General features: G+C 35.7%; 52 protein-coding genes (1 of these 52 running past the window's edge). 19 read left to right on the forward strand and 33 right to left on the reverse strand.

The features are described from left to right. Window positions 1-733 precede the first annotated feature (733 nt). A complete protein-coding gene (locus AC3WTI_RS25245; protein ID WP_087955366.1) occupies window positions 734-3,778 on the forward strand; it encodes an efflux RND transporter permease subunit in 3,045 nt (1,014 codons plus the stop codon). Between the two features lie 43 nt (window positions 3,779-3,821). Here AC3WTI_RS25245 and AC3WTI_RS25250 read toward each other — a convergent pair whose 3' ends face one another. From AC3WTI_RS25250 to AC3WTI_RS25265, 4 genes are all read right to left on the reverse strand, one after another. Beyond that, window positions 3,822-4,346 carry a P-loop nucleotide/nucleoside kinase family protein gene (locus AC3WTI_RS25250; protein ID WP_087955367.1) on the reverse strand — a complete coding sequence of 175 codons (525 nt, stop codon included), beginning with the start codon at window positions 4,344-4,346 and terminating at the stop codon, window positions 3,822-3,824. Window positions 4,347-4,476: 130 nt separating this feature from the next. Continuing rightward, on the reverse strand, window positions 4,477-5,397 hold the full coding sequence (pstA, locus tag AC3WTI_RS25255; protein WP_087988145.1) for a phosphate ABC transporter permease PstA: 921 nt from the start codon (window positions 5,395-5,397) through the stop codon (window positions 4,477-4,479). Between the two features lie 2 nt (window positions 5,398-5,399). Continuing rightward, window positions 5,400-6,290 carry a phosphate ABC transporter permease subunit PstC gene (gene pstC, locus AC3WTI_RS25260; RefSeq protein WP_142286460.1) on the reverse strand — a complete coding sequence of 297 codons (891 nt, stop codon included), beginning with the start codon at window positions 6,288-6,290 and terminating at the stop codon, window positions 5,400-5,402. Window positions 6,291-6,361: 71 nt separating this feature from the next. Continuing rightward, on the reverse strand, window positions 6,362-7,264 hold the full coding sequence (locus tag AC3WTI_RS25265) for a phosphate ABC transporter substrate-binding protein PstS family protein (RefSeq protein ID WP_492304473.1): 903 nt from the start codon (window positions 7,262-7,264) through the stop codon (window positions 6,362-6,364). A 509-nt stretch (window positions 7,265-7,773) separates the two neighbouring features. Between AC3WTI_RS25265 and AC3WTI_RS25270 the strand changes: the two genes are divergently transcribed. From AC3WTI_RS25270 to AC3WTI_RS25280, 3 genes are read left to right on the forward strand one after another with little or no spacing between them, the layout of a single operon-like run. Then, on the forward strand, window positions 7,774-8,031 hold the full coding sequence (locus AC3WTI_RS25270; RefSeq protein ID WP_000252989.1) for a FeoA family protein: 258 nt from the start codon (window positions 7,774-7,776) through the stop codon (window positions 8,029-8,031). Further along, window positions 8,028-8,750, forward strand: a complete 723-nt coding sequence (locus tag AC3WTI_RS25275; protein ID WP_087955371.1) for a FeoB small GTPase domain-containing protein — start codon at window positions 8,028-8,030, stop codon at window positions 8,748-8,750. Before AC3WTI_RS25270 ends, AC3WTI_RS25275 begins: the two co-directional genes overlap by 4 nt. After that, window positions 8,728-10,128 (forward strand): nucleoside recognition domain-containing protein, encoded by a 1,401-nt coding sequence (locus AC3WTI_RS25280; RefSeq protein ID WP_087955372.1) that lies wholly within the window; start codon window positions 8,728-8,730, stop codon window positions 10,126-10,128. Before AC3WTI_RS25275 ends, AC3WTI_RS25280 begins: the two co-directional genes overlap by 23 nt. A gap of 209 nt (window positions 10,129-10,337) precedes the next feature. On the opposite strand, the gene gerLC is transcribed toward AC3WTI_RS25280, so the two are convergent. From gerLC to AC3WTI_RS25315, 7 genes are all read right to left on the reverse strand, one after another. After that, a complete protein-coding gene (gerLC, locus tag AC3WTI_RS25285; RefSeq protein ID WP_142286452.1) occupies window positions 10,338-11,504 on the reverse strand; it encodes a spore germination protein GerLC in 1,167 nt (388 codons plus the stop codon). After that, window positions 11,488-12,612 (reverse strand): spore germination protein GerLB, encoded by a 1,125-nt coding sequence (gerLB, locus tag AC3WTI_RS25290; RefSeq protein WP_087955375.1) that lies wholly within the window; start codon window positions 12,610-12,612, stop codon window positions 11,488-11,490. Before gerLB ends, gerLC begins: the two co-directional genes overlap by 17 nt. Next, on the reverse strand, window positions 12,613-14,091 hold the full coding sequence (gene gerLA, locus AC3WTI_RS25295) for a spore germination protein GerLA (RefSeq protein WP_128805761.1): 1,479 nt from the start codon (window positions 14,089-14,091) through the stop codon (window positions 12,613-12,615). Window positions 14,092-14,193: 102 nt separating this feature from the next. Continuing rightward, the gene (locus tag AC3WTI_RS25300) at window positions 14,194-15,666 is read right to left on the reverse strand and encodes a sodium:solute symporter family protein (RefSeq protein WP_097841279.1); all 1,473 of its coding nucleotides are present in this window, start codon (window positions 15,664-15,666) and stop codon (window positions 14,194-14,196) included. Further along, on the reverse strand, window positions 15,663-15,860 hold the full coding sequence (locus AC3WTI_RS25305) for a DUF3311 domain-containing protein (RefSeq protein ID WP_000719845.1): 198 nt from the start codon (window positions 15,858-15,860) through the stop codon (window positions 15,663-15,665). The genes AC3WTI_RS25300 and AC3WTI_RS25305 overlap by 4 nt, the downstream gene beginning before the upstream one ends. A 1-nt stretch (window position 15,861) precedes the next feature. Further along, on the reverse strand, window positions 15,862-17,037 hold the full coding sequence (locus AC3WTI_RS25310) for an amidohydrolase (RefSeq protein ID WP_087955377.1): 1,176 nt from the start codon (window positions 17,035-17,037) through the stop codon (window positions 15,862-15,864). 133 nt (window positions 17,038-17,170) lie between these two features. Then, complete coding sequence (locus AC3WTI_RS25315) at window positions 17,171-17,881, reverse strand: C39 family peptidase (protein WP_000734484.1); 711 nt, start codon at window positions 17,879-17,881, stop codon at window positions 17,171-17,173. A gap of 379 nt (window positions 17,882-18,260) precedes the next feature. Here AC3WTI_RS25315 and AC3WTI_RS25320 point away from each other — a divergent pair, with 379 nt between their 5' ends. From AC3WTI_RS25320 to AC3WTI_RS25355, 8 genes are all read left to right on the forward strand, one after another. Beyond that, complete coding sequence (locus AC3WTI_RS25320) at window positions 18,261-19,676, forward strand: amino acid permease (protein ID WP_087955378.1); 1,416 nt, start codon at window positions 18,261-18,263, stop codon at window positions 19,674-19,676. A gap of 282 nt (window positions 19,677-19,958) precedes the next feature. After that, window positions 19,959-20,834 carry a cytochrome aa3 quinol oxidase subunit II gene (locus tag AC3WTI_RS25325; RefSeq protein WP_048527849.1) on the forward strand — a complete coding sequence of 292 codons (876 nt, stop codon included), beginning with the start codon at window positions 19,959-19,961 and terminating at the stop codon, window positions 20,832-20,834. Window positions 20,835-20,867: 33 nt separating this feature from the next. Beyond that, entirely contained in the window at window positions 20,868-22,802 is a 1,935-nt protein-coding gene (qoxB, locus tag AC3WTI_RS25330) for a cytochrome aa3 quinol oxidase subunit I (protein WP_000762372.1), read from the forward strand. A gap of 13 nt (window positions 22,803-22,815) precedes the next feature. Then, a complete protein-coding gene (qoxC, locus tag AC3WTI_RS25335) occupies window positions 22,816-23,418 on the forward strand; it encodes a cytochrome aa3 quinol oxidase subunit III (RefSeq protein ID WP_000729317.1) in 603 nt (200 codons plus the stop codon). Further along, the gene (qoxD, locus tag AC3WTI_RS25340; protein ID WP_000531379.1) at window positions 23,419-23,730 is read left to right on the forward strand and encodes a cytochrome aa3 quinol oxidase subunit IV; all 312 of its coding nucleotides are present in this window, start codon (window positions 23,419-23,421) and stop codon (window positions 23,728-23,730) included. Window positions 23,731-23,950: 220 nt separating this feature from the next. Further along, window positions 23,951-25,780: a monovalent cation:proton antiporter family protein gene (locus AC3WTI_RS25345; RefSeq protein WP_087955379.1), complete on the forward strand. Its 1,830-nt coding sequence runs from the start codon at window positions 23,951-23,953 to the stop codon at window positions 25,778-25,780. A gap of 70 nt (window positions 25,781-25,850) precedes the next feature. After that, complete coding sequence (locus tag AC3WTI_RS25350; RefSeq protein WP_080000053.1) at window positions 25,851-26,090, forward strand: DUF4022 family protein; 240 nt, start codon at window positions 25,851-25,853, stop codon at window positions 26,088-26,090. A 14-nt stretch (window positions 26,091-26,104) separates the two neighbouring features. Beyond that, the gene (locus AC3WTI_RS25355; protein WP_097841280.1) at window positions 26,105-26,542 is read left to right on the forward strand and encodes a GNAT family N-acetyltransferase; all 438 of its coding nucleotides are present in this window, start codon (window positions 26,105-26,107) and stop codon (window positions 26,540-26,542) included. Between the two features lie 39 nt (window positions 26,543-26,581). Here AC3WTI_RS25355 and AC3WTI_RS25360 read toward each other — a convergent pair whose 3' ends face one another. The 3 genes from AC3WTI_RS25360 to AC3WTI_RS25370 form a co-directional block, all read right to left on the reverse strand. Continuing rightward, a complete protein-coding gene (locus AC3WTI_RS25360) occupies window positions 26,582-27,010 on the reverse strand; it encodes a hypothetical protein (RefSeq protein WP_087955381.1) in 429 nt (142 codons plus the stop codon). Window positions 27,011-27,014: 4 nt separating this feature from the next. Continuing rightward, a complete protein-coding gene (locus AC3WTI_RS25365; protein ID WP_000301182.1) occupies window positions 27,015-27,215 on the reverse strand; it encodes a helix-turn-helix transcriptional regulator in 201 nt (66 codons plus the stop codon). A 238-nt stretch (window positions 27,216-27,453) separates the two neighbouring features. Further along, window positions 27,454-28,746 (reverse strand): NCS2 family permease, encoded by a 1,293-nt coding sequence (locus tag AC3WTI_RS25370; protein ID WP_087955382.1) that lies wholly within the window; start codon window positions 28,744-28,746, stop codon window positions 27,454-27,456. 280 nt (window positions 28,747-29,026) lie between these two features. Between AC3WTI_RS25370 and AC3WTI_RS25375 the strand changes: the two genes are divergently transcribed. Both AC3WTI_RS25375 and AC3WTI_RS25380 read left to right on the forward strand, forming a co-directional pair. Further along, entirely contained in the window at window positions 29,027-30,418 is a 1,392-nt protein-coding gene (locus tag AC3WTI_RS25375) for an amino acid permease (protein WP_097841281.1), read from the forward strand. A gap of 181 nt (window positions 30,419-30,599) precedes the next feature. Then, window positions 30,600-32,147, forward strand: coding sequence for a DNA-binding protein (locus tag AC3WTI_RS25380; protein ID WP_097841282.1), 1,548 nt, complete (start codon window positions 30,600-30,602; stop codon window positions 32,145-32,147). A 35-nt stretch (window positions 32,148-32,182) separates the two neighbouring features. Here the strand turns inward: AC3WTI_RS25380 and AC3WTI_RS25385 are convergent, their stop codons facing one another. Together AC3WTI_RS25385 and brnQ1 are read right to left on the reverse strand one after the other, a co-directional pair. Then, complete coding sequence (locus AC3WTI_RS25385; protein WP_097841283.1) at window positions 32,183-33,904, reverse strand: DUF2339 domain-containing protein; 1,722 nt, start codon at window positions 33,902-33,904, stop codon at window positions 32,183-32,185. Between the two features lie 133 nt (window positions 33,905-34,037). After that, window positions 34,038-35,339, reverse strand: a complete 1,302-nt coding sequence (brnQ1, locus tag AC3WTI_RS25390; RefSeq protein WP_087955386.1) for a branched-chain amino acid transport system II carrier protein BrnQ1 — start codon at window positions 35,337-35,339, stop codon at window positions 34,038-34,040. Between the two features lie 253 nt (window positions 35,340-35,592). On the opposite strand from brnQ1, the gene AC3WTI_RS25395 reads away from it, so the two are divergent. After that, window positions 35,593-36,978: a peptide MFS transporter gene (locus AC3WTI_RS25395; protein WP_000443151.1), complete on the forward strand. Its 1,386-nt coding sequence runs from the start codon at window positions 35,593-35,595 to the stop codon at window positions 36,976-36,978. Between the two features lie 29 nt (window positions 36,979-37,007). Here AC3WTI_RS25395 and AC3WTI_RS25400 read toward each other — a convergent pair whose 3' ends face one another. From AC3WTI_RS25400 to AC3WTI_RS25415, 4 genes are all read right to left on the reverse strand, one after another. Beyond that, a complete protein-coding gene (locus tag AC3WTI_RS25400; protein WP_048527835.1) occupies window positions 37,008-37,640 on the reverse strand; it encodes a class A sortase in 633 nt (210 codons plus the stop codon). A 116-nt stretch (window positions 37,641-37,756) separates the two neighbouring features. Then, window positions 37,757-38,230, reverse strand: a complete 474-nt coding sequence (locus AC3WTI_RS25405; RefSeq protein WP_087955387.1) for a DUF2178 domain-containing protein — start codon at window positions 38,228-38,230, stop codon at window positions 37,757-37,759. Further along, window positions 38,223-38,441, reverse strand: coding sequence for a helix-turn-helix transcriptional regulator (locus AC3WTI_RS25410; RefSeq protein WP_000154007.1), 219 nt, complete (start codon window positions 38,439-38,441; stop codon window positions 38,223-38,225). Before AC3WTI_RS25410 ends, AC3WTI_RS25405 begins: the two co-directional genes overlap by 8 nt. A gap of 112 nt (window positions 38,442-38,553) precedes the next feature. Then, a complete protein-coding gene (locus AC3WTI_RS25415; RefSeq protein ID WP_087955388.1) occupies window positions 38,554-39,828 on the reverse strand; it encodes a 3D domain-containing protein in 1,275 nt (424 codons plus the stop codon). A 484-nt stretch (window positions 39,829-40,312) separates the two neighbouring features. Here AC3WTI_RS25415 and AC3WTI_RS25420 point away from each other — a divergent pair, with 484 nt between their 5' ends. Next, window positions 40,313-40,993 (forward strand): methyl-accepting chemotaxis protein, encoded by a 681-nt coding sequence (locus AC3WTI_RS25420; protein WP_370174618.1) that lies wholly within the window; start codon window positions 40,313-40,315, stop codon window positions 40,991-40,993. A 132-nt stretch (window positions 40,994-41,125) separates the two neighbouring features. After that, entirely contained in the window at window positions 41,126-41,938 is an 813-nt protein-coding gene (locus AC3WTI_RS25425; RefSeq protein ID WP_253621478.1) for an undecaprenyl-diphosphate phosphatase, read from the forward strand. A 116-nt stretch (window positions 41,939-42,054) separates the two neighbouring features. Here AC3WTI_RS25425 and AC3WTI_RS25430 read toward each other — a convergent pair whose 3' ends face one another. Next, window positions 42,055-42,258 carry a hypothetical protein gene (locus AC3WTI_RS25430; RefSeq protein WP_087955390.1) on the reverse strand — a complete coding sequence of 68 codons (204 nt, stop codon included), beginning with the start codon at window positions 42,256-42,258 and terminating at the stop codon, window positions 42,055-42,057. A 172-nt stretch (window positions 42,259-42,430) separates the two neighbouring features. On the opposite strand from AC3WTI_RS25430, the gene AC3WTI_RS25435 reads away from it, so the two are divergent. Beyond that, window positions 42,431-43,582: a VanZ family protein gene (locus AC3WTI_RS25435; RefSeq protein ID WP_097841285.1), complete on the forward strand. Its 1,152-nt coding sequence runs from the start codon at window positions 42,431-42,433 to the stop codon at window positions 43,580-43,582. A 7-nt stretch (window positions 43,583-43,589) separates the two neighbouring features. Here the strand turns inward: AC3WTI_RS25435 and AC3WTI_RS25440 are convergent, their stop codons facing one another. The 6 genes from AC3WTI_RS25440 to bdhA all read right to left on the reverse strand — a co-directional run bounded on the left by AC3WTI_RS25440 (window position 43,590) and on the right by bdhA (window position 49,884). Further along, window positions 43,590-44,903 (reverse strand): D-arabinono-1,4-lactone oxidase, encoded by a 1,314-nt coding sequence (locus tag AC3WTI_RS25440; protein ID WP_097841286.1) that lies wholly within the window; start codon window positions 44,901-44,903, stop codon window positions 43,590-43,592. Then, a complete protein-coding gene (locus AC3WTI_RS25445) occupies window positions 44,891-46,063 on the reverse strand; it encodes an amino acid deaminase/aldolase (RefSeq protein ID WP_087955393.1) in 1,173 nt (390 codons plus the stop codon). The genes AC3WTI_RS25440 and AC3WTI_RS25445 overlap by 13 nt, the downstream gene beginning before the upstream one ends. Window positions 46,064-46,173: 110 nt before the next feature. Beyond that, window positions 46,174-47,175 carry a sphingomyelinase C gene (gene sph / locus AC3WTI_RS25450; protein WP_087955394.1) on the reverse strand — a complete coding sequence of 334 codons (1,002 nt, stop codon included), beginning with the start codon at window positions 47,173-47,175 and terminating at the stop codon, window positions 46,174-46,176. A gap of 77 nt (window positions 47,176-47,252) precedes the next feature. Further along, window positions 47,253-48,104 (reverse strand): phospholipase CerA, encoded by an 852-nt coding sequence (gene cerA, locus AC3WTI_RS25455; protein WP_087955395.1) that lies wholly within the window; start codon window positions 48,102-48,104, stop codon window positions 47,253-47,255. A 264-nt stretch (window positions 48,105-48,368) separates the two neighbouring features. Then, window positions 48,369-48,713, reverse strand: coding sequence for a potassium channel family protein (locus AC3WTI_RS25460; protein ID WP_029437480.1), 345 nt, complete (start codon window positions 48,711-48,713; stop codon window positions 48,369-48,371). A 118-nt stretch (window positions 48,714-48,831) separates the two neighbouring features. Next, entirely contained in the window at window positions 48,832-49,884 is a 1,053-nt protein-coding gene (bdhA, locus tag AC3WTI_RS25465) for a (R,R)-butanediol dehydrogenase (RefSeq protein WP_000645834.1), read from the reverse strand. Between the two features lie 226 nt (window positions 49,885-50,110). Between bdhA and AC3WTI_RS25470 the strand changes: the two genes are divergently transcribed. After that, entirely contained in the window at window positions 50,111-51,283 is a 1,173-nt protein-coding gene (locus AC3WTI_RS25470; protein ID WP_087955396.1) for an MFS transporter, read from the forward strand. Between the two features lie 36 nt (window positions 51,284-51,319). Here the strand turns inward: AC3WTI_RS25470 and AC3WTI_RS25475 are convergent, their stop codons facing one another. The 6 genes from AC3WTI_RS25475 to rbsA form a co-directional block, all read right to left on the reverse strand. Further along, the gene (locus AC3WTI_RS25475) at window positions 51,320-51,661 is read right to left on the reverse strand and encodes a hypothetical protein (RefSeq protein WP_087955397.1); all 342 of its coding nucleotides are present in this window, start codon (window positions 51,659-51,661) and stop codon (window positions 51,320-51,322) included. Window positions 51,662-51,979: 318 nt separating this feature from the next. Continuing rightward, window positions 51,980-54,379 (reverse strand): M6 family metalloprotease immune inhibitor InhA2, encoded by a 2,400-nt coding sequence (gene inhA2, locus AC3WTI_RS25480; RefSeq protein ID WP_087955398.1) that lies wholly within the window; start codon window positions 54,377-54,379, stop codon window positions 51,980-51,982. 320 nt (window positions 54,380-54,699) lie between these two features. Beyond that, window positions 54,700-55,347: a fructose-6-phosphate aldolase gene (gene fsa, locus AC3WTI_RS25485; protein WP_087955399.1), complete on the reverse strand. Its 648-nt coding sequence runs from the start codon at window positions 55,345-55,347 to the stop codon at window positions 54,700-54,702. Between the two features lie 34 nt (window positions 55,348-55,381). Continuing rightward, on the reverse strand, window positions 55,382-56,308 hold the full coding sequence (gene rbsB / locus AC3WTI_RS25490; protein ID WP_087955400.1) for a ribose ABC transporter substrate-binding protein RbsB: 927 nt from the start codon (window positions 56,306-56,308) through the stop codon (window positions 55,382-55,384). Between the two features lie 14 nt (window positions 56,309-56,322). Beyond that, window positions 56,323-57,258 carry an ABC transporter permease subunit gene (locus AC3WTI_RS25495; RefSeq protein WP_087955401.1) on the reverse strand — a complete coding sequence of 312 codons (936 nt, stop codon included), beginning with the start codon at window positions 57,256-57,258 and terminating at the stop codon, window positions 56,323-56,325. A 2-nt stretch (window positions 57,259-57,260) separates the two neighbouring features. After that, window positions 57,261-57,671: the 3' end of a ribose ABC transporter ATP-binding protein RbsA gene (gene rbsA, locus AC3WTI_RS25500; RefSeq protein WP_071759404.1), read on the reverse strand. Its footprint extends 1,074 nt past the window's final position; 411 of the gene's 1,485 nt are visible here — the last part of the coding sequence; its start codon lies beyond the right edge, outside the window; it ends in the stop codon at window positions 57,261-57,263.

Consider the following 57,671-nt stretch of genomic DNA (forward strand, 5'->3'; position numbering starts at 1 on the left):
GGATCAAACTCTCCAATAAAGTTAGTTTGTCTAGCATCTAAAAATAAAAATTGACGTTTCACGTTGTTTGTTTCGTTCAGTTTTCAAAGAACTTGTCTGCCGCTTCAGAAGCGACTTCATCATATTAACATCTTCATTTTTCGATGTCAACCATGTTTTAAAATTTCTTTTTTGTCGTTTTCTGCGTTTCCGCATCAGCGACGTTTATTAATATACCATCATGATTTTTAAATAACAAGTGTTTTTTATAAAAAAACATAAAAAATCTCCAACCTACTTTCTTTTATATAGAAACATCTCATCCCCTCTATAGAAAACAACCATTTAAATTGTATACCAATACACTCTAATTGACAAAATCGCATTTTATAAAACAATTCTCTTCTATATTAAAACCCATAAGCATTTCCTTCTCTATTGAATGACAATATAGAAAACAAAATAGATTCATTACTTCTTAATAAAACGAACATGCTGATTTTTTGTTCCTCCACACAAACTATTAGTTAAACGAATCGGTTATTTATAGGTAGCTCAACTCCAGCTGAATTTTGAGGTAAGAGTCTTATCATCCAGCGAATAGCGGAATACATAACGAAATTTCCACAAAAACATTAACTTAAGATTATTGTTAGAATTTTTTTACATTTAATTAATGAAAAATATCCATTTTTTGTTATATAGTAAGAAAGGACGTACTCAACTACAAATAAACCAATGGAGGAATTACTTTATGGATAGGTTAACGAAGTTTTCATTAAAAAACCGCGCCGCTGTTATCATCATGGTTTTTCTAATTTCCATACTCGGCGTTTATTCCGGCTCTAAATTACCTATGGAATTTTTACCAAGCATCGATAATCCAGCAGTCACTGTCACCACCTTAACTCAAGGACTCGACGCTGAAGCGATGACGAAAGAAGTAACTGATCCTCTCGAAAAACAATTTCGCAATTTAGAACATATCGATAGCATCACCTCTTCTACGCACGAGGGATTATCACGCATCGATATTGCGTATACATCCAAAGCAAATATGAAAGACGCAGCACGCGAAGTCGAAAAGGCCATTAATACAATTAAATTACCTAAAGATGCAACTAAACCCATAGTTAGCCAATTAAATACTTCTATGATCCCACTCGCCCAAATTGCTATCCAGAAGCAAAACGGATTTTCAAAAGCAGATGAAAAACAAATCGAAAAAGAAATCGTACCACAACTTGAAAGCATTGATGGTGTTGCCAACGTTATGTTTTTCGGAAAATCAGCTTCTGAATTATCTATCATACTAGACCCAAACCAATTAAAAGATAAAAATGTAACAACCGAGCAAATATTAAAAGTTTTACAAGGAAAAGAAACGTCTACTCCAACTGGAGCCGTTACCGTTAATAAAGAAGAATATACTCTTCGCGTCATTGGGGATATAAAAAATGTGGATGATATTAAAAGCATTACCGTTGCCCCTCAAGTAAAATTACAAGATGTTGCTCAAATTGAACTTAAACAACACTACGATACAATTTCACATATAAACGGAGAAGAAGGCACCGGATTAATCATCATGAAAGAGCCGAGTAAGAATGCAGTTGCAACCGGTAAAGAAATCGATAAAAAAATCAAAGATATAAGTAAACAATATAAAGATCAGTTTTCTATTAAACTTTTAGCATCAACTCATGAGCAAGTTGAAAATGCTGTTACTAGTATGGGAAAAGAAGTAATCCTTGGAGCAATTGCTGCAACTCTAATTATCTTAATCTTTTTACGTAACTTCCGAACAACTCTCATAGCTGTTATCAGTATTCCATTATCTATTTTATTAACACTCTTTTTACTACACCAATCTAACATCACACTTAACACACTAACACTTGGTGGTTTGGCTGTTGCAGTTGGACGTCTCGTCGATGATAGCATCGTTGTCATTGAGAATATTTTCCGTCGTTTACAAAAAGAATCTTTCTCTAAAGATATTATTCTCGATGCAACGAAAGAGGTCGCCGTCGCAATTACTTCTTCCACTTTAACAACGGTCGCTGTTTTCTTACCTATCGGTCTCGTATCAGGGGTAATTGGAAAATTAATGTTACCTATGGTATTAGCAGTTGTATATTCTATACTGTCATCCTTAATTGTCGCACTAACAGTTGTTCCACTTATGGCTTTTTTACTACTCAAAAAAACAAAACACAAAAAGCCAAGTTCTTCACCACGATATGTCGCTACATTAAAGTGGGCTCTATCGCATAAATTCATTATTCTACTTACTTCATTTTTATTATTCGCAGGATCGATTGCAACCTATGTATTACTACCAAAAGCAAATATAAAGTCTGAAGACGACACAATGTTATCTATTAACATGACTTTCCCAGCCGATTACGCTCCTGAAACACAAAAACAAACAGCCTTCGATTTCGAAAAGAAGCTACTTTCTAACTCAGATGTAACGGATGTTATTTTAAGAATGGGATCTAACGCAGAAGATGCACAATGGGGGCAAACGACCAAAAATAATCTCGCAAGTATATTAGTAGTCTTCAAAAAAGGCTCTAATATTGATCAATATATTAAAGAGTTAAAACAAGAACAGAAAACTTTTGAACCCGCTGAACTTGATTATATAAAAATGAGTTATTCAAGCTCTGGCGGCGGAAACAATTTGCAATTTAACGTAACAGCTACTAACGAAACAAATTTAAAAGAGGCTGCTACTATCGTAGAAACAAAACTTAAAGATATAAGCGCTCTCTCTAAAGTAAAAACGAATTTAGAAGACTCTAAGAAAGAATGGCAAATCCATGTCGATCAAACAAAGGCCGAACAATTAGGATTAACACCAGAATTAGCAGCACAACAAGTAGCATTCCTTATGAAGAAATCACCTATTGGTGAAGTTTCAATCAATGACGAAAAAACAACTATTATGATAGAACACAAAAAAGTAAACATTACGAAACAAGAAGACATTTTAAACACATACATACTATCACCTATCAACGGACCAATTCCTTTAAAAGACATTGCAACTATTTCAGAAAAGCAACTTCAAACAGAAGTCTTCCATAAAGATGGAAAAGAAACGATTCAAATTACTGCCGAGGCCTCAAATGAAGATTTGAGTAAAGTAAGCAAAGAAGTAAACGAAGTAATAGCTAACTTAGATTTACCTAGCGGTGCAAAAGTAACTATTGCCGGCGCAACTGAATCTATGCAAGAAAATTTCACAGATTTATTCAAAATTATGGGGATTGCAATCGGCATTGTATATTTAATTATGGTTATCACCTTCGGACAGGCGCGCGCTCCTTTTGCAATTTTATTCTCCTTGCCATTAGCTGCTGTCGGCGGTATTTTAGGATTAATCATTTCAGGAACACCTGTTGATGTAAATTCCTTGATCGGCGCGCTAATGTTAATCGGGATTGTCGTTACAAACGCTATTGTATTAATAGAAAGAGTGCAACAAAATCGGGAACACGGAATGGACACAAGAGAGGCCTTACTAGAAGCCGGATCTACTAGATTACGTCCAATTATTATGACAGCTATAACAACAATCGTCGCTATGCTTCCTCTTCTATTTGGTCAATCACAAGCCGGAAGCATGGTATCAAAAAGTCTTGCCGTCGTTGTTATCGGCGGTTTAGCAGTCTCAACCGTTCTTACATTAGTAGTCGTTCCAGTTATGTATGAACTATTAGATAAAATCGGGAGAAAAAGACGCTCTCGCAGAAAAATAAATACTTCTACAGAAACACCTGATATTTAAAAGAAAAGCGTTATCTTCATGAATGAAGGTAACGCTTTTTTCTCTACCTACTCATATAATCCATCATTTTTTCCGCATACCGCTCTAGCGGTTTACTAGAATCTACAATAAGATATTCACTATTTAAAGGTCTTTTACTACCATCTAACCACTTTTTAAAAGATACTTCCGAATCCACTCTTCCAATCTGACTGACCATACGCTTACGTGTTTGTAGCCTATTATTGATTTCTTCCATATCATTAAGATAGCATTCGATATATTTATATTTTACACCATGTTTATTAGACAGCTTCATTCCTTTTTCAACCATCCCTTCATATAGACATGGACTATCCAATATCACACTATGCCCTTGGTCTAAATAAGAATCAATCAATACCCATTCAACATCGTATGATATTCCTCCAACAACCGTCGATTCAATCCCTTTCATTTCTAACGATTGTAACAATGCCGATTTCAAAACGTCATGATCTACAATTACAGCACCCGTTAACTTCGCTATATACTTAGAAACTGTCGATTTTCCCGATCCAGGAAAACCTGACATTTGCAGAAAAAACAAATTAACTTCCCCTCTCATCCGCACTATTCATCTATATAATCAATTATAAATTCAACAATCATTACATCCATTCCTTCTATATTAAAATACAAAAAGAACTCCCTATTTATAAATAGAGAGTTCCTCTTTATCATGCTGCTTTTATCTTCTTCGTCGTTTTACTTTTTCTTTTCGTTCCTGTAAAACGTTTGTGCAATACAGATGCTACTAAGCGTGAAATAACATTGAATAGTAACACCATAATAATTAATACAGCTGCAGATTTTGTCGCAATCAACTTCGCATCCGGAATAACACCTTCAGAATTTAACTTCCAAATGTGAACCGCTAACGTTTCAGCTGGTCTAAATGGATTTAAAGGATGCGCTGGACTTGAGAAGTCCGCTGCTGAATTTAAAATCGGAGATGTTAAACCCGCTGTGTAAATTAATGCCGCTGCTTCACCAAATATACGACCCGCCGCTAAAATAACACCTGTAATAATTTGCGGTAATGACGACGGGATAATAATACGAGCGATCGTTTGCCACTTCGTTGCACCTAATCCAAGACTCGCCTCTTTTACATTAGAAGGTACTTCTGAAATCGCATTTTCACAAACACGCGTTAAACCTGGTAAGTTTAAAATCGTTAGCGCAAGAGCACCACCCATTACCGTGTATCCCCAGCCTGTCATAGTAACGAACACTAACAAACCGAATAAACCAACAACAATCGAAGGTAAAGACGCCATTGTCTCAATACATAAGCGAACAAAATTTAAAAAACGCCCTTGTTTTGCGTACTCTGCTAAATATATTCCAGCACCTAAACCAAGAGGAATAGATATAACAAGCGTTATAACAAGCATGTAGAAGGAATTGAATAACTGTGGACCAATCCCACCACCAGCTCTTGTATTACTTGGTTCTCCAAACAAGAAATTAGGATCCCAAAATCCCCATCCTTTTTGTAGAATTTCAAACACTAAGAATACTAGTAAAGCTACAACTAAAGCTGCAACTGCATAAAAGATACCTGTCCAAACTTTATTTACCGTTCTTGCATTCATTATTATCGCTCACCTCTTTGCCCAATCGCTCGAATTACTAAAATAAACAGGAATGAAATAACAAGTAAAATCATTGCTAAAGTCCATAACGCATTGTTCCAAGCAGTTCCGTTTAATGTATTTGTCATGTCCATTGTCAAAATACCAGTTAACGTTGCTGTCGGACTGTATATTCCTTCTGGTAATTTAATTGTGTTCCCAATTACCATTTGAACCGCTAATGCTTCACCAAAAGCACGCGCTAAACCTAAAACAATACCTGTTAAAATCCCTTTTTTCGCAGCAGGAACAATCACTCGGCTAACCGCTTGCCATTTCGTTGACCCTAAACCATAAGAAGCTTCTAAATAATCAAATGGAACAGAGCGTATTGCATCAGAAGCGATACTAGCAATAGTAGGTAAAATCATAATACTTAATACAACAATACCTGCAATTAAACTAAAGCCCACTCCTCCAAACGAATCACGTAATAGCGGCACTAAAATCGTAACCCCTAATAACCCGTATACAACTGAAGGAATACCAACTAATAATTCTAAAACAGGCTTCAATACCTTATTTCCAAACTTCGGCGAAATTAAATTCATGAATATAGCAAGAGCTATAGCAATTGGTGCACTAATAATAACCGCACCTAACGAAACCACTGTTGAACCTACAATGAAAATCAAAGCCCCAAAGGTTCCTTCCTCAGCATTTGGATTCCATTTTGTCGATGTTAACATCTCAGTAAATGAGATTCCACTTTGTGTAAAAGATTGAATACCTTTACCGCAAATAAACGCAATAATAGCTAATGTAATTAAAACAATAAAAATACCACAAAACGTAACAAGCGATCTTCCTATATATTCACTTTTTACGTAATTAATTTGTTTTTTCCCCTTCATCACAGGTCAGACCCCACTTCATAGATTGAAATGAACAGGACTGACCTTGCAGCCAGCCCCATAAAATTTTATTACTTATTTAATTTAGACATTGGAATGTAGCCCATATCTTCTACTTGCTTTTCAAAGTCTTTACCTTTTACATAGTCAATGTAAGCTTTCGTTGCTTCTTTCGCTTCACCTTTTGTTACCATGTACTCGTAAGACCAGAACGGATATTTACCAGACGCAATGTTTTCAACTTTCGGTTCAGAACCATCAATCTTCACTGTTTGTAGTGCACCTTTTTTCTCACCAACCATGTAAGACATTGCTAAATAACTTACTGAACCTGGAGTAGAGTTAATCGCTTGCTCTACTGCACCGTTAGAATCTTGTGTAGTACCAGTTCCATCATTGATTTTTGCTTCTTTCATAATTGTTTTTTCAAATGTAGCACGTGTACCAGATGAAGCCGGACGGTTAATTACGTTGATTTTTTCATCTTTCCCGCCTACCTCTTTCCAGTTCGTTACTTTTCCAGTGAAGATATCTTGTACTTGTTGTACTGTTAAGTTATCAACTTTTACATCTTTATTTACGACAAGTGCGAATGCAATACCCGCGACCTTGTTATCTACTAATTCTTTCGCTTTTTCAGCATCTTTTATTTTATCTCCTGATGGAACATCTGAATTACCAATTTGTACTGCACCCGATGTTACTTGGTTAATCCCAGTTCCACTACCGCCACCTTGCACTTGAATAGAAACTTTCGGATTTTTATCCATGAATTTCTTTCCAGCTTCCTCCGCAAGAGGTAGAAGAGCTGTAGAACCAGCTGCTGCAATCGTACCTGATAATTCTTGTTTTGTATTATCGCTTCCTTTAGCAGTTTCTTTACTAGCTGTATCTTCTGCTTTCCCACATCCAACTAACGCCCCTGCCACCACTAAAGCTGCTAAAGAAAATTTAATACCTTTTTTCATAACCATGTCTTGTACCCCCATTTGGATTATCGCTTTTCGAATTCATTTTCTTTCGAACACAAATTCATTGTAGGACAACAATATTATGTGAGTGTTAAGCAATTTTTAATTTTAAGTAAATGACGATAATACTCTTTAAAAGCTAGGAATCCCAACATTTATAGTTAAAGAATCCAACAAAATCCACATTAATTAAGCAGTAATGTAAATTTAGTCTTAACAATGTAAATTCAATGTAAATGTTTTTCACTCTTTTCCCCTTTTAGTTAAAAATACATTTACAAATCCATTGTATTTTTCAATTTTTACACTCTTACTTTATTTACATTAAACAGAATTTCAGTAATATTTTTTAGTACAACTAAATAAATTGGAACAATTCTAAAAATAAATGAATATTTTTAAAGTACCAATTGACAGCATCATCCAATGTAGTCTACTATATTACTAACAAAAAGTTTACCTAAGGAAACTTTTTAAACTTAAACTAACAATATAGAGATGAGGTAACTTTTATGGTATCGGCTAATACAAAACCACTTTCCGAATTCAAGACAGGAGAGTTTGTACAAATTGAGAAGATACAATTAGAAGGAACTATGAAACGACGTTTATTAGATTTGGGATTCATCCCTGGGGCAACAATTAAAGTATTACAGCGCAGTCCACTCGGAGATCCGGTCGCTTATCAAGTAAGCAATACAACTATTGCACTACGCAAGGAAGAAAGCTCCCTTATTTTCGGGGTATTAATAGGAGATGATTTCAGATGAGCAAACACCGTATTGCTTTAGCTGGTAACCCGAACACCGGGAAAAGTACATTATTTAATACGTTAACAGGCTTAAAACAACATACCGGAAACTGGACGGGAAAAACTGTTTTAAAAGCTGAAGGGGAATATGAACATAACGGAAATAAATATAGATTAATAGATTTACCTGGAACTTACTCACTATATTCAAATTCTGCAGATGAAGAAGTAGCAAGGGATTATATTATATTTGAAAAACCAGAAGTAACTGTAGTTGTTGTAGATGCAACTGCTATGGAGAGAAATTTAAATTTAGCTCTTCAAGTGATGGAGATGACGAGTAACGTAGTCATTTGTATTAACTTAATTGATGAAGCTGAGAAAAAAGGCATCGTTATTGATGAACAGAAATTAGCAAAATCACTTGGTGTACCTGTAGTTAAAATTTCTGCTCGTAACAGAGTTGGTATCGGTCATTTACTAAGTGTCATTGCCAAAGTAGCAAACAAAAAGCTAATTCCAACACCAATTAAAATTTCTTACAGCGAAAAAATCGAAAGTATGATTCAGGAATTAGAACCACAAATTTATAAAGTGTTCGGTGATACGTATCCAGCACGTTGGATTGCGTTACGTATATTAGATGGAGATAAAAATTTCTTAACTACACTTCAAAAACATCATAACGAACCACTTGTAAGGGAGGTCGTAATAAATGGAATCTCACTCAGCCAGTAAAGCTCTTCCATTGGACTATATTATTCAACATGCACAAACACTTTCAAAAGAAGACATACGTGATGATATTGTCGGAGATATTTACCGAACATCTGCAAGCATATGCAAAGAATCTGTTCAATATACAAATACTGATAAATTGTATCGTTCCGAAAAACTAGATAAAATTTTCACATCTCCAATATGGGGATTCCCAATTATGCTCGGTATTTTGTCTATCATTTTTTATCTTACAATCGCTGGTGCTAACGTACCGTCTGATATGATTGCTGAGTTTTTCGGATGGGCCGAAGGATATTTAACATCTTGGTTCCAAGCTGCGCATGCACCTGAATGGTTACATGGTATTTTAATACTCGGTTTATTCCGTGGTATCGGTGCTGTTATTAGCGTTATGTTACCACCTATGGCCATCTTTTTCCCGATGTTTGCACTATTAGAAAACTACGGATACTTACCACGCGTTGCATTTAATATGGACCGCTTATTTAAACGCTCTGGTGCACATGGCAAACAATCTTTAACAATGGCAATGGGCTTTGGTTGTAATGCAGCAGCCATCATGTCAACTCGTATTATTGAATCACCACGTGAACGTATGCTTGCAATTCTAACAAACAACTTCGTTCCTTGTAACGGTCGCTGGCCGATGTTAATTTTAATGGCTTCATTATTTATGGCTGCTGGTTATACAGGTAGCATGCAAACATTGGTTACTGCTGGCGTTGTAGTTGGGATGGTTGTAATTGGCGTTATTATGACATTAACTGTTTCTTGGGTACTATCAAAAACAGCTTTAAAAGGTGTTCCAACTCACTACACACTTGAGTTACCACCGTACCGTAAGCCAAAAGTTTGGAATACAATTGTGCGTGCAACACTTGATAAATCAGTCTACGTTTTAAAAAGAGCTGTCGTTGTAGCTGCCCCTGCAGCTGCATTAACTTGGTTACTTGCTAATATTTTTATCGGTGACACAAGCTTACTTATGTATTTTGTAAACTTCCTAGATCCATTTGCTAAAATGTTAGGACTTGACGGCTTTATTCTAGCTGCATTCATTCTTGGACTACCAGCGAATGAAATTGTTATCCCGATTTTATTAATGTCTTATTTATCAACTGGAGCTTTAACTGAAATAGATGATTTTAATCAAATTAAAAATCTATTCTTAGAAAATGGTTGGACTTGGTTAACAGCGTTAAACACAATGTTGTTCTCACTTCTTCATTTCCCATGCGGAACAACACTGGTTAACATATATAAAGAAACAAAAAGTGCCAAATGGACATTCTTATCGTTTGCAATCCCTACCGTTATCGCCATTGTTGTTACATTCCTCACTACACAATTGGTACACTGGTTAGGGCTTGTATAAGCAAAGCATACATAGAAGGTATCCCCCTTCACATTTGCTTTGCACGAAAGAAACCTGAATTTATTCGGGTTTCTTTTTTTTCGCATTAGTATTCCAAGGCTGCGCTCCATACACTGTGAGCTTCTTATGAATTAAGTATATGGCTCCCGGAAGAACCGCCATTAATATCGTGCAACTAATTCCTAATCCAGTAAACAACTTCCATCACCTTACTTCACTTTCTTCGGTAAAGCTGAGCCTGAATGTTCAATTGTTGGATCAACGTGAACATTAATTTCAGCATTACTAAAATAATTCTGGCCTTGATCCCAATTCTTACTAATTTTCTTCCACTCTTTATAATTATGTCTCTTATATGCCTCCCCTAATTCCAATACATCTACCTTATATTTTTTTTGAACAAGCTGTATAGACTTTTCAATACGCCTCTTCATTTCCTTTGAAATCTCTTTCTTTAAAAACTTTTCATTCATCACTTGTTTCGGTTCATTAAAATGTAACTCAGCTAATATACCTTCTGTGGACAAATGAATATCAAACTTCGGTTTTGTAGCATTTTCAGTAGACACTCGGATCTTTCGGCGCAACTTATGAATTTCATATGTAATGAGCTGATTCTTTTTACGAACAGTAAAGAAACCTCCAATTTTTTTACCTATTACATAGTTCATTCCTAATGTTTGTTCTCCACTCAAAGTTCCAACGCACTTATTATCCTTTCCACGGATCAATGCCGCTCCTTCCATTTGTACCCCTTGTTTAGTTAATCCTAAGAGAGGTAATGCAAAACTTCGATCTGCGATCATTTTCCCTTGTACCTCACCAATTCTCGCCGCCTCAATCATTTGAGCGTTTTTCGGAGGATGTTCAGCTAACATATCAATGTACTGCGCCGGTAAGTTTTCAGGTTTGGCGCTCTGTTTTAAAATAGATTCTGCATTTTTCTTGGAAACGAACAAACGAATATTTCTTCTCATTTCATGATCACGAAAATATACATCTAACGTATTTTGTAAAACATACGGATTCGCTAGTAATTCATCCGAAAAAATAATGACTTGTATATGCGGAAAAAATAATGTTCGACTAATTTTTTTAGCTATTATTCTTATTTGCTCAAAGACGCTATCTGCTTTCGCACTTACGTTAATATAATTTTCACTATCTCCATCGCCCTGTCCACCTTGTTGTGCTAACTTACTGGGAAGTACCATCTGATACGTCCCTTTCATAATCGGATTTGATTTCTTTTTCTTCACAATATCGTAAGCTGCGCCTACTACAAATCCTCTTTCTTCTATTTCTTCTAATTCAGAACACCCACTTATAAATCCAGCTAAAACCATAACCATTATAATTTTAAGAAGGTTTTTCATTTCTACCATTCCTTCTTTTTATTTTATATACAATAAAAACTAGCAAAGGAGCTAATACGACAAACCCCATATCTATCCACGCTAAATACGTTCCGTAATTTGATAACGTATCTAAATTACCAGGGAGCATATTCAGCATAAAAATCAGAGGCGCGCTTCCGAAAATAAAAATATGTTTCTTCACTTTCGGAAACATGGCACAAAACAATAAAGATGCGACGTCGTAATACATTGCTGTAGTGTTATAAATAGTAATAATCCAAGTCGTAAAAAAAATTGCATCGAACCTTTCTAAAAAGCCTCCACCAATTTCAATTTCTTTCCCTAATTCAATTGTTGGATATGTCAATCCACGAGTTGTCATATACGTAAAAACACTAATACAAGTTACATAAATTAAAATATATGAGAGCACATTTACTATCACGGCTTTTGCAACTGCCATTGGTGCCTTTTTCGCTGTCTTATCATTCAACAACACAGCATAAAACAGAGCTACCTCAAATCCAATAAATGTGAATATAGAATTTTTAACCCCAACAGCGTACTGACTTACTTCCGTTTGAAAAGCTGGAAATAAATTGTTTATTTCCATTAAATTTATATTCAATAAAGAAAGAAGCACTATCGCAATTAAAACAATAGGTAAAAATAGAACATTTAACCTTAATAAGGCCGCTCTTGATCCTGCTATTCCGTAAATAACAACTAGTAAGAAGAAGAAAGACAGTAGTTGTATCGGTGTCTCACTAAATAAATACGTTTGAGAAATAATTGAAATCATTCTCGATTCATATGCTGTCAAAGCAGCAAACGTTAATACTAAAATGCTACTAATTGTGTATGCAACAGGCTTTGTCAAATGCGCACTTGTATATTGAACAAAGTTTTGTTTCGGAAATAAAATAGCTACCCTCGTTACAAACCAACCTAAAACTGCACATACCAATCCACCCAAAAGTAAAATAATCCAACCGTCCGAAAATAAAGTTTGATTAGCAATATCTCGTGGCATAGACAATGCTCCTATACCAATAATGGTCGATGATACTGCAAACCCAATTTCCCGAGATCCAATCTCTTCATCGCCATACTCAAATGGTTTCAATTATTTTCGCTCCTTTGGACGTATTGTAGAATCTTTCGTTTGTAAATATTCTGGTCTATCTTTCAACATCGATTTTGGCATACGAATAAACTCTTCTTTCCAATCTTTATAAAATGCAGGAGCAATTGGAGTCGTATACGGTACACCAACACTTGTTAAATTTGTAATATGAATAGCAAGTGCAATAAGAGCTAGAATGATTCCATACAACCCAAAAGCAGTCGCTGCTAATACAAAGACGAAGAGTAAAATACGAAACGTAATCGTAATGCTATATACAGGGAGAGAAAAGGTAGCAATAGCTGTAACCGCAATAATGATAACTAAAAACGGATTTACAATTCCTGCGTTCACTGCTGCTTCTCCAATTACAAGACCACCTACAATCCCAATTGTTTGCCCCATCGGTTTCGGCAACCTAATCCCCGCTTCTCGTATTAACTCCATCGTTAATGCCATCATTAACGTTTCAATATATGCAGGAAACGGAACACCTTCTCTTGCCCCAGCAATTGAATAAGCCAATTTAGAAGGAATAAGGCCTTGATGATATGAGACGAGCGCTACATACATCGCTGGCATTAAAATCGCAATTATACCAGAACCCATCCGCAAAATTCTTAATAAAGTCCCAATCACCCAGCGCTCATAATGATCTTCCACAGATTGAAAAATATCAACAAATACTAGCGGAGCTATAAGGGCAAACGGTGATCCATCCACCAAAATAGCTGCCTTTCCTTTCGCTAATGAGGCCACAATATTATCAGGCCTTTCTGTATTCAAAAACTGGGGAAACGGTGACAAATTATTATCTTGAATTAATTGCTCAATCGTACCAGTCTCAAAAACGACATCTGTCTCTATTGATTGAAGACGCCGATCTAGCTCTTTTACAATGTAAGGATTAATAATGTCTTCTATATATACTAACGTCACTTCTTTTTGTGATCTCTTCCCCATAATATAAGATTGAAATCTCAGCTTTGGGTCACGCAAACTACGACGAATTAACATTTTATTCACGTTAATATCTTCATTTAATCCAACCCTCGGTCCACGTATTAAATCTTCTGTTACTGGCGGTTCTAAACTTCTTTTTTCCCAAGCTCTACTATTAATCACGATAGCGGTTTGAATGTTATCAATTAATATAACCGTATCTCCTGCTAAAATCGCATTTATAATATCCGGAAACGTTGTCTTCTTACCAACTTCCGCAATAGAAATAAAACGATCTAATAACGTCTGAACGACAACTGCTTCTTTTTGTATTTCTTCATATTGGAGTGTACGAACTACATATTTATAAACATTATCCTTATCTGTTAACCCACATAAAAAAATAACAGCACAGCGTGTAAAACTACCAGCAAGGGCAACTTCCCTAATTGTTAAATCATTAGGCGAACCTAACTCATCCCTAATTTCTTTCATAACTTCAAATAAGTTACCTTTTAGCTCTAACAAGTCCCCCACCTAACTTCCTTTTCAACAAGTTTTTAGTTAGATTCCGCTAATAGAAGAAAATATATACAAAAAAAGAGCTATCTCTTTTCAAAGATAGCTCTAGTTCACGGATTACTTTTCTACTATTATATTGTCTGCTTTTATAGACACGTTTTTGGTGAATCCACTAACAATAAACATCACAAGCATATTCATTAACAATGCGACTATTCCTACATTTAAATCTTTTATATATTGAGAGACCCCCGGAAACATCGTAGCTAAAGTTGAACCAGATAAAGTAATATATGCGACCACTAACAACCCAATTCCCATTCCTGCAATTGCCCCTTGTTTCGTAACAACTTGACGCGGAAACAAACTACATACAAGGGCAGGGAAAAGTTGCGTCACTATACTATACCCCATTAAAAGAAGTGCCCCTATTGTTTCTCCACCTTTAAATGTAAACAACACTGCAACAAGCGTTACTACAGGTACAAATAATTTTGCAGCTTTAGCAACTTGTCTATCTGAAGCAGATGGGACCATTGTTCGGTAAATGTTTTTTGCTAACAAAGTAGATGCCGCCATAACAAGCATGGAACCCGGAACTAATGCGGTTAAAACGCCAGCACTACCAATAATCCCAATAAACCACGGATCAAAAGTTTGAAGAGCGAGACGGAATAACGAAAGGTCTACATCCCCTCCCTTTAATCCAGGCACTTGCAGTATAGCAGCAAAACCCGCAAAGAATACGAAAAGTAAAACTAAAGAATAAAGTGGCATAATGGCCGCATTTTTACGAAATACTTTTTCATTTTTTGCAGAGAAAGCAGAAGCGAATGTATGGGGCCACATATAGAAACCGAGAGCCGTTAATACAATAGTAGAAACAAACCAAGAAATACTCATTCCTTCATCAGGTAAAGATAAAAATCCTGGTTTTGCTGCTTCTACAGCTTCGAACATCGGCTGAAATCCTCCATAATAATGGTACGGTAAATATATACCTAAAAACATAACGATAAACAGGATCATAATATCCTTTAAAGCCGCTGTCCAAGCAGAGCCGTGTATACCTGAAACCATTACATATATCGTTATGACAATTGCACCAATCCATACGGCAATAACTGGCGATACCCTGCCGTAAGACGCTTCCGAAACGATAATGCCTAATCCTTTTAACTGTAAAACAAGATATGGGATAATCGAAATAACCCCAATAATAGAAACGATAATACCAAGTGTCTGACTCTTATATTTCTTCACAAAAAAATCTGGCTGCGAAACAAGATTATGCTCTTTCGCATACTTCCAAACTGGCGGCAATAAAAAGTAAGATAAAATATAAGCTAATGCACCATAACCTAAAATATAAAAAGTAGGTGCTCCCTTACTATACGCCCATCCACTTCCGCCTAAAAATGTGAATGTCGTATAAATTTCACCTGCCATAAGAAGAAAAACAAAAATAGTGCCAAATCCTCTTCCTCCAACTGACCATTGCTCTAAATTCATATCTTTTCCATGTTGTGCCCGAATTCCTAAAAATAGTGCGAGAAATAAAAATAAAATAATGATAAGTAATGCGGTCATTTTACATCCCCCTTATTCGCAGGATCAAATACGTACACAATCCCCATACAAAGAGACGTAATGAGCACCGATAATAATACCCAAAATAATAAAAATGGCATCCCTAATACGTAAGGAGTAACTGAATTAGCAAATACAGGTCCAATAACTAAACAAAAAACTGGAATAAGCGCTAATAGATGTATTTTCTTCATCTCATTCTCCTTTGCTTATAAAATTCATAATGGATGATACAAAGACTTCCACGCCAATTGGCAATGCATCCTCATCAATCGTAAAACGAGGGTGGTGGTGAGGATATATAATTCCTTTCTCTTTATTTCCTGCTCCGATAAAAAAGAATGTCCCTGGAACCTTTTGTAAAAACGCTGAAAAATCTTCCCCAGCCATCGTCGGCTGTAAACGAATAACTCCTTCCCGACCATAAAGTTGTAATGCTGTTTGCTCAATAACCTCTGTAACTTCATAATCATTTACTACCGGTCGATATCCATATTCATAAGAAAACGTATATTTCGCCCCGTAAGCCTCCGTCACATGCTTCACAATCCGTTCAATCCTTTTCTCTGTTTCTTCTCGCAACTCATGTTTTAAACTCCGCACTGTCCCTTCAATCTTCGCTTGTTCTGGAATCACATTATGGGTTGTCCCAGCATGAAATTGCGTAACAGATACTACAAGAGAGTCTAACGGATTCGTGAGGCGAGATACAATTTGTTGAAGTTGCGAAACGACTTGTGTACCGATTGCAATACTATCAACAGTTTCATGAGGGATCCCAGCATGTCCACCTTTTCCTTCTATTGTAATTTTAAACACATCTGGAGCAGCCATTGCAGGACCATAAATTACACCTATTTTGCCAACCTGTAACGATGCCCAAAGGTGAGCACCAATAATATAATCCACACCTTCCATTACACCCGCTGCAACCATTTCCTCTGCACCGCCAGGAAAGTTTTCTTCTGCATGTTGGAAGAGAAAACGAATCTCCCCTTCAACTTTCTCTCTTGCCTCTACTAACTTATGTACAACTCCAAGTAATATCGCTATATGCCCATCATGGCCACATGCATGCATCACACCTGGTTCTGTAGATATAAAGTCAAACTCATTTTCTTCATGAATAGGAAGAGCATCCATGTCAGCTCTAACCGCGATGGTTTTACCAGGTTTCTTACCAATCAACCTTGCCATTACACTATATTTAGTAGGTCGTGTCACTTCTAAACATGTGATTTTCCGCAGTATATCGAATACAAACTGTGATGTTTTTTCTTCTTGAAAAGATAACTCTGGATATTTATGAAAATGCCTTCTCCACTCAATCAATTGATTTTTCGATACAACCAGTTCCTTCGCTACATCCATTTCTCTTCTCCCCTTCTTCACCAAGTTAAATGTTATTATAACGTGAATTGTTAATTTTTAAAAGAATCTTCTGAATTTTCGGTTATAAATTACCAAAAATAAAAAGCCATCAAAAAGATGACTTTTTTCATTATTATAAAATAGTAATTGCTTGTTTCCCCATTTGCTCCCAAGCTTTCTCAAATTCTGCTCGTGGAACAGCGAAACGCGGATTGTTTTTTAGAGGATCATTTACATACACAAAGTTTTGATCGTATCCAACCACTACTACACTATGCTCAAAATATGTAATTTTCACTTCACCAGAACTTGTTTTCCATGTTTCAAAACTACTTTCAGCTAGCGGCTTAAACGTTGTATTAATAATAACCCATACTGGAGAGCCAGAACTAATTACCTTATATAGATCATTCACGTCTCTATCTGTTAAATTAATTACTTTTTCAGGAACATATTTTTCTGCTAAATTAAAGATTGGTTTATTATATACACCATATCCTTGTTCAGCTTTCGTATAAATATTTCCAACAAATCCCTCATAAGGATTTCCACGCAAACCATCTTGTTCAAATGGAACTCGATGAATTTCACTAGCAAGTTGCATCTTATCTACTTGCACACCTTTATATTGTAGTAACATAGCTAAGCTTGTCACTTCACATCCACGAGGTAATTCTGGTAACTGCTTTATAAACGGAACATTTTCAATCATAGCCGCTTCTTTCATTTCAGATAGAAAATCTAAGCGTAGCACTTGTGCCTTTTGTATAATCTTATCTTTCCCTATAAAGAACGCTGCAGCTAATATAATTCCAAAAACAAAAAGATATTTTAACTTTTTCATTTTAAACAAAACTCCATTAATTATTATTTTACAGACATACCTTCTATCATTGTACCTTTCTTCTTACTAGTTTGCTAGAAAGATTATGTGAATTATTGTTCACACTTTTACTATCAGGAAAATTCTAATTATTTTTAATAAAGAGAAAAAACAATATACTTTTCTGAATTTTTTTGCTAAAATCGAAATAATTAACATGGTGAAGATATCACTTTGTTAACAAAAACATTCTTAGAGTATTTAGTCATAGTTCGCTTTTTACATACTCCATTCATTTCATAGTAAATAAACCGAGTATGTGTCATATCCCCCACTAATGATTAAAAACTCGGAATAAAAATCAGTTCATACATACAGAAAATAACGGGGTGAGGGGCATATGAATCAACAAGTAGAACAAACAGATTTAAAACGAACAATGAAAAGTAGACACCTATTTATGATTGCACTTGGTGGAGTGATTGGAACGGGCCTATTTATGGGATCAGGTCAAATCGTCCATAACGCCGGTCCTGGTGGTGCTATTCTTGCATTTTTAGTCGGTGGATTTGTTATGTATTTAACGATGTTATGTCTTGGTGAATTATCCGTTGCTATGCCAGAAGCAGGTTCATTCCAAAGCTATGCAAGCAAATTTATTTCACCTGGTTTTGGTTTTGTTGTCGGTTGGATGTATTGGTTAAATTGGGCCGTTACAGTTGGAGTAGAATTAACAACTGTAAGTATTTTAATGAAACGTTGGTTTCCAGATGTTTCTTCGTGGATTTGGTGTGTTACATTTGCAGCAGCACTCTTTCTTGTAAATGCTTTATCAGCAAAGGCATATGCAGAAGCAGAGTTCTGGTTCGCTAGCGTAAAAGTTGCAACAATTGTAGTTTTCATCGTACTCGGTGGTGCAGTTATGTTCGGTCTACTTGACTTTAATGGAAAACCAGCTCCAATGCTTCATAACTTCACTGAAAATGGCGGATTATTTCCAAACGGTGCATTAGCTGTTCTTCTTACGATGATTACAGTAAACTACTCTTTCCAAGGAACAGAATTAATCGGAATTGCTTCAGGAGAAAGTGAAAATCCTGAAAAAACAATTCCAAAAGCGATTAAAAATACCATATGGCGAACTCTCTTCTTCTTCGTCTTAGCCATATCAGTTGTTGTAGGTTTACTCCCATGGCAAGAGGCGAACCTAGTCGAAAGTCCATTTGTACTTGTATTTGATGTAGCTGGTGTTCCATATGCAGCAGACATCATGAACTTTGTTATTATTACAGCAGTATTATCCGTAGCCAACTCTGGCCTATACGCAAATTCTCGTATGCTTTGGGCGATGGCAAAACAAGGAATGGCGAGTCCAGCTTTTACGAAGTTAACTAAAAAAGGTGTGCCGCTAAACGCATTAATTTTCAGTCTAATCTTTGCAAGCTTGTCTCTATTAACAAGTATATTTGCAGCAGATACTGTCTTTTTAGTTTTAACATCTATTGCAGCTATGGCGGCTGTCGTAGTTTGGATGTCAATCGCAGCTTCACAGTTTTTCTTCCGTAGAAACTTCTTAAAAAACGGCGGAGACATTAATGATTTAAAATATCGCACACCGCTTTATCCAATCGTTCCAATCGTGGCTTTCTCACTCAATTTCATTACCTTTGTCAGTTTAGCTTTCATTCCAGATCAGAGAATCGCTCTTTATTGCGGAATTCCATTTATGATTATTTGTTACATTTTATACCAAGTTAAATATAAAAAAGTTGTCACATTTGAACAACAAATAAGTCTAAAAAAAGAGGTAAACTAAATATACAAAATATTCAGCTATCTTTCTTATGATAAGATAGCTTTTTTCTATTTCTTGGATATCTTGGTATAACTTTATTTATCTTAAAATTTCCACAATCACGTTTTTAACTGGAAAATGGTTTACAATGTTATCAAGTTACAAATGATATTCACCTTAAAAAGTGTGCATTTGTGTCTATTTTTTAACAATATCACAAAAACTATTGCCATCTATAAATTAATAGGTTTATATTGTTTTATTGGCATAGTTTCAATCCAAGGAGAAAGGAGATTTTCAATCGTGCAACTAAAGAAAACGTTTTGGAAGCTGGCTTCGCTTCTTCCGTTATCATTACTTCTGTTCCTCGGTGGCTGTGATAAGAAACTCGCAGTATTAAATCCGCAAGGACCTGTTGCAAAAGCACAGTATGATTTAATTGTTTGGTCATTCTTGCTTATGTCATTAATTATCGCAATTGTATTCATCTTGTTTACAGTCATCTTGATTCGTTATCGTGAAAAACCAGAGAATATGGACTATGAGCCACCTGAACAACACGGTAACACATTATTAGAAATCATTTGGACGCTTGTTCCTGTTATTATCGTTATCGCATTATCGATTCCAACAGTAAAAGCAACTTATGCTTCGGAAGAGGTTCCGAAAGAGTCCAAACATATTAAACCAGTGGAGATTTATGTTACATCTGCAAACTGGAAATGGTTATTCAGTTACCCAGAGGAAAAAATTGAAACCGTTAACTATTTAAACATCCCAGCTGGTGTACCAATTCAATTCAAACTGACTTCTGTCGGCCCAATGAATGCTTTCTGGGTACCAGAACTTGGTGGTATGAAGTACACAATGGATGGCATGATTATGGACCTTTATTTACAAGCTGACAAGCCAGGTTCTTACCTAGGTCGTAGCGCGAACTTCTCTGGTGAAGGATTTACTCACATGGAGTTCGAAGTTGAAGCAAAAACTAAAGAGAAATATGACAAGTGGGTTAAAGAGGTACAACAAACTGCTCCTAAACTAACAGAAGATAAGTACAACGAAATTGTTAAACCTGGTGTAGTTGGTCGTATGACATTCTCTAGCCATCACTTAAGTTATGTAGATCCAAAATCACTTGAATATTGTGATTACAACTACTACAAAAACAAAAAATAATAGCTATAATTCCAACAGATTGGAGTGAACACAGTGAAGCTTGATGAATTCTTTGTCACAGGTGACCCGATTATTTACGGTGCAGACGCTTCTATCGTTCTTGTGACATTAGCAATCATTTTCGTACTAACAAAGTATAAAAAATGGAAATGGCTTTGGGACGAATGGTTAACAACTGTTGATCATAAAAAGATTGGGGCCATGTATATTATCTCTGCGGTTATTATGTTATTCCGTGGTGGTATGGACGGTTTAATGATCCGTGCACAGTTAACATTCCCAGAAACAACTTATTTAAACGCTGAACACTATAACGGAATCTTCACAACACACGGTACAGTTATGATTCTTTTCATGGCGATGCCATTCGTTATGGGATTAATGAACCTTGTAGTACCATTACAAATTGGTGCTCGTGACGTTGCATATCCGTTCTTAAATGCTTTAAGTTTCTGGTTATTCTTTGTCGGAGCAATGTTATTCAACATCGCTTTCGTAATCGGTGGTTCTCCAGACGCTGGGTGGACTTCTTACTTCCCAATGGCAGGTACAGAGTTTACTTCTGGTGTAGGAAATAACTACTACGCAATTGCATTACAGATTTCAGGTCTCGGTACGTTAATGACAGGTATTAACTTCCTTGTTACTATCTTAAAAATGCGTACACCTGGTATGACTTTAATGAGAATGCCAATGTTTACTTGGTCAATCTTAATTACAACGATTATCATTATTTTCGCTTTCCCTGTATTAACAGTTGCTCTTGCATTAATGACATTTGACCGTCTATTCGATGCTCACTTCTTTACGATGGCGAGCGGCGGTATGCCAATGTTATGGGCCAACCTATTCTGGGTATGGGGTCACCCTGAAGTATATATCGTTATTTTACCGGCATTCGGTATTTTCTCTGAAATCATTAGTACATTCTCACGTAAACGTCTATTCGGTTACAGTGCGATGGTATACTCAATGGTTGCAATTTCTTTACTAAGTTTCGTCGTATGGCTTCACCACTTCTTCACGATGGGTGCAGGTCCAGCGGTTAACTCATTCTTCTCGATTTCGACAATGGCGATTTCGATTCCAACCGGGGTTAAGATCTTTAACTGGTTGTTTACACTGTATAAAGGACGTATTCGTTTTACAGTTCCAATGCTTTGGTCGTTAGCATTTATTCCAAACTTCGTAGTCGGTGGGGTTACAGGGGTTATGCTTGGTATGGCAGCAGCTGATTATCAGTACCATAACAGCTACTTCCTAATCGCTCACTTCCACTACGTATTAATCGCAGGTACAGTATTCGCTATGCTTGCTGGATTCACATTCTGGTATCCAAAAATGACTGGTCATATGTTAAATGAACGCCTAGGTAAATGGACATTCTGGATCTTTATGAGCGGATTCAACATCTGTTTCTTCCCAATGTACTTCTTAGGTTTAGACGGTATGACTCGTCGTATGTACACTTACTCTGAAAGTCTTGGATGGGGATGGCTAAACCAAATCGCATCTGTTGGTGCGGTAATGATGGGTATCGGCTTCCTACTTCTTTGCTACAACGTAATTTGGAGTGCTCGTCACGGTGAACGTGACACAACTGGAGATCCATGGGACGGCCGTACACTTGAATGGGCAACTCAATCTCCTGTACAACATTACAACTTCGCGAAACTTCCTGAAATCAAAGAAGCTGATGCTTTCTGGTACATGAAAAAACGCGGAGAAACAGTTACACCAGCAGCAGAAGATATCAAACCAATTCACATGCCAAGTAACTCTGGTGTGCCTATTATTGCGTCTGGATTCTTCGGTCTTGCAGGTTTCGCATTAGTATTTAGCTGGTTCTGGCTTGCAGCAATCGGCGGCATTGGTATTTTAGCTTGCTTAATCTATCGTTCATTCGATTACGATGAAGGTTACTATATTAGTGTTGATGAAATTAAAAAATCAGAACATGTAGCATGAGAGGTGAAATGATATGGCGGCTTTAGATAAAAGCTTACCTTTGGAATATCAATCCGAACAAAGCAGATTGAATATCCTAGGATTCTGGATTTTTCTCGGGGCTGAAATTATGCTGTTCGCAACACTTTTCGCCTCTTATCTAGTACTCGCTGGTCGTACGGCAGATGGCCCAACACCAGCACAACTGTTTGAACTTAAAACGCTTTTAATTCAAACATTACTACTTTTAACAAGTAGTTTCACATGTGGTATCGTGATTCACGAAATGCGTAAGCACAACCAAAAAGCAATGCTTGGATGGTTCGTTCTTACATTACTTTTAGGTGCAGGCTTCCTATTCTTCGAGATTGAAGAGTTCATTATGTATATTGGTGAAGGCGCAACAATTCAAACAAGTGCTTTCCTATCTGGATTCTTCGTTCTTCTTGGGACACACGGAGCCCACGTAACAGGCGGTATCATTTGGGCAATTTGTGTTATTATCCAAATTTTAAAACGAGGTTTAACACCAGTTACAGCTCGTAAAGTATTCATCATCAGCTTATACTGGCATTTCCTTGATCTAGTTTGGGTCTTTATTTACACACTAGTTTACTTGAACGGGATGGTGGCGTAAATGGGTCAAAATAACAACCAAGCAAACGGGCATGCGCATAGCGGATTCCCTTGGTCACACGTTTTCGGATTTATTTTATCGCTTGCACTAACGTTTCTAGCTCTATACGTGGCACTTTATACAAACCTGCCACTATCAACGATTTTAACTACCATTATCATAATGGCTGTTGCGCAAGCGTTGTTACAATTAATTATGTTCATGCATTTAAAAGAAGGAGAAGGAAGAGTTCAAATTCTTACTATGATTTACAGTTTCTTCGTTGCAACTGCAACAGTTGGTTTAACTGTATGGATCTTCTTCTCAATGTAATGTACATGAAAAAGACTGCTGAGATTCCTCAGCAGTCTTTTTTTATCCCCTCCCCTATTACATCCACATTACGGAATTAACAACAGAATCATGAAAAATATACTTATTATGACAAATGTTAAGAAAACTCTTTCTTTATGAAATCGAATCCATATGCGTTGCTTTTCTACCTATTATATGGCTAAATAGGTACTATATTTATTTGAAGGGAGAGAACGCAATGGAACATCACACTTCTGTTCTATCACTTATGGTTGTCGTTGCAATCGCGTTTTTCGTTCCCCTTTTGTTACAACGCTTTAAATTAAAAGCACTTCCTGTCGTTGTTGCAGAAATCATCGCAGGAATCTTTGTAGGTAAAAGTGGGTTTAATATTATTGAGCCAGATATGTGGCTTCAAGTCTTATCGACACTAGGATTTATCTTTCTTATGTTTTTAAGCGGTTTAGAAATTGATTTTTCTATCTTTAAACAAAAAGGGAAAAAGAACACGACAAACGAACCAAACACATTCCAAGCAGCAAGTATTATCTTCTTATTTATTTTCATCTTATCTTATGCCCTATCACTACTATTCGTATGGCTAGGATTTGTAGATAATGCAATGTTTATGACTTTAATCATTTCAACAATCTCTTTAGGTGTTGTCGTACCAACATTAAAAGAGAATAACTTAGGAAAAACAGCAATTGGGCAAATTATTTTATTAGTCGCTGTTATTGCGGATTTAGTTACAATGATTTTACTCGCTGTATTCGTCGGATTAAATTCCGAAAGCGGCCAAAGCATGTGGCTCCTTCTTCTTCTATTCGGCGCTGGTATTGTTATTTACTTCGTTGCAAAACGTTTTAAAAACATTCCATACTTGGATAACTTAAAAGCTGGTAGTGTACAAATTGATACACGAGCTGTTTTTGCACTCATCTTAATATTAGTTGGGTTATCTGAATCCGTTGGAGCTGAAAATATTTTAGGTGCCTTCTTAGCAGGTGTACTCGTATCATTATTATCACCAAATGAAGATATGGTTGAAAAACTGGATTCTATCGGATATGGTTTCTTCATCCCTATTTTCTTCGTAATGGTTGGTGTAAATTTAGAAGTTTGGTCTATTTTCAAAGAACCTTCTAGCATGCTAATGATCCCAATTTTAATTGTAGGACTCTTTATTTCAAAACTGATACCATCACTCGTCCTACGAAAATGGTATCCACGTAATATCGTACTGGGAAGTGCCATCTTATTAACATCGACACTTTCTTTAGTTATTGCAGCTGCACAAATCGGTGAAAAACTCGGGATCATCAGTCCAAGTTTATCTGCTTCCCTTATTTTAAGCGCAGTTATTACTTGTATTTTCGCACCTATATTATTTAAAAAAATGTTCCCGAAAGTAGAAACACCAAAACCAAAAGTTTCTATTATTGGTGCCAGCAGAATTACCCTTCCGTTATCCCTTGATTTAAAACGAGAAGATTATGACGTAACACTATATATGATGCGTCAAAATAAAATAAATGATGAGGAAGCGACATCACATGACTTCCCTATCGTAAAATTAGACGACATCACAATCGCATCATTAACTGAACAAACAGCATTTAACGCAGACCGTGTTGTTGTTGCAACAAGTGATGATGAGCAAAACTTATTATTAGCAGAACACGCAAAAGAACTAGGTGTTGAACATGTTATTGCAAGTGTAGAAGATCCTCTTCTACAAGAAAAAGCAACGCAAGAACATATCGCTGTATTCTCAACAATTAACTCTACACGTATTCTATTACGTGCACTTATTGATAAACCGAGTCTCGTTCGCTTAATTACAACAGCAAACGAAACAGTCCGTGAGGTTGAACTACGAAGCAATAAATATAACGGCGTGGCACTTCGCCGCCTTCCGTTTTTAGGCGATGTACTAGTCATTCAAATTTATCGCGGGAATAAAGCATTAATTCCGCATGGTGATACGAGACTACAGCACGGTGATACATTACTTGTAACAGGTTCAAAAGAACATATCGATACACTAAAAAGCATATTAGAATAGAAAATGCCCCTCACATAATTGAGGGGCATTTTTTTCCATTTTATATGGTAAAATGTAACTATCACATATTATGAGGGTGGATCACATTATGTCTATTGTAACTTTAGCTCTTTTATTATTAGCAGAAATACTCGTTGCCATTATTCTCATCGGTGTTAGTATTGAGATTTGTAGTTACGGATGGAAAAAATCGAATGGAATAAAATATTCTTGCCTCCTACTTTCACTCCTTCTCGGAACTGCTAGCATACTCGGACTTCTCGCCGCACCTGCCTATTTCTTTATACAATTAACAGAAAACACCTTATAAGAAAGGATGTTAATATGATTACCGTGAAAAATATTGAGGGATCTGATACTTACGTATTACGTCAAAAAATTTTACGCCCGAATCAAACATTAGCAGATTGTAAATATCCTTCCGATTATGAAACAGATACCTTCCACTTAGGCGCATTTATAAACGATGAACTAATTAGTATCGCTTCCTTCTCAAAAGAAATATATCCTGACCTACCAGCCAGTATTCATTATCGTCTACGAGGAATGGCAACATTACCTGAATTTCGAAACAACCGTGCTGGAAGCTCCATAATTCAGAAGGCGGAACAAGTCTTGCAAGAGCGTCAAGCAAATATATTATGGTGTAATGGGCGAATTACTGTAGCTGACTATTACAAACGCTTAGGCTTCCAGGAACATGGTGAGATCTTTGAAATTGAACCGATTGGTCTTCATAAAGTACTATATAAAAGAATATAAAAAAAGCTTTCCGCAATACGGGAAAGCTTTTCTTATATTTCATTCTTCACTTTTTATTCTCTTCATATATATGTATATAAACAAACTAGGCACTAAAAAACACGCAAACATAATAAGTCCTGTCATACTAATTTCCTTCATCGAAATATCCGGTGTTACAACGATACAAATGGCTAAAATACCAATAATAATACCTACCGGAATAAATAATAACTTCATAAAATAACTACGTGATACTCCGCCCGTATGCTCATACACTTCTACTGAATTTTTCAGGTTTAAAAAGTTTATAACTACTATCCCGCACATAAATACCATTAATAAATCCGAAACACTTTCATATCCTGCACCTTGCAAAACGTAGCGATAAAAAACAATACCTAGTATGACAATATTTTGTAAGATGAAAACGAGTCTAATATGTTTTAGCCCCTCAATCATTAAGCGTTCATCTTTCACGATTCTCATCCTCTCACTCCTTTTCCTCCCAAAATAAATCATTCAACGTTTTATCTACTGCATAACAAATTTTCAAACATAAATCTAAAGATGGGTTGTATTTCCCCTTCTCAATTAAACTAATCGTTTGCCTTGTAACGCCTACTTTTTCTGCTAATTGTTGCTGTGTTAAATCTAACTGAACACGCGCGACTTTTATTTTACTTACAGCCATTCATGTTCCTCCTCTATCTTTATTGTAACATATATATTCCATTAAGTAATTTATATTTTGCTTAATTGACTATAATTTCACTTTATCCTGCTATTTATAAGCAGGAACACCCCTATCTAAGTATTCAGCTAGAGCAAAGTAGTTAGACGGAAAATTAACTGCCCCACTGATTATAGTTTCACTTTATTATACACAAAAAAGGAGCCTCTCATAAGAAGCTCCCTCTCCTATATCTATATTATAAGAATAAATGACATCCAAATAAAATTGTAAATAAGTATAATAACGGATGTACTTCCATCCCTTTTCCTTTCACAATTTTTAAGACTGGATACACTAAAAATCCAATTGCAATTCCATTCGCAATACTAGACGTTAACGGAATACCAACGAAGATTAAAAATGCTGGTAATGCATCATCAAATTCATTCCAATTAATATCACGAAGACTTTGCGCCATTAAACTACCTACAATAATTAATGAAGGAGCTGTAATAGCGGCTACGCTTGATAAAGAAGCAATAACAGGGCTGAAGAATGCCGTTATAACCGTTAGGCCAACTACTACAATACCTGTTAATCCTGTTTTACCACCCGCAGCAATACCAGCTGACGACTCAATCGTCGCTGCTGTTGGGCTTGTCCCAAAAATAGAGCCTGTAGTACCACCAATTGCATCCGCAATAAACGCTTTACCAAAACGTTTCTCTGTATTATCTGTAATTAAACCTGCTTGTTTAATTAAACCGAGTAATGCACCTGTTGTATCAAATAACAGTACAAGTAAAAATGAAAATACAACGCCATATAATCCATATTCAATGACATCTGAAAAGGCGTTGATTGGATTTGAAACGATAATTCCCTCTGGTAAATGAGGCATCGCAACAATTTTATCCGTAAACTTCAGTTGCCCTGTAAAGAAGGCGATAATTCCCGTCACAATCATACTAATAAATAATGCACCGCTCACACGCAATGCCATTAATACCGCCGCTAAAATCAAACCAATTAAAGTTAAAATAACGGCTGGAGAATGGAAGTCACCAATCGTAACTAAGTTAGATGGATGATCAACGATAATTCCAGATAGACGTAATCCAATAAAAGCAATAAATAACCCAATCCCACCTGCAATCGCATGTTTTAAACTGTCAGGAATTGCGACAATTAGCTTTTGCCTAAATGAAGTGAATGATAATAAAAGAAAAATGATACCTGTTACAAATACTGCTGAAAACGCAATGACATATGTAATCCCCTCTGCCTGTTGAACAACAGAATAAGCAAAATACGCATTCATTCCCATAGCTGGAGCAATAACAATTGGATAGTTAGCTAAAAACGCCATACATAGCGTCCCTACAACCGTCGCAATAATAGTTGCCGTAAAAGCTTGATCAAATGGTACACCTGCATCAGATAATATTTTCGGATTGATGACAAGAATATACGCAAATGTAAAAAAAGTTGTGATGCCAGCTAAAATCTCTTGCTTCACAGAAGTATTATATTTTTGTAATTGAAACATGGTTATGTACCCTTCCTACATCTGAATTATTATCACACATTCTTTTCTTACTAGTATGTGAGAAAATATAATACTTAATCTTAACAATCAATAAAAAGAAGAGTCAATATATTCGCTAATAGTTCGAATTTTAAGTTTAAGTCTGACAAGTATAGATGTATTACAGTTAACTATGTTTATTTTTGTAGCATAACAGATAGAAATGTTTTATAATTTGAAATAGTTAAATATTTAGTAAACGCATTCAAATATCGTTCACTCTACAAGGAGGATTCTTCTTATGCAGCAAACAAACAAATCTGGAACTTTAAACCGCGGTTTAAAAGAACGACATATTACTTTAATGTCACTCGGTTCAGCTATTGGCGTTGGACTATTTCTAGGATCCGCTTCTGCTATTAAGCTAGCTGGCCCTTCTATTCTACTAGGCTATATGATTGCTGGACTCGTTATTTTTTTCATTATGCGAGCACTCGGAGAAATGGCAATTGAACAACCTGTTGCCGGTTCTTTTAGTAAATATGCTTATGATTACCTTGGACCGCTAGCTGGCTATATTACCGGTTGGAACTACTGGTTCTTATGGGTTGTGACTTGTATGGCTGAAATTACAGCAGCTGGCATTTACATGCAATACTGGTTCCCTGATATCCCGCGTTGGACTTGGGCTTTACTCGCTCTATTATTAATGAGTGCCTTCAACTTTTTATCCGTAAAAGTATTTGGAGAACTTGAATTTTGGTTTGCTCTCATCAAAATTTTCACAATTATCTGTATGATAGTAGTTGGTGCTGGTATTATTTTATTCGGATTCGGAAACGGCGGTATCGCTACCGGCATTTCTAATCTTTGGTCACATGGTGGCTGGTTCCCAAATGGTTTTTCTGGGTTACTACTCTCCATGCAAATGGTGTTATTCGCTTATTTAGGCGTTGAATTAATTGGGGTTACAGCGGGTGAAGCGCAAAATCCGAAAAAAACACTCGCAAAAGCAATCGATAACGTATTTTGGAGAATATTACTGTTCTACGTTGGGGCTCTATTCGTTATGATGGCAATTTATCCATGGAACGAACTTGGTGAGAAAGGAAGTCCATTCGTATTAACATTCCAGCAAATCGGTATCGCAAAAGCAGCAGGGATTATTAACTTTGTCGTATTAACAGCAGCTCTTTCTTCTTGTAATGGTGGTTTATTTAGTACAGGCCGTATGTTGTTTACATTAGCTCAGCAGAAAAAAGCTCCTGAAAGATTCGGTCGTTTAAATAAAAACGGTATTCCAAGTCAAGGAATTGTAGCAACAGCTACCGTCTTACTCGTTGGTGTTATATTAAACTATCTTGTGCCCGCAAAAGTATTTACATGGCTCACTAGTATTTCAACTTTCGGTGCAATTTGGACTTGGGGCATTATATTAGTCGCTCAAATTAAATTCCGTAAAGGATTGCAAACAGATACAAAGGACAAGCTAACATATAAAATGCCTTTACATCCATTAAGTTCATATTTCTCACTCGCTTTCCTTGCACTCGTATTAGGTATAATGGCGTATTCAGAAGATACAAGAATTGCATTAATTGTAGGACCAATTTGGCTTATTGGTTTAGCTGTCGTGTATTACATGAAAGGTTTTCATAAAATTGATGAAACACCTAATTCAAAAATTAGTTAAACAAAACATCCCTTCCTTATTACTTGGAAGGGATGTTTTTAAATCTCTATAAATATTTCTCAACAAAATTCACGGTATTTTTACAAATTTTTAATATTTTTTATGTTTTCCGTCTTTATTTTTACAGAAAAATAAATTACATTATTAAAGCACATATATTTATTATTAGGGGGATTCTTCTATGAAGAATAAAAAATGGATTACATTTTCTTTAGCAACAGCAATTACACTAAGTATAGGGACTTCGTTCATACCGTCTACTTATGCAGAAAGCTCTGTAGACCCAGCTCCTGAAATTGCTGCAAAGGTTGTAAATCAAAACAATGGGAAAAAAGTATTATTCGATAATACACACGGTCAAACTGCCGGAACCGCTGACTGGGTTATTGATGGTGGCTTTTCTGATTTCGGAAACGGTATTGCTCAAAACGGCTATCATGTAAAAGAACTACGTAAATCAACACCAATTACATACGAAGATTTAAAAGACTACAATGTGTTTATCGTTCCAGAAGCAAATATTCCTTACCAAAAATCTGAACAAGATGCTATGTTACAATACGTGAAAAATGGCGGCAGTATCTTCTTCATTGCCGATCATTATAATGCAGATCGCAATAAAAATCGCTGGGACTCTTCTGAAGTATTTAATGGATATAGACGCGGCGCTTGGGATAATCCTGCAAAAGGAATGTCTACTGAGGAAGTAAACTCACAAGCTATGCAAGGAGTAGAAAGCTCTGATTGGCTATCTGACAACTTCGGTATTCGCTTCCGTTACAATGCAATCGGTGATGTTTCTGCTAAAAACATTGTGTCACCTGAACAATCGTTTGGAATTACAAAAGGTGTTTCATCTGTAGCAATGCACGCTGGTTCAACTCTAGCAATTACAAATCCAAAACTAGCAAAAGGACTTGTTTACCTTCCAGAAAACCCGTCAAAATGGAATAACGCTGTTGATAGCGGTGTTTATAACGGCGGTGGTGTTGCAGAGGGTCCTTATGCTGCTATTGCTAAAGTAGGACTTGGAAAAGCTGCCTTTATCGGGGATTCTTCTCCTGTTGAAGATGCATCGCCAAAATACGTTCGTGAAGATTCTGGTCAAACAAAGAAAACTTACGATGGATATAAAGAAGAAAACGATGCTATCTTACTAGAAAACATCGTAAATTGGCTATCGAATAAAGAAACATTTACAAGTTTAGATCAAGTAAATGGTTTACAACTTGATTTACCTACTACTTTACAAACATTTGAACAACCAAGCTTATCAACCGAGCCACAACCTGAACCTTGGAGTGCGCCAAATGCAGGTTATCAATGGTTTAATACAAATACTTTTAAACCTGGTTCATATGGCTATAACGGTGCAGTAACAGCAAGCGACTACGTAGTTACACACCCTAGCACTCTACCAAACAATGAAGTGTTCCAAATGAAAATTCAAGTAAATAACTTATTACCAAACACAACATACAATAATTACTCTTTAGGCATCTTCACGACTGGTGGTACACAAGTAGCAAAAGTTCAAAATACAAATGGTACTTGGCCATCTACTTTCGGATATAGTAGTGCATTCTCTTTCACAACAAACAGCTTAGGTTCTGCTGAGAAAATCGTGAACGTACAAATCGATTCAAATACAACTGGACAAGCAACGCTTCGTCTACGCCAAAATACAACGGCGAAATATAGTGAGACTGTAACGATTAATAAGAAATAATGAAAAAGGCAATCCGGATATGGATTGCCTTCTTTTTACTTCTCTTCTTTTGAGAAAAACATCCTTGAAATAACGATACCTATACTACCTACGATTAAGAATAAAACTGCCCTAATCATCATCGATACTTCTGGTAGGTCCAGAAGGAATAGCTTCCCTATTGTTACAACTAAAACGACTAATCCAGCATACAATATTTCATTCATATGTTTATTCCGTCCAAGCCAAACTGCAAATAAAGCATATACCATCCATAATAAGGATACAGATACGCTAATTATGCTTCCATCTGTAGAAAGAACTTCACCAACTCTAGTAATTGCAATAAATATGATAACCATAAACCAATAGAGCACTATAGAATAAACATATTTTCCAAAGCTCATTAGCACATCTTTCGCTTGTTTCATGCAGTAATAAAATGTACCTATTAAAATAACATGAGCAACGAAACCAGCTGAAAGGAAATGATCAAACGGGCTAAAAATAGTTTGTATCATTCCAATCGCATAAACCGTCGCACTAACATACAATTTTATTTGTTGTTTTACTTTAATAGCAGTCACCATACCGAGGAAACCTTGTAATAATAATACAATCGCTGCATTCACTAAACTATACTCATATAAAATCGCTAAACTAAATGCACCCATTGCGAAACCAAATAAAAGATTTGCAAATGTAGAATGTCGATTCTTCCTATATTCAAATACGAACATAACAGCATGCACAAGCGCACTAATCATTAATCCCCATGTTGTAAATTCGGGTATTTTTGAAATGGCTAATATAAAGAAAACTGCATTCGCACTAAATATCGCCAAGCGTGGCTCTACTATAAAACTTCGCTCCGTAAACATATGCCAAAATAATAGTAAGTGAATCAAACCATAAACAACTGTTAACTGTACTTGTAAACCCCCTACTAATATTGACATAATAGCAAAGAAGACGAAAAGGACAATAGCAGCAACAGCATAAGAGATCATATATAAATACTGATAACGATTTTTCAGCGCATACCATAATAAGCTAATTGTTAGTATCGTCTCATATCCAAAGAAAATATACGGATTAGGAGTCGTACTATTTAATAAGAATGGCACGAAGAAAGCTCCTACCGCTACGAAAATAGTAAGATATTCTGATTGATACCTCTTGGCTACATAAATACCTAAAATGACCCATGCAATATTACACACAAATGCAACACTTGCTGGAATAAAGCCATATAAATAATGTGCCGCAAATGTCGTTAAAACTATACCCGTAATACTTCCTCCTGCTAATACTAACCCTAAAGCTTGCCGCTCTCGTTTAATTTGAATATCCCCTATATAATAAAAACCGATTGATAGGACAATACCAAATACAATTCTTATTGCTGGCGTTAATAATCCAGCATCTACCCCTGCTTTAAATAACCAGATTACTCCAAGTAACATAATACCGACAAATATGCGTGGTAACCACGTTTGGCAAAAATGAATAATATTAAATGGTTCTGGTTTAAAAGTAGATATGTCTACTTGTTTTACCTCTCGTTCTTGCACGGGCTCTTTTATTGTAACTACTTCTTCTTTTTGTTTTTCTTCCGTTACCGTTTCAATATATTCTTTCTTTTCCTTACTAACATGTTGCTGAGCATTTTCTACTTCTATTTCTTTTTGTTTTGCTTTCAATTCAAAAAGTGCTTCTTGAATTGTTTCAATTGCCGTTTCGAGCGCTTCTATTTTCTTATTTAAATCTTCCTTCATACGCTCCCCCCTCACCATTCATTCAAAACCTATATATTACCAATTAACTTTATCATACTATTAGTCTATTCATTTTCAATACCATTTTTCCAAAAAAGAAAGGTGTTTCCCGAAATAGGAAAACACCTCTTACTTATTTCTTCTTATTGAAAACACTACTCACAATAACGCCAATGCAAGCACCTATAATAGCTGGAACAATCCATCCTACACCTTCTATATAAAACGGAATGTATTTCAATACTGATGTCCACTGATTCATCATCACATTTTTATTGAAAATATCGATTGCACTAAATACGGCTACAATCCCAACTGTCACCGCATATACGTATGCGTACTTTCCAATATACTTATGGAATAACCCTAAAATAATAAGCGTTAGTGCAACTGGATAAATAAATCCAAGAATCGGTACTGATACTTTTAAAATTTGTGTTAATCCTAAATTAGCCAAAATCATGCTAATACAACTTAATATAAATGCCCACACTTTATACGCCACTTTCGGAAATGCACTTGCGAAAAATTGACTACAAGATGTAACAAGTCCAATTGAAACACATAAGCACGCGATCGTAAAAATAAGACCTAATAAAACGACTCCACCTTGTCCAAATAACGTCGTCATCACTTGTGCTAATACGTTCGCCCCATTATCAAATAGACCTAACGAACCGCTAATTGAACCAACATATCCAAGTATGACATAAATAATAGATAATAATAGTCCTGCCCCAATTCCAGCAATACTCATATATTTCGCTAAACCTTTATCATCTTCAATACCTTTTGTACGAAGAGCATTTGCAATAACAATCCCAAAAATTAAAGCTGCTAATGCATCCATCGTTAAATATCCATCTAAAAACCCTTGGAACATAGGAGCTTGTCCATAGTTTCCAGCAGCCTCTTTCACACTACCTACTGATGTAAACATGCTCTTTATAAAGATAAGGGCAATCATACCTAATAATAACGGTGTTAAAACCTTTCCGAACAACCCCATTAATTTAGATGGTGATAAACTTAACCAGTACACGATACTAAAGAAAACAACCGTGTAACATAATAAAACTATGCCTCCTGCTTCTGGCAAGAACTGACCTGGCCCCATTTCAAAAGCTAAACTTCCTGCACGTGGTATACCAAGTCCAGGTCCAATAAATAAATACACGATACACGGAAAAATAATGGCAAATGAAGAATGAACCCTACCCGCTAGCGCTTGAAAACTTCCTGCTTTCGCAATCGCAATAACTCCCAATATAGGAAGACCTGTTGCTGATATAATAAACCCTACTAATGAAATCCACACATGTTCTCCTGCTTCATACCCAAGGAAAGGTGGGAATATAAGATTCCCCGCACCAAAGAACATCGAGAATAACATAAGACTAATAAGTAAAATTTCTTTTTTCTGTAACAATTTCATTTCTTTCTCCTTCTTTAATTTCATCTTTTATGAAATCAATTTCACATATAAAAAAAGTGCAATAAACCGCTTCCTTACAAAGAAAACATAGTCCATAGTCTAACATAAAAGAAACACCCATTCTATAGCTATCTCTCTTTTCCAATTTCTTCTGAAAAATCAACCTTTATTGACTTATAATAGTTAATAAGGTAAAATATTAAATGTACAAAATTATTAACTTTGTTTTTGTTTGTGTCAGGAGGAAAATAACATGGAATCAGCGATACAACTAGAAAGAGAACAACAAAGAAAAAAGAAACATCCTCCAGGTTTATACTTACTCTTCTTTACAGAAATGTGGGAAAGATTTAGTTACTATGGATTACGAGGATTATTAACATTATATTTAACGACAGCTTTAGTAAGCGGTGGTCTTGGGTTTAGTCCCGCATGGGCACTCTCCATTTACGGATTTTATACTGGAGCCTGTTATTTCACACCAATGATCGGTGGATATTTAACAGACCGTTTCCTAGGTAGACGAAAAGCCATCACAATTGGTGGTATAACAATGGCAATCGGTAACCTTACACTATTCGCCATGCAAAACCAAGTCGGCCTATACCTCGGATTAGCGCTTATTATTATTGGTAATGGATTCTTCAAACCGAATATCTCTACACTTGTTGGAGAATTATACGAAGAGAATGATCCAAAACGTGATAGTGCATTTACTATTTTCTATATGGGTATTAACGTCGGGTCATTTTTAGCTCCACTCGTTTGCGGATTTTTATCAGAAAATTTATTCAAAACAACAGTTGATGGTGTTGTACATTACGGATTCCGTTACGGTTTCTTAGCCGCTTCAATCGGAATGATTATTGGACAAATTTTATTTACAACACTATCAAATCGCTTCCTTGGTGATATCGGTAAAAAACCAACTCGCGATTTACAAACAACAGATGGACAACCATCAGTAGGAGATACACCGTTAACAAAAAAAGAAAAACAACGCACCGCAGTTATCGTCATTTTAACATGCTTCGTTGTCTTCTTCTGGGCTGGCTTTGAACAAGCTGGTAGCTCATTAACATTATATACAAACAAATTTGTAGATCGATCTGTGTTCGGATGGGAAGTTCCAACATCTTGGTTCCAATCGGTCAATCCATTATTTATTATTTTACTTGCCCCAGTCATTTCAGCATTATGGGCAAAACTTGCAACTCGTAAGCGCGGGGATTTAAAAATCCCAACTAAAATGGGACTTGGTATGATCTTGCTTGGTATCGGTTATATCATTCTCGTTATCGCTACATTAAAAACAGGTAGTGATGAACATAACATTACAGAAAAAGCAAACTTACTATTTATCGTCTTTACGTATCTTTTCCATACGTTAGGTGAGCTATTCTTATCACCTGTTGGACTATCAATGGTTAGTGCACTTGCACCAGTAAAACTTGCTTCTTTATTAATGGGAGTATGGTTAGCAAGCTCAGGTATCGCTAACATTTTAGGCGGACAACTTGCAAGCTTCACAACTTCACTTGGATATGCTGAAGTATTTACCGTAATCGGAGCTGTAGCAATTGTATTAGGTTGTGTTTTATTATTAATTTCTAAAAAATTAGTGAAATGGATGGATTAAAAAAAGATGAGGGAAATCCCTCATCTTTTTTATTTCTTCGCCTTCGTTCCTACTAAATCACCAGCAACAACGTAACGCTTAGAATTATCCTTCACAGATACACATGTAATAAGCGTTATCTCATCTTTCCCATGATCCTCAACAACTTCCCACTTATCAGGAGTTACTTCAGATACACCAGTAACCGCATATTCATATTCGTTTTCATTATCATACAAATAAATTTTGTCGCCTTTTTTTAAAGATGCTACATCACTAAATAAAACACCTTTTTTAGACATGTTATGTCCTGCTAATGCATAATTTCCTTTTCCCATTACTTGATTTTCTTTTACTGTTGCTGCACCTGATAATAGGTTCTTCTCAGTAGAGGATTTTAAAACAGGAAGTTCTAATGAAACACTCGGGATCGAAATGCGACCAATTACTTGTTTCTTATCTAATGATGCATTCGCCACTTCTGCCAAGTCTGGCTGATTAATTTTCGAAGCATCTACAAATTCCGTCTCATGTTTTTCATAATCCATCTTTTGAACAGCCTGCACATTTTCAGTCTGTTTCTTTTCAGCCTGATATCCATCATAAAATGGCTTTCCGATTAACACACCACCTACAACAAATAGAAGGATTGCTACTATACTATAAATTCTTTGCTTATTCATATACAATTCCTTTCCCATACAAAATCTTACTCTATATAAAATGATAAGATAATATTGCTATATGTACAAGTATAAGCTAAAAAGAAACCTTCTTGCCGATGCAAGAAGGTTTCTTTTTAAGCGATTTTATTTCGATATAAGGATACGTGGAAAATCGTCATTTGAATAAAGAAAATACTAAATGCAATATATACCGGATATGCAGGAATATATAGATTAGCAATTGGAGAAAGAGTTAAAAAACCAACCGCACAAGGCAACACGTACCATAATGACATAAATGTAGTACGACAAGCTTTTTCTGTAATTGCCTTTTCTCGTTCATCTTCTTGAGGAAATAATAGTGGAAACATCCAATACGAGAGCTTTTTATATTTTTTCTTTTGAATTTTATAAAGAATAGTCGATACAATACTAAATATTAATAGTAATGTTAGCGGCATTAAACTCAATGAAACTTCAAATGGTACTCTCTCCGTTTGAATAAAGTTAGCAACTTCGATAGTAAAATAATACAACTCAACAAACGCCCAACCTGCTAATACCATTAAAAGTACATTTAACATATAAGAAAATACAAGTCTATTCATCCTCTTCCCCCTCCTTATTTAAAACAAACACATCTTCCATCTTTAACTGAAATACATCGCAAATCATAAGCGCTAATAATAATGAAGGAACATAATCCCCTTTTTCAATTGCAGCAATCGTTTGTCTCGTCACTCCAACCTTTTCTGCTAATACACTTTGCGAAAAATTAAACCGAGCTCTTAATTCCTTCACTCTATTTAAAATGGTCAAATTTACCACCTCTCATTTATATTGTATGCTAAACTTAACAAAATGTAAACTCTACTTAACATTAGTTTCATAAAAAAATCCAACTTTACGTATTGTAAAGTTGGATTACATGTTAGTTTAAAATTGTAACTTTAACTGTTCTTCTGCCCCAGCTACTTGATGAACCTTTATCTGGCATTAAAACATCAATTCTGTGACCTTTAATAGCTCCGCCAGTGTCTGCTGCAATAGCAACTCCATACCCGTCAACCTTTACAGTAGAGCCTAATGGAATAACAGCTGGATCAACCGCAATTAATTTCATTCCTGGGTTTGCAGTTAAATTATAACCTTTACCACCTGGTCCCCATGCAGAAAATACTTGTTGACCTGGCGCATAACCATTTTCAGCTGGATCCGCTGTATAAGCTGTAGCTTCTACATAGATCTCTCTTCCACCAGCAGTTGGCTTCGAAGGCTGTTCAGGTTCTACCTTCGAATTATTATTAGCAACTGGTTCGGCTGGTTTACTAGCTTGTTCTTGCTTTTTCTTTTCAGCAATTTCTGCTTGTGCTTTTACTAAAGCTTCTTGCTCTGCTTTTGCAGCCGCTTCTGCTTTTGCACGCTCTTCCGCTGCAATTCTTGCCGCTTCTTGCTCACGAGCAATCGTTTCTTGCACTGCCTTCATGTTTGATTCGATTTTAGCTTTTTCTTCTGCAGCTAAATTAAGTTGGCTTGCAACCTGATTATATTTAGCTTGAACTGTTTGTAAGTTAGCTTGACGCTTTTTCAAGTTATCTTGCAGTTCAGCTTGTGCTTTTGCTAATTTTTGTTTGTCTACTACTAAAGATGCTTCTTTCTCGTCAATTGTTTTCTTATCTTCCTCAATTTGACGAAGGTCTTGTTCTTGTAGACGTAAAATCTCTTTATCAGCTTCTAGAATAGTAGAAACTGCGTTCATACGTTGTAGGAAATCAGCAAAGTTTTTTGACTCTACAACAACTTCTACTACTAAACTTGTATTTGAACTGTTTTGAACAGAAACCATACGTTTTCTCATAATGTCCTTGCGCGCAAGAACTTTATCTTCTAAAACGACAATCTCTTTCTTTTTTTGTTCAATCTGCTTATGTGTTTCATCAATTTTACGTTGAATAGCAGCTTGATCCTCTTTATTTTTTGCAATTGTATTATTTAAATTATGTAGTTCGTTTTCGATACCTTGAATTTCTTTACTAACAGCTTGCTTCTCTTGCTCTTTCTTTTGCATTTCTGCATCGTTTTGCTGCAATTGCTGTTGCATGTTGTTAAGTTTCTCGTCGTTTGACTCTGCTTTAACAGCGACTGTACTAGAAAGACCTATAATTCCTGCTAATACTAGACTACTGATTCGCTTAAAATAGTTCATAATCCGACTCCCTTCTTATACAGTTATACATGATTTATTTTACAGTTTGTTTACAATATCATTAAATACAGTTTATTTTTCATGACGAAAAAAAGGGAATTATGCATAAAATGTAATAGATTCTTAAATATTTAACAATTCCTATATTTAAAAATTATAAAAGATGCTAAAATCCAAATATAGAGAAAATATAACTTCTAAAGGCGGTTGAAATAAATATATGTTTACTCAAAAGAAATCACTCCAACATAAAATTGATCAATTAGAAAGTCGTATACAAGAACTAGAAGCAGAATTAAAACAAAAGGATATCGAACAACAAGAGACTATTTCTTCTATCCACGATCGTGTACAAAGCGTTGTTCAAGAACATAAACTTGTAAATAGCCAGCACCATACTCTTCAAAATTTAGTTCAACAATTAAACTCATGTTTCGAAAATGTTTCAACGCGTACAACACATTCCAATGAATTGAATAACGAAATGTTACAAAAAGAACAAAGCTTAATTCAATCTATTGAAGAAATTATTGACTGTTCTAATGAAGGTAAAGAATCTGTTCACCGTTTACTTATTGTAATTAACAAATTAGGTGAACAATCTCAGCGTACGTCTAACAGTATGAATCATTTAAGTGAACGTTCAAAAGAAATCGAGCAAATTGTAGAAGTTATTCAAAACATTGCAGCCCAAACAAATTTACTTGCTTTAAATGCAAGTATTGAAGCCGCGCGTGCTGGAGAACATGGTAAAGGATTCGCTGTCGTTGCCAATGAAGTAAGAAAACTAGCAGAAAGTACAGCGGAAAGTACAAAAAACATCGGCAACTTAACGAAAAAAATTCAAGAAGAAATTGAAAAAGCATACGATAATACAAAAGATAATTTACATTTAGTCGATGAAGGTGTAGAAATGAGTGCCGATACAAACGCTAGAATCGAAAATATTTTAATTATGATTCAAACGTTACAAAACGGTGCTACAAATGTTATTAAAGCTATCGAAAACCAAAAATCTTGTAATGATGATATATTACGAGAATTTGCTAATACACAACAAATGTTCCAAAAGTTAAATACTACTATTATGAATCACATTCATGATGCTGAGAAAGTCGATGTTCAATTAACGAAAAGTCTTGAAGAAACAGTAGTTTCTCATTAATAATAAAAATCCCTTATACTTTTATAAGGGATTTTTATTATATTTTGAATATTTATTTCTTCTCAATATTCATCCGTATCTTTGTTATAATGGACAAGTTATTTCTTTCAACTATTAAACAAGGAGGTTATTATGGAACAATTTTACTACATTTTAAAATATTTAATTCTTGGTCTGTTCCAAGGACTAACAGAACCCATTCCGATTTCTTCAAGCGGGCATCTTGTTTTAGCACAGCATTTGCTAGGACTAAAAATAGAAGGGTTTAGCTTCGAACTACTTGTTAATTCAGCTTCATTATTAGCTGTGTTACTTATTTATAGAAAGGACTTAATTCGTCTAACGAAGAATGGTCTATCTTATATCTTTACAAGAGCAGAGGACGCAAAATCAGATTTCTTCTTTATTATTTATCTTGTTATTGCGACTACTCCAGCAGGTGTTATTGGTGTTTTATTTAAAGATTACATCGACCAGTACTTAAAAGGTGTGAAGATGGTTGGGATTTCCCTTCTTATTACCGCTGTCGGCCTCTGGATTATTAGAAATTTGCGTGGACGTAAAAATGATGGCGATCTTTCTATGAAAGATGCAATCATCGTCGGATTAGCACAAGCTTGCGCACTAATCCCTGGAATAAGCCGCTCAGGCGCAACAATTGTAGCAGCTATGTTACTTGGTATGAAGCAAGAAACAGCACTTCGTTTCTCATTCTTACTATACATCCCTGTTAGCTTAGGTGGTTTATTACTAAGTATTACAGACATTGCAAAAGATCCAAATCTAGACACATTATTCGTGCCTTATGTCGTTGCATTTATCGCAACATTTATCATGACGTATATTTCGTTAAAATGGTTTATGAACATTATGGCAAAAGGAAATTTAAAATATTTCTCTTTCTATTGCATTATCGTAGGTGTACTTACTCTTATTTTCTTATAAAGTGAAACTTACAAATTGAAAAGCGAGTCATTCTATTGAACTAGGATAGCTCGCTTTTTTATATCTTTATAATGCTAAAGCCCCTCTTACTTTTTTGTACAGTAAGAGGGGCTCTTTTATGCGTATACTTTCTTTTCTTGACAATACAAACGAATAACATGTTTATTTTGTTGAAATACATCATGCGTTAGGCGGATAATAATAAAATTTCGTTTTGTTTGATCATCATGAACAAAAATCTGTTCTCCCTCTTGAAAACACCATGCACTTTCAAAAGTTGTAATATGATCCCCACTTACTGAAAAAAGCTCATATCGCATATCTTGTACCCTCTCTCAACTTATAATAATCATAATATCCTTATATTAAATTTAGTATAACTTAATTCCGTTGAAATTTGTAATTTTTTCTATTTCAAAATATTTTAATTTTGTTTTACGGTTCTTTTAACGTTATAATGATAAACGAATTTTCATTGAAAGGAGCTTCATTTTGACTGCATATTTATTTCCTATAAAAACAGCATTTATTTTATTCCCTATTTTAGCGATGTTTCTATTAATCCCTTTTTTAATATTTAATTATCGTAAATACGGTTATTTGAATAAATGGCGTTCATTTATTTTATATTCACTATTACTCTATGTATTAAATGCCTATTTCCTTGTTATCTTACCTTTGCCACAAACATATGATACATGTAGCCTACAACCGGCTAATACACAACATATGCAACTCTCGCCATTTTATTTTATACAAGAGATTAGTAATCATACCTCGGCAATTTTAACGAAGCCAGCTACTTACTTCTATCTATTAAAGGAATCTGCGTTTTTACAAGTCGCTTTTAACGTTCTACTAACCGTTCCATTTGGTATGTACTTGCGTTATTATTTCCGACGCAGCTTCTTACAAACAGTGTGCATTTCTTTTTGCCTTTCACTGTTCTTTGAATTAACACAAGTAACTGGATTATATGGTATTTATAATTGTGCCTATCGCTTATTTGATATTGACGATTTGTTTTTAAACACATTAGGCGGCGTAATTGGTTTTATCATTGCACCAATATTTACGTATTTCCTTCCGAAAACAAGCGAATTAGATATTCATATTGATTTAGAAACGAAACCAGTTGGATTTATTCGTCGTCTCATCGCTATGCAAATTGATTGGATTTTCTTATCTATCGTTGTACCGTTCATTAAAAACAAAGGAAATTCACTATTTATCGCTAACATCCAATCTTATACAAATGTATACGAACTCCTTTTCATTACATGTTCAGTCTTCATTTACTTTATTATCATTCCATACTTTACAAATGGAAGAACAATAGGAAAAGTATTGCTTCGAATTTACGTTAAAGGCCAAGCAGAGCGTATTACACTAAAAGAATTATTCATTCGGTACGGTATATTCTATTTCATTTTAGGCGGAATCAATTATATTCTTTCGAGTAGCTCTATCTTAAATCATACAGAGCCTTTAGTATTACTAGTTATACTATTATTCCAATTTGTCATTAACGGTCTATTTATTATTCATGTTTTATTACATGTATTTAGTCGTGATAAGTTACTATTTTACGAGCGCATTAGTCAAACAAGAAATGCGATCATACTAAAAAAAGCTGACAAGTAATACTTTGTCAGCTTTTTTTCATAATCGCAAATAATTTTTCTGTGTAAGGATTTGAAAATACTTCTGCTTCATCTAGTAACTTTCTCACCTTTAGAAACGAATGCATTTCTGGATATATATTTTGTAATTTTTCGTACGTTAACGTATGCATTTTCCCCCAATGCGGGCGTCCTTCATACTTTAGAAAAATTTTCTCCACCTCACCAAAATAAGCTGCATACTTCATACCTTTATACATATGAACAGCAATGTACGCTGAATCCCTTCCGTACGCTGGACTGAGCCATATATCATCACTTTTCACATAACGGCATTCAATTGGGAAGTGCACTTTATACTTTTTCTTTTCAATAAGATTTGAAATCTCTTCTACAACGATCTGCATATATTTTGAAGGAACACTATACTCCATTTCGTAAAATGGAACCGCGCGAGATGTAGCAAATACTTCATAACTCGGACCAATTATTTTTGTATTCGGTACAGCTTTAGCCGATAATCGACTTACTCCTTTACTTATAGAAGGAAACCATTTACATCCTTTAGATAGCAAAGAGAACATCTTATTTTCAAGCAACTCTACCTTTAGTTTATGCCACTTCAAATCACTTTTTTTACCCGTCGTTTCATTTGTAAATTTCACTTGTACTTCATCTGAATAAGGAAAAACGAAAAATTCAAAATGGCGATTTTTTTTATATTCTTCTAGCTTGTTCATTACAGTAGATAATGACTGTTTTTCACTTTTATAAACGAGTGAATACGCTGGAATGACCTTCAATTTTATTTTTACAATGATACCTAACATTCCAAGCGATAACTGAAAGGCTCTCCAATATTCCACATTGTCAGTTTCCGAACAAACTATACTCTCACCTGTAGATAAAACTGCGGTAATCTCTATAACTTGTGTTGATAAACTTCCAAAGGTAATACCCGTTCCATGAGTCCCTGTACTAATCGCTCCTGCGATTGATTGTGAATCAATATCCCCTAAATTTTCTTGCGCATAACCTTTTTCTGCAAGTAACTTCCCTAAATCATTTAGCTTTGTTCCTGCCCATACTTCGGCAATCATCTTCTCTTCATCAATATTCACAATACCTTTCAATTCATCTAAAGAAATTAAAATTTCTTCCGTCTGCACAAGAGGGGTAAACGAGTGTCCTGAACCGACAACGCGAATTTTCTTCTCTTCTTTTCGTGCAAGCTCTACAACTTCTACTACATCTTGTATACTTTCTGGATACATCGTATAATGCGGCGTTCCTTCTACATTCCCTGTCCAATTTCTCCATTTTTGTCTCTTTATAGAAAGCATTGGCCATCCCCCCGATATGTTGAATACTCCCCAACAATCTCTCCTTCTTTCACACGATATAAAAACGGAAACCGCTCACATAACTCTCCAGCTTTACTATGGCGAAACAAGATAGCATCTCCTATCTCCACTCGTTCCTCACCGTTATAAAAAATTGGTGTTTGTACTTCACCAGCGCCTTCTAAAGCTAATAGTTTGGCATCATTTGGCCTCCAAATCTCAGGTTCTTTATCTTTCCCGATTGCGCCTGAGGCAATATATCCACCACCTAGACAAGTGTAAATAAACGGGGCTGGTTTACGCACAACTGGTAAAGCAAATCCGACAGCTGGATGAAATTGCACCTCTTTATAATAATCAAACAGCTTCGGGGCATAAAAAGCAGAGCCTATTGTAATCTCCGAAACTGCATTATCTTTCTCAGTTGTTTTTATACTTCCTGTGCCTCCCCCATTTACAAACCTTAGTTCAATACCTAGGTTTTGAATTTCTTTTACGATATGTCCTCTTCTTTCTTTAACTTCCAACACCGATTTCTTCTTTAAATACGAAATCACTTTACTTTTCACTCGTTGATTCGGTATGTGGTCTCCTACCCCAGCAATTTGTGCTTCATATCCCATGACACCATCTAGTATTAAAAATGATGATTCCTTCAATCTTTTTACTATTTTCAAAGCACCCTGCACATCTTTTACCGGTGATCTTTTGACCCCAAAATGAAGCTTAAAAAAACGACTACTCATATCAATATCTAAGCAAACACGAAAACATCCTTTAGACTTCTCAGCAATTTTTTCTAAATAAACAATATGATCTTCACAATCCACCATACAAGTTATAATGAGCCCTTGCTTTGTTAGCAAACTTATTTCATGTAACGCCCTATCATCATAAGCAGGATATCCGAGCAATAAATCATTGAATCCTTGTTCAATTAAAAACAAAACTTCCCTAGGTGAAAAACACATAATACCTTGAAAACGATCGTTTGCAGATAAAATCTTTTGCATAACCGGAACAGAACGTAACGATTTACTCGCTATACGAATCTTCTTATTTCCACTTAATTCTATAATCGATTGAATGTTTCTGTCTAAAGCTACTTCATCCAAAAATGCACACGGTAATGGAACTTCTTTAAAAATTCCTCGATCCACATTTTTTCTCTCCTCTTCTCTATATGTCTTATACATATTGGAAAGAAAGTTGGAATCTCCTCTACAAAATAAAAAAGTTTCTTCCTATTTAAGAAGAAACTTTTTTAGGACTACTTCATAGAAATAGTTGCCGCTACTGGATAATGATCAGAATAATCATCATACGTATATTTTTTGAGCCATGATGTAACAGTCCACTGTGGAGATTTCGGTTGTAACACTTTATTCTCTATAAATGACGGATTCGCATGGTCTTTACTTGCAATAATATAATCTAAATACTCGGCAGGGCTATCAGGGAAATTATATTTCGCAATACTGTTTGTCGTCGCATCCCAAGTTGCTGTATGTCCCGTATAAGATGGAATAGAAGCGTGTAATGTTTTAAACATGGATGCGTACTCTGAGTCACTATTGTTCTCTGCATTTATTTTATTCACGTTCATATCACCACCAAATAGAACGTACTCGTCATTTGGTATATTTTTATTTTTAATAAAATCTTGAATTTCTTTTAGCTGGTTTGTACGTACAGATGCAGGTGAAGTTTTTCCACACATACTATCTTCAGCCTGCAAGTGTGTCCCAATCACATGAACGAAATGATCATTTTTCTTAATTTTCGTGTATACAAACCCTTTATTTGATAAATTATCTGGTCCGCACCCTTTTGCGAATACATATTGAATCTTTTCAACGATCGGCCATTTACTCACGATTGCAACACCACCATCTTCAGGCGTTGAAGATGAATAGCTACCTAACGTTTTATCCCATTCATTTCCGTTACTACGACCTAATACCGCTGTTTGATTTGGATATTCTTTCTTCAAATTTCCTAGTAAGCGGTTTGAAGCACTATTATCAAACACTTCATTTAATATAACAACGTCTTGATTCTTTATATAATCTGCCGCTCCAATTAAATCTGCACGCTCACCTTGTCCCCAGTTCGGATATAAGTTTGTTGATAGCATGTACACATTATGGGTCATCACCTTTAATGTATCGTTTTGATTTGTAGACACCTCCGCTTGAGCCGAGGATCCACTATATAAAGCCGCTAGACCGATTCCAACACTAAGTATACTTTTTAGCAATTTACTTTTCACGATTCATACCTCCATGTATTGTATAGTGATAAAAAAGGCCAAATACTCTATTGTGAGATTTGACCTTTTTCAAATACTTAACGGTTTCCGTACGTATCAAACCAAAGCTGAATGTATCCAGCAGTTACACGTTGTGCATCCATTAATCGCTTACCTGTCATTGGTGTAACTTCAGCGCGCCATTTATCTGCATATTCTTGTGATACAGCCGCTTTTACGAACCAATCTTTCGTATTATCATTTACAATTCCAGAGTAATCTTGTTTCGCTGCTACTGCCGCTCCATGAATCCACTCTTCTGGATTTGTACCTTTCCAGTTCCAATATCCATTTCCATCCGTTACTTTATAATTATCTTTTATCGTATCTACAAAGTTTTCATATTTAGAATGGAATCCTTGTGGATATGAAAGATTTGTAAAGTTTGCCGCATGCATCGGTTGGTTTACATCCCCTAAATAATGAAGGGATAATCCTAAATAGAAGAATGCTTGTTTCATATCTTTGTTTTTGTATGACTCACCAGCTAATTTAAAATATTTAGCTCCAGTTTCTTTTGCCTGCTTTGCAAATGGAATATATGTTTTCCCATTGTCTGGATCATAGAAATGTGAAGCAAATGTGCTATTATCATAATAAGGATTTTCATAGTCAGCAGCATAAATACCGTTCTCCAACTCCGTACGCCATTCATTTAATTGTGCAACTCGATCTTGTTTTACAAGTGTTGTATTACGAGACATAATATCAATTGCACGGTTTACAATCCATAAATGAGAGTTTACGCCTTCTTTATGTTTATCTTCAGCAGACCAGCGATGAACTATTTTTATTTTACTTCCCCCATCATTTTCATGAGCAAATGCAACACTTTGTAACGGAGCTACTAATGTAATAGCTGCTGCTAAAGCAAGTACTTTCTTTTTCATCTGAAATCCTCCATTTTATAATTGAATTATTGTAAACTTTTTGTTAGGATCCTATGATGTCGTCCGGTTAACCTATGACTAGAATATCCCACCTTTCATGAAAATTCTATTAATAAATTAAAATATGCAAATTTTCATATCATTATAACTTTATACATAGTGAATATAATGAATGAATGCACTTATATTGTAATAAAGTATTATTAAGCTACTACACATGATTGCCTAAAATAATGTAAAAAAAGAGTAAAGCATCCATATGCTTTACTCTTTTTTTCTACTCGATAATATACTTGGCAGTTGTACATTCACTGCCAACTTATGAATAAATCCAAACACTAATCCAATCCCAATAAATATGTATAAGATTGTAAATATCTTTCCGAAATCAGTTTGCGGACTAAAGTTCCCATCACCGACAGTCGTCAACGTGACCACACTAAAATATAAAGCGTCAAGAGGACGTAATCCTTCAACTGTACTATAAAAAATCGTACCAGATGTTAATGTTAAAAATGTTAATACGAATAACACTTGAAATTCTTTATCTTTCCACGCTCGTAAGCAAGCTTTTAACATCCGTTTCAATGTCAACATAAATGAAAGCATTCGACTTCCCCTTCCAAACAAAACACCTTTAGTTAAAAGAAAGTCTATCACTTTTCTACATAGAAAAAAAGTAGCCCTCTTCGTGAAATAGAAGAGGGCTACTTTTTACTATTCTCTATTATTTAGGTGAAACAAGAATTTTCACTTGTGTTTTATCTTTTACAAGCGCTTCAAATCCTTCTTCAACAACTTGATCCACTGTGATTTTTTTCGTAATTAATTTCTCTGCTTGAATTTGGCCAGAGCTAATTAATTTAATAACAGCTGGGAAGATATGACGGTATCCAAGAATACCGATAACTTCTTTTTCTTTTAGTACAAGGTTGTTTGGCGTAATTGTTGCGTCTTTTTCCCATACACTCACAATTACAGTTTGTCCTTCAAAGCTTGTACTTTCAATCGCTTGACGAAGTACTACTTCAACACCTGTTACTTCAAAACTCACATTTACACCTAAACCATTTGTTAAGTTACGAATTTCTGCTAGTACATCTTGAGTAGCTGGATTTAATACGTAATCCGCACCTGCTAATTTTGCTAACTCTTGACGTTCTTTAGAAAGTTCTACTGCAATAACAGGAGTTGCGCCTGCTGCTTTAGCTGCTTGAATAACAAGAAGTCCAATTGGACCACAACCAAATACTGCTACAGCTTCCCCTTCTTTTAATTTACTTTGACGTACTGCATGAACTGCTACTGCTGCTGGTTCTACAAGTGCACCTTGTTCATACGTCATTTCATCAGGAATATGGTGAACCATATCTTCTGGTACTACTGTATATTCAGAGAAACCGCCGCCTTCTCCGCCAAGACCGTGGAAAACAAGTTGTTCACAAACATTGTAATGTCCATGTTTACAAGCTTCACATTTACCACAAGAATAAATTGGTTCTACAACGACGCGATCTCCCACTTTATGAGAAGTAACGCCTTCACCGATTTCAACTACCTCACCACTAAACTCATGACCTAAAATAACCGGTGCTTTTACGTGTGTTAATGGGTGCTCTTCTGTTGGAATAAAAATAGGTCCTGCTAAATATTCATGCAAGTCTGTTCCGCAGATACCACACCATTTCACTTTAATCTTAACTGCTCCTGGTCTTACAGTTGGTTCTGGTACTTCTTCTACTCGTACATCACGTTGATTATGCCAAAGTAGTGCTTTCATTTTATACATCCCTCTCTACGTATATACTTAACCTGGTGAAGTTTACAAATCTATTATAATACTTTCATCCATATATTTCAAAAAAACAATCTCATTTCCACTAAATTTTAACAAATAACGTTCAATATTTTGTCACTTTGTACTTTTTCCCACATCTGTTAATGCTAATTTCATTGCGGTTGAAATTAGCATTATGCCATAATAGCATAGGAGAGGTGAATATCGCTTGAAATATTTTATTTACTTTATTGTTATCGTAGCGTTTCTAGATACATTTTCACAATTACCTATTATGAGTACGTTCGCTCAAGGTCTGGGAGGATCTCCTCTTATTATTGGACTAGTTGTCGGTATGTACTCATTCGCTAATATGATCGGTAATATTATTGCTGGCGCTGCTGTCGATAAATTTGGTGCAAAAAAAATACTTTATATAAGCATGGGACTTACGAGTTTCATAGTCTTGTTATACACTGTTGTTCAAAGTGGTGAACAACTATTAGTTGTTCGCTTTATGCACGGCTTTAGTGACGGATTTTTAATTCCTGCTGCCTTTACGTTTTTATCAAAACAAACAAATGCAGCAAGACAAGGTAAGGCAATGGCTCTATCTGGTGCTGCTGTTGGAACAGCGGCAATCGTAGGACCTGCGTTCAGTGGAATCATGAAAGCAACTGCTGGTATAGAGTGGGTGTTCATTACCATTTCTATTTTAATGGTCCTTGGTACAATCGTATCTCTATTCTTCTTACCAAATAACGTATCAAGAAAAGATAATTCAAGAACACAAATGATGAACAAAGAAGACATGATTGAACTATTGAAATCAGAACCTTTATTACAAGCATATATTGGTGCTTTCACGCTAATGTTTTCACAAGGAATTGTCACGTATATGCTACCAGTAAAAGTTGAGGCATTAGCACTTAAAGCATCTACAACAGGTATGATGTTAAGTGTATTCGGCATTACCGCTATCCTATTCTTCTTGCTGCCAACAAACCGTATTTACGATCGATTTAATCGTTCAAAACTCATGCTAATTGGGATTGCAGTAATGGCATTCGCGTTATCTTTACTTGGATTATTCGCAACAAAAGGCATGCTCTTTATCGTTATGATGATTTATGGCATTGGATTCGCTATCCTTTTCCCATCAATAAATGCATTACTTGTTGAAAATACAACTGATGATAAACGCGGAAAAGCATTCGGATTATTTTATGCTTTCTTCTCATTAGGAGTTGTTGCTGGATCCTTTACAGTTGGAGCAATTGGGGCATCCCCTAGCGTCAGCTTCGTTATTGGAACTGCATTCTTATTAACATTTGCCGGAATGATTTACGTAAGAAGCAAAGTAAAAGGCAGAGACAAAGTAAAAAAGACAATGATAGGATAATTCCATCATTGTCTTTTTTTAATGATAAACTTCTATTCAACTTTTAACTTTCAATAAGCCGTATTTAATAAACAATATGGCATTATATTTTTCATAAAGATAATACAATGGATAACAAAACAAGAAGAAAATAAGTACAGTTGGTACATCGTCTATAATAGAAAAATATTTTACTAATAATTCCTTACTACTTTCTCCAATTATAATAAACAGTGGGATTATACAAATTGCTGCTAATATTAAGCACGGTGTAATCCTCATTTCTTTTAGCCTCACTTTACAGTGTGGACACCTGAATGAAAAAGGATGCGGGAGATCAATAATATGTTGCGCAGTAATATCTCCTTCACACTGTGGACATTCAATTATTTCTTTCATTTAACTCAACTCCTTTCTATCTATAAAAAGAGCACTATCCAATAGCGCTCTTTTACTGCCGAATATATTACTTTTGTGTGTAACCAAGTAACAATGTAAATAAATTATACTGTAAAGGCAATACTACATTTCTTCTGTTACAAAAAAAGTGTATTAATACCAACGATACTTCGACAATTTCCTCGGAAATATTTCCTTTCTCCACATAATTTGATACACTACACATGAATAAACACTTGTATTACATAAACTAAAATAATAACTTACTGTACAAATTAAAAAGCACACTCTTCATATGAAGAATGTGCTTTTCTGTTATTAACGTTTAATCCAAACAGCGCCTGCCGATTTATCTTCTGCCTGTCCAACAACTTGGAATTTAAGTCCAAGGTTTGGAACTTTTCTCCCTGCGTCTGCAATTTGCTTGTTACTATATACTTTTGAATCATCAAAAGTTGTAACACCTTGTAATCCAGAATAGTTAAACTGACCACGTGTTAATGAATTTACACTCCATGCTGGTGTTTTATCAAATGAAAATGCAGCATCTGCAATTTGCATGCCCGTATTACCGTATGCTGGTTTCCCGTTTAAATTACCAACTAGCGCTTCTGGATGAGAGTCAACAACACCAAGGAATCCTTCACCTGGATGCATCCCAACCCAGTTATCTTTAAAGCTATCATCTGCATACCAAACGACAAGACCTGTATTATACACTGGACCTTTTCCTGCTTTTAATCCATTATCTGATCCCGCATAGTTTCTCCATTCTAAGTAGTAGTAATGAGCTTTCTTCTCTGTCCCATCAGAAACAACAAAACCATTTACATTCATTTTAGACTGTCCTTCTGCATCATCAGAAAATACAACTTGTCCATCAACAGTTACATTTACATTATCCATCGCAAAACCTTTATATGTTACAGCCGGATCTGTAATATAGTCGAATTGTAGTTTCACTTTTTTGCCTTTAAATTGACTTAAATCATATGATTTATCAATCCATTTCCCATCTGTTGTATCTTTATCTCCTTGGACTACTTTTTCTCCAAGTCTATCAATTAACGTCTTCGTTCCATCTTCTGTTACTGCATGTACTTCGACGAAATCGCACTCTGCTTCTAACTCATAATTTGCTTTATAATCGAATTTTGCATTTGTTCCTTTTGTTAAATCAAAGAATGGTGTCTCTAACGTTGTATGCATATCATCGCCTCTTGTACTATAATATGCATGCTTTCCAAACTCCGGTTTAAGCGTTTCAACACTTTTACCTGGTAAGTTAACACGTACAACGCCTGGACGATTTGATTTCGTAACACTTTGATCGATATATGTAGGAACTCCTACACCACGCTTAATTTTATCGTAATCTACTTCTAAAATTTTTACCCAGTTGCCACCCATATTCTTTTGTAAGAAGTCTTTATTTTGTGGTGAGAAACTAGTTGGCTCTGTTCCTGCAATTTTCCCTGTCCAGCTACCTCCACTCATTAATGACCAAGCTTCGACAGGTGAACCAGTTCCCGTATATTTCGTGTCATATTCATCCGGTAAGCCAAGGTCATGTCCAAATTCATGTGCAAATACACCTACTGCTCCATCTTCTGGTTCAATTGTGTAATCATGTGCTGCTACTTTACCACCAAAGTATTCTACCTTTGATTTCGTACCTTCAATCGCTACTGGATCTACTGCTAATTTTGAACGATGTGACCAGATTGCATCATCACCTAATTTACCGCCACCAGCTTCTTGACCAACACCAGCATGGATTACCATTAAATGATCAATTACACCGTCAGGTTCATTTTGATTCCCGTCCCCGTTTGTATCATATCTATCAAATTGATCAAACTGGGATAAATCTAGTCCTTTCTCAGCAGCTGCATGCAAAGCTTCTTTCACTAAATCACGTGCGCCTTTCGGACCCTTATTATCGTGACCACTGCTACCATCAGCTCCATAATCAGATGCTTTTCCTGGGACAGTTAGCCACTCCGTTACATATCCATCTGTCGTATAACTACCACCAGACTGCTCTTCATAGTATTGTTTAAACGTTTTTACTTTCGAACCATCAAATAACGTGTACGGTTCATTACCAAATAACATTTTTTGATAATGCTCTCTACTAAAGTCATTCGAATACATATACCCTGGCGTTTGATCAATATTATTATGTTTATAATCACTAAATTCAACGAGTAATACTAATACTTTATCTGTTCGAACAGATCCCTTATACGGCGCTTGCTTTGCTTTAGAAGTTGGAACTTGTCCATTCAATTGCTTTTTATTTGGTTCAGGTTTTTGCTCAGGACTCACATTTTTTTCAGGTTTCTTTACTTTCTCCTTTTCTTCCATTTTCTTCTCTTTTACTTTTTTCACGAAATCAGATGCCTCTTTAGCAGTATCCGCTGGAAGAATTTCTTTATTTGCCTGATCGCCTTGTTTCTTTTCAATATACTTTTCTACAGCCTTTTTCGTCTCTTCTTTAGAAGAGGCTGGATTTATTGTTCCTCTTTCCTTCAGTGCTTCCGCTAAACGATCTTCTTGAATTAAATTGTAATCAATTGGTGTTGTAGATACATTTTCTTTCTCTTTTGCTAGCGTTTCTGCGTATGCGAGCGGAGTACTCATTACAGATGTACATCCGATAATTGCCGCAATTGCTAAAGATGATAACACTTTAAATGGCGCTTTTCTTCTCATTCTATTTCTCTCCTTTTATATACAAAACTTAAAATTCAGATAAATCGGTGCATTTTTGTCGAAATCCCTGTTTACTACCCTCCCTATATAAAAAGGCATAATTCTATAAACATTAAGCTTTCTGTTATAGAATCATGCCCTCCAGTTTTCTGGTCAGAACCTCTACCTTTTTATGTCGAAATATGAAAAATAAAAAGTGATTTGATATATATTAAATAGCTTATATAACAAATTTAAAAGACAATATGCAAAATTGCATGAAAATTCTTTTAAATAAAAAAAGAACCCTAGTCAATTAAACTAGGATTCTCGATTTTCTATTATTTCTCTTGTGTTTTTTCCCAATCAGCTAAGAATTTCTCAATTCCTTGATCTGTTAATGGATGCTTCACTAATGAAGCAATTACGTTTGCTGGGATTGTTGCAATATGTGAACCGTTTAATGCTGCTTCTGTTACGTGAACACTGTGACGTACAGATGCTGCAATGATTTCTGTTTCGATGCCGTGAATGGCAAAGATTTCTGCGATTTGGCGGATTAGGTCCATACCGTTATGACCGATATCGTCTAAGCGACCTAAGAATGGTGAAACGTATGTTGCACCAGCACGAGCTGCAAGTAATGCTTGAACCGCTGAGAATACTAATGTAACGTTTGTACGAATTCCTAAGTCAGAGAATGCTTTTACTGCTTTTAAACCTTCTGTTGTCATCGGAACTTTTACAACAACGTTTGGAGCAATTTTTGCTAATTCTTTTCCTTCTTCAATCATTTTATCAGCTTCTAAGCTAATTACTTCTGCACTTACAGGACCTTCTACAACACTGCAAATTTCACGAATGCGCTCGTGGAAATCTACGCCTTCTTTTGCTACAAGTGATGGATTTGTCGTTACTCCAGCTAATACGCCTAATGCATTTGCCTCTTTAATTTCGTTAATGTTTGCTGTATCAATAAAGAATTTCATTTGTTATTCTTCCTTCCTAATTTTCATTTTATATTTATTTATTTTTCTTAATAATCTCTAATTCAATCGGAATAGATTTGTCCACTTTTTTACCTTGTGTGATCTCTTTTGCTGTTTGCATCGCCTTCTCCCCGATTAATTCCGGTTTTTGAGCAACTGTTGCAGCCATACGCCCATCTTTAACCGCTTTTACAGCATCTTCTGTTGCATCAAATCCAACAACGACTACATCCGTTTTTCCAGCAGATTTCAATGCTTCAAGTGCCCCTAATGCCATTTCGTCGTTATGCGCAAACACGGCTTTAATATCACCATTTGCTTGTAAAATGTTTTCCATAACAGATAACCCTTTTGCTCTATCAAAATCAGCCGCTTGTTTAGCAACTACTTTTAAAGACTTATCCGCTACGTTATGGAATCCTTTCCCGCGCTCACGAGCAGCAGAAGATCCAGGAATTCCTTCTAATTCAGCAACGTTTGCTCCCTCGCCAACTAATTCACGCATGTAATCACTAGCCATTTGACCACCTTCAATATTATTAGAGGCAATGTGAGAAACAACTTTACCTGAATTTGCAACGCGGTCTACTGTAATAACAGGAACATTCGCTGCATTTGCCGCACTTACCGCTGAAGCAACAGCATCTGAATCGGTTGGATTAATAACAACTACATCGACACCTTTTTGAATTAAATCTTCAACATCGTTCGTTTGCTTTGCTGCATCATTTTGCGCATCAACAGCAATCAATTCAATGCCACTTTCTTTCGCTTTCTTTTCTGCCCCTTTTTTCAAAGTCACAAAAAATGGATTGTTTAAAGTTGAAACAGAGAATCCAACTTTAATAGTTTTATTTCGACCTTTATCGCCAGAATCCTTTGCCCATTCTGGTGGTTCCATTGAACAACCAGCAGTAATGACCATAATAGATGCAACGAGTATAAGTAACCATTTCTTCATGAACTGTCCCTCCATTACGCTTCTTTTCGACGATCAATTAATACAGCTAGTAAGATTACAAGTCCTTTTACAACTTGTTGGAAGAAAGAAGATACACCTAATAAATTTAAACCGTTATTTAGTACACCGATAATAAGTACACCGATGAATGTACCAACAATCCATCCTCTTCCCCCAGAAAGACTTGTTCCACCTAATACAACTGCTGCAATTGCATCTAATTCGTAAGAAGTACCTGCAGTTGGTTGTGCAGAATCTAGTCGTGATGTTAAGACAATACCTGCAAGCGCTGCCAAAATTCCGGAAAGACCGTAAATCATTACTTTAATTCTCGTAACATTAATACCCGATAGTGCTGCTGCTTCTTCATTTCCACCAATTGCAAATGTACGACGACCAAATGTCGTTTTCTTCAAAATGAAGTACAGTACTGCGAAAGCGATCATCATTGTAACAGCTGGTACCGGAATACCGAGAAAATAACCGCGGCCAAACATTTGGAACATTAAATGATCACCAAGACCAGTGATCGGACGTCCGTCCATATAAACAAGCGTCAACCCACGAAAAATAGTCATTGTTGCTAACGTCGCAATAAATGGAGCTACTTTTCCCTTCGCAATAATGATACCGTTTACAATCCCCATTACAAGACCAGCCAATAATCCAACTGCCATTGCAAGAAACGGGTCCATGCCACTTGCCATCATTCCAGCAACAAGTGCACTTGCTAATGCTAAAATAGAACCTACCGATAAGTCAATACCCCCTGTTAAAATTACAAAGGTCATTCCGAATGCAATAAGCGCATTAATCGATACTTGACGCAGTATATTAAATAAATTTGGAATTTCAATAAATGCTGGATTTAAAGCTGTAATTACGATGATAATTAATACTAAACCGATTAAAGAACCGAGTTGTTGTAATACATTCCCCTTCTTAGCCATCCTTACTCTCCCCCTGTAGCTAGTGCCATAATAGACTCTTGTGATGCCTCATCTTTCCCTAAAATGCCGCCGACTTTTCCTTCATGAATAACAAGAACTCGATCACTCATTCCTAAAACTTCTGGAAGCTCAGATGATACCATAATAACGGCATCGCCTTGCTCAGTAAGCTTATTCATAATAGAGTAAATTTCTTTTTTCGCTCCAACATCGACACCCCTTGTTGGCTCATCTAAAATGAGTAACTGCGGGTGGATACCTAGCCATTTTGCAATAACAACCTTTTGCTGATTCCCACCAGAAAGAGATTTCACTGCTTGCTCTCCACTAGATGCTTTTACATTAAGCAGCTTCATCATATCCGCTGTAAACTGTTGCTCTAGTTCGTTACTTAAGACACTTCCCTTTGAAAG

The organism is Bacillus sp. EB106-02-03-XG38 (assembly GCF_058792175.1).

Coding starts and splice junctions, on each gene's coding strand:
- AC3WTI_RS25270 (WP_000252989.1), top strand. CDS start 7,774: ATGGTATCGGCTAATACAAAACCACTTTCCGAATTCAAGACAGGAGAG.
- AC3WTI_RS25495 (WP_087955401.1), bottom strand. CDS start 57,258: ATGGCTAAGAAGGGGAATGTATTACAACAACTCGGTTCTTTAATCGGT.
- qoxC (WP_000729317.1), top strand. CDS start 22,816: ATGGCGGCTTTAGATAAAAGCTTACCTTTGGAATATCAATCCGAACAA.
- AC3WTI_RS25345 (WP_087955379.1), top strand. CDS start 23,951: ATGGAACATCACACTTCTGTTCTATCACTTATGGTTGTCGTTGCAATC.
- AC3WTI_RS25375 (WP_097841281.1), top strand. CDS start 29,027: ATGCAGCAAACAAACAAATCTGGAACTTTAAACCGCGGTTTAAAAGAA.
- pstC (WP_142286460.1), bottom strand. CDS start 6,290: ATGAAGGGGAAAAAACAAATTAATTACGTAAAAAGTGAATATATAGGA.
- cerA (WP_087955395.1), bottom strand. CDS start 48,104: ATGAAAAAGAAAGTACTTGCTTTAGCAGCAGCTATTACATTAGTAGCT.
- brnQ1 (WP_087955386.1), bottom strand. CDS start 35,339: ATGAAATTGTTACAGAAAAAAGAAATTTTACTTATTAGTCTTATGTTA.
- AC3WTI_RS25320 (WP_087955378.1), top strand. CDS start 18,261: ATGAATCAACAAGTAGAACAAACAGATTTAAAACGAACAATGAAAAGT.
- inhA2 (WP_087955398.1), bottom strand. CDS start 54,379: ATGAGAAGAAAAGCGCCATTTAAAGTGTTATCATCTTTAGCAATTGCG.
- AC3WTI_RS25425 (WP_253621478.1), top strand. CDS start 41,126: ATGGAACAATTTTACTACATTTTAAAATATTTAATTCTTGGTCTGTTC.
- AC3WTI_RS25385 (WP_097841283.1), bottom strand. CDS start 33,904: ATGAAGGAAGATTTAAATAAGAAAATAGAAGCGCTCGAAACGGCAATT.
- AC3WTI_RS25305 (WP_000719845.1), bottom strand. CDS start 15,860: ATGAAGAAAATACATCTATTAGCGCTTATTCCAGTTTTTTGTTTAGTT.
- AC3WTI_RS25400 (WP_048527835.1), bottom strand. CDS start 37,640: ATGAATAAGCAAAGAATTTATAGTATAGTAGCAATCCTTCTATTTGTT.
- AC3WTI_RS25395 (WP_000443151.1), top strand. CDS start 35,593: ATGGAATCAGCGATACAACTAGAAAGAGAACAACAAAGAAAAAAGAAA.
- rbsB (WP_087955400.1), bottom strand. CDS start 56,308: ATGAAGAAATGGTTACTTATACTCGTTGCATCTATTATGGTCATTACT.
- AC3WTI_RS25310 (WP_087955377.1), bottom strand. CDS start 17,037: ATGGATGTAGCGAAGGAACTGGTTGTATCGAAAAATCAATTGATTGAG.
- AC3WTI_RS25460 (WP_029437480.1), bottom strand. CDS start 48,713: ATGCTTTCATTTATGTTGACATTGAAACGGATGTTAAAAGCTTGCTTA.
- AC3WTI_RS25430 (WP_087955390.1), bottom strand. CDS start 42,258: ATGCGATATGAGCTTTTTTCAGTAAGTGGGGATCATATTACAACTTTT.
- AC3WTI_RS25370 (WP_087955382.1), bottom strand. CDS start 28,746: ATGTTTCAATTACAAAAATATAATACTTCTGTGAAGCAAGAGATTTTA.
- AC3WTI_RS25405 (WP_087955387.1), bottom strand. CDS start 38,230: ATGAATAGACTTGTATTTTCTTATATGTTAAATGTACTTTTAATGGTA.
- AC3WTI_RS25265 (WP_492304473.1), bottom strand. CDS start 7,264: ATGGTTATGAAAAAAGGTATTAAATTTTCTTTAGCAGCTTTAGTGGTG.
- AC3WTI_RS25415 (WP_087955388.1), bottom strand. CDS start 39,828: ATGAACTATTTTAAGCGAATCAGTAGTCTAGTATTAGCAGGAATTATA.
- AC3WTI_RS25280 (WP_087955372.1), top strand. CDS start 8,728: ATGGAATCTCACTCAGCCAGTAAAGCTCTTCCATTGGACTATATTATT.
- AC3WTI_RS25360 (WP_087955381.1), bottom strand. CDS start 27,010: ATGAGAATCGTGAAAGATGAACGCTTAATGATTGAGGGGCTAAAACAT.
- fsa (WP_087955399.1), bottom strand. CDS start 55,347: ATGAAATTCTTTATTGATACAGCAAACATTAACGAAATTAAAGAGGCA.
- gerLC (WP_142286452.1), bottom strand. CDS start 11,504: ATGAAAAACCTTCTTAAAATTATAATGGTTATGGTTTTAGCTGGATTT.
- AC3WTI_RS25350 (WP_080000053.1), top strand. CDS start 25,851: ATGAGGGTGGATCACATTATGTCTATTGTAACTTTAGCTCTTTTATTA.
- AC3WTI_RS25475 (WP_087955397.1), bottom strand. CDS start 51,661: ATGAAAGAAATAATTGAATGTCCACAGTGTGAAGGAGATATTACTGCG.
- bdhA (WP_000645834.1), bottom strand. CDS start 49,884: ATGAAAGCACTACTTTGGCATAATCAACGTGATGTACGAGTAGAAGAA.
- pstA (WP_087988145.1), bottom strand. CDS start 5,397: ATGAATGCAAGAACGGTAAATAAAGTTTGGACAGGTATCTTTTATGCA.
- AC3WTI_RS25245 (WP_087955366.1), top strand. CDS start 734: ATGGATAGGTTAACGAAGTTTTCATTAAAAAACCGCGCCGCTGTTATC.
- AC3WTI_RS25380 (WP_097841282.1), top strand. CDS start 30,600: ATGAAGAATAAAAAATGGATTACATTTTCTTTAGCAACAGCAATTACA.
- AC3WTI_RS25315 (WP_000734484.1), bottom strand. CDS start 17,881: ATGAAAAAGTTAAAATATCTTTTTGTTTTTGGAATTATATTAGCTGCA.
- AC3WTI_RS25420 (WP_370174618.1), top strand. CDS start 40,313: ATGTTACAAAAAGAACAAAGCTTAATTCAATCTATTGAAGAAATTATT.
- AC3WTI_RS25275 (WP_087955371.1), top strand. CDS start 8,028: ATGAGCAAACACCGTATTGCTTTAGCTGGTAACCCGAACACCGGGAAA.
- AC3WTI_RS25300 (WP_097841279.1), bottom strand. CDS start 15,666: ATGACCGCATTACTTATCATTATTTTATTTTTATTTCTCGCACTATTT.
- qoxD (WP_000531379.1), top strand. CDS start 23,419: ATGGGTCAAAATAACAACCAAGCAAACGGGCATGCGCATAGCGGATTC.
- AC3WTI_RS25355 (WP_097841280.1), top strand. CDS start 26,105: ATGATTACCGTGAAAAATATTGAGGGATCTGATACTTACGTATTACGT.
- AC3WTI_RS25365 (WP_000301182.1), bottom strand. CDS start 27,215: ATGGCTGTAAGTAAAATAAAAGTCGCGCGTGTTCAGTTAGATTTAACA.
- AC3WTI_RS25440 (WP_097841286.1), bottom strand. CDS start 44,903: ATGCTTTCTATAAAGAGACAAAAATGGAGAAATTGGACAGGGAATGTA.